Annotated in this window: 43 protein-coding genes and 5 pseudogenes (1 of these 48 running past the window's edge); 27 read left to right on the top strand and 21 right to left on the bottom strand. The window is 71.0% G+C overall.

The annotated features are described in order from the left end of the window. From ACFZCF_RS17345 to ACFZCF_RS17330, 4 genes are all read right to left on the bottom strand, one after another. On the bottom strand, positions 1 to 567 hold the 5' portion of the coding sequence (locus ACFZCF_RS17345) for a PAS domain-containing protein (protein WP_391287136.1). The gene continues 111 nt to the left of window position 1, outside the view; only the first 567 of its 678 coding nucleotides appear in the window; it begins with the start codon at positions 565 to 567; the stop codon falls past the left edge of the window. Positions 568 to 629: 62 nt separating this feature from the next. Next, positions 630 to 1,814 (bottom strand): pyridoxal-phosphate dependent enzyme, encoded by a 1,185-nt coding sequence (locus tag ACFZCF_RS17340; RefSeq protein WP_391287135.1) that lies wholly within the window; start codon positions 1,812 to 1,814, stop codon positions 630 to 632. A 48-nt stretch (positions 1,815 to 1,862) separates the two neighbouring features. After that, positions 1,863 to 2,513, bottom strand: a complete 651-nt coding sequence (locus ACFZCF_RS17335) for a hypothetical protein (protein WP_391287601.1) — start codon at positions 2,511 to 2,513, stop codon at positions 1,863 to 1,865. A gap of 144 nt (positions 2,514 to 2,657) precedes the next feature. Continuing rightward, on the bottom strand, positions 2,658 to 3,341 hold the full coding sequence (locus ACFZCF_RS17330) for an MBL fold metallo-hydrolase (protein WP_391287134.1): 684 nt from the start codon (positions 3,339 to 3,341) through the stop codon (positions 2,658 to 2,660). Positions 3,342 to 3,466: 125 nt separating this feature from the next. Between ACFZCF_RS17330 and ACFZCF_RS17325 the strand changes: the two genes are divergently transcribed. The 3 genes and pseudogenes from ACFZCF_RS17325 to ACFZCF_RS17315 all read left to right on the top strand — a co-directional run. Beyond that, positions 3,467 to 4,423, top strand: coding sequence for a helix-turn-helix domain-containing protein (locus ACFZCF_RS17325; protein WP_391287133.1), 957 nt, complete (start codon positions 3,467 to 3,469; stop codon positions 4,421 to 4,423). Positions 4,424 to 5,075: 652 nt separating this feature from the next. Next, positions 5,076 to 5,942 (top strand): hypothetical protein, encoded by an 867-nt coding sequence (locus ACFZCF_RS17320; RefSeq protein ID WP_391287132.1) that lies wholly within the window; start codon positions 5,076 to 5,078, stop codon positions 5,940 to 5,942. A gap of 178 nt (positions 5,943 to 6,120) precedes the next feature. Beyond that, positions 6,121 to 6,338 (top strand): annotated as a pseudogene (locus ACFZCF_RS17315) (transposase); the annotation flags it as partial. Between the two features lie 82 nt (positions 6,339 to 6,420). Here ACFZCF_RS17315 and ACFZCF_RS17310 read toward each other — a convergent pair. Next, positions 6,421 to 6,747 (bottom strand): hypothetical protein, encoded by a 327-nt coding sequence (locus ACFZCF_RS17310; RefSeq protein ID WP_388443746.1) that lies wholly within the window; start codon positions 6,745 to 6,747, stop codon positions 6,421 to 6,423. 188 nt (positions 6,748 to 6,935) lie between these two features. On the opposite strand from ACFZCF_RS17310, the pseudogene ACFZCF_RS17305 reads away from it, so the two are divergent. After that, positions 6,936 to 7,025: pseudogene (locus ACFZCF_RS17305) on the top strand (IS5/IS1182 family transposase); the annotation flags it as partial. A gap of 109 nt (positions 7,026 to 7,134) precedes the next feature. On the opposite strand, the pseudogene ACFZCF_RS17300 reads toward ACFZCF_RS17305, so the two are convergent. Next, positions 7,135 to 7,558: pseudogene (locus ACFZCF_RS17300) on the bottom strand (winged helix-turn-helix transcriptional regulator). Positions 7,559 to 7,643: 85 nt separating this feature from the next. Here ACFZCF_RS17300 and ACFZCF_RS17295 point away from each other — a divergent pair. The 3 genes from ACFZCF_RS17295 to ACFZCF_RS17285 all read left to right on the top strand — a co-directional run bounded on the left by ACFZCF_RS17295 (position 7,644) and on the right by ACFZCF_RS17285 (position 10,001). After that, positions 7,644 to 8,462, top strand: a complete 819-nt coding sequence (locus ACFZCF_RS17295; RefSeq protein WP_391287131.1) for an NAD(P)H-binding protein — start codon at positions 7,644 to 7,646, stop codon at positions 8,460 to 8,462. An 827-nt stretch (positions 8,463 to 9,289) separates the two neighbouring features. Continuing rightward, on the top strand, positions 9,290 to 9,526 hold the full coding sequence (locus ACFZCF_RS17290) for a DUF5133 domain-containing protein (protein ID WP_391287130.1): 237 nt from the start codon (positions 9,290 to 9,292) through the stop codon (positions 9,524 to 9,526). Between the two features lie 16 nt (positions 9,527 to 9,542). After that, positions 9,543 to 10,001 carry a DUF6098 family protein gene (locus tag ACFZCF_RS17285; RefSeq protein WP_391287599.1) on the top strand — a complete coding sequence of 153 codons (459 nt, stop codon included), beginning with the start codon at positions 9,543 to 9,545 and terminating at the stop codon, positions 9,999 to 10,001. A gap of 262 nt (positions 10,002 to 10,263) precedes the next feature. On the opposite strand, the gene ACFZCF_RS17280 is transcribed toward ACFZCF_RS17285, so the two are convergent. Next, a complete protein-coding gene (locus tag ACFZCF_RS17280; protein ID WP_391287129.1) occupies positions 10,264 to 11,289 on the bottom strand; it encodes a hypothetical protein in 1,026 nt (341 codons plus the stop codon). Between the two features lie 833 nt (positions 11,290 to 12,122). Between ACFZCF_RS17280 and ACFZCF_RS17275 the strand changes: the two genes are divergently transcribed. From ACFZCF_RS17275 to ACFZCF_RS17260, 4 genes are all read left to right on the top strand, one after another. Beyond that, a complete protein-coding gene (locus ACFZCF_RS17275) occupies positions 12,123 to 13,322 on the top strand; it encodes a cytochrome P450 (RefSeq protein ID WP_391287128.1) in 1,200 nt (399 codons plus the stop codon). Between the two features lie 80 nt (positions 13,323 to 13,402). Further along, complete coding sequence (locus ACFZCF_RS17270) at positions 13,403 to 13,618, top strand: ferredoxin (protein ID WP_391287127.1); 216 nt, start codon at positions 13,403 to 13,405, stop codon at positions 13,616 to 13,618. Between the two features lie 447 nt (positions 13,619 to 14,065). Then, positions 14,066 to 14,860: an ATP-binding cassette domain-containing protein gene (locus ACFZCF_RS17265; RefSeq protein ID WP_391287126.1), complete on the top strand. Its 795-nt coding sequence runs from the start codon at positions 14,066 to 14,068 to the stop codon at positions 14,858 to 14,860. Next, positions 14,860 to 17,283, top strand: a complete 2,424-nt coding sequence (locus tag ACFZCF_RS17260; protein WP_391287125.1) for an FtsX-like permease family protein — start codon at positions 14,860 to 14,862, stop codon at positions 17,281 to 17,283. The genes ACFZCF_RS17265 and ACFZCF_RS17260 overlap by 1 nt, the downstream gene beginning before the upstream one ends. A 347-nt stretch (positions 17,284 to 17,630) precedes the next feature. On the opposite strand, the gene ACFZCF_RS17255 is transcribed toward ACFZCF_RS17260, so the two are convergent. Further along, positions 17,631 to 19,052 carry an amidase gene (locus ACFZCF_RS17255; protein ID WP_391287124.1) on the bottom strand — a complete coding sequence of 474 codons (1,422 nt, stop codon included), beginning with the start codon at positions 19,050 to 19,052 and terminating at the stop codon, positions 17,631 to 17,633. 87 nt (positions 19,053 to 19,139) lie between these two features. On the opposite strand from ACFZCF_RS17255, the gene ACFZCF_RS17250 reads away from it, so the two are divergent. The 3 genes from ACFZCF_RS17250 (at position 19,140) to ACFZCF_RS17240 (ending at position 21,553) form a co-directional block, all read left to right on the top strand. After that, on the top strand, positions 19,140 to 19,775 hold the full coding sequence (locus ACFZCF_RS17250; protein ID WP_391287123.1) for a TetR family transcriptional regulator C-terminal domain-containing protein: 636 nt from the start codon (positions 19,140 to 19,142) through the stop codon (positions 19,773 to 19,775). Between the two features lie 397 nt (positions 19,776 to 20,172). Beyond that, complete coding sequence (locus tag ACFZCF_RS17245; protein ID WP_391287122.1) at positions 20,173 to 21,060, top strand: SDR family NAD(P)-dependent oxidoreductase; 888 nt, start codon at positions 20,173 to 20,175, stop codon at positions 21,058 to 21,060. A 19-nt stretch (positions 21,061 to 21,079) separates the two neighbouring features. Next, positions 21,080 to 21,553: a MerR family transcriptional regulator gene (locus ACFZCF_RS17240; RefSeq protein WP_388443716.1), complete on the top strand. Its 474-nt coding sequence runs from the start codon at positions 21,080 to 21,082 to the stop codon at positions 21,551 to 21,553. A 238-nt stretch (positions 21,554 to 21,791) separates the two neighbouring features. On the opposite strand, the gene ACFZCF_RS17235 is transcribed toward ACFZCF_RS17240, so the two are convergent. After that, complete coding sequence (locus ACFZCF_RS17235) at positions 21,792 to 22,727, bottom strand: cupin domain-containing protein (protein WP_391287121.1); 936 nt, start codon at positions 22,725 to 22,727, stop codon at positions 21,792 to 21,794. A 56-nt stretch (positions 22,728 to 22,783) separates the two neighbouring features. After that, entirely contained in the window at positions 22,784 to 23,710 is a 927-nt protein-coding gene (locus ACFZCF_RS17230; RefSeq protein ID WP_391287120.1) for a zinc-binding dehydrogenase, read from the bottom strand. Positions 23,711 to 24,437: 727 nt separating this feature from the next. On the opposite strand from ACFZCF_RS17230, the gene ACFZCF_RS17225 reads away from it, so the two are divergent. The 5 genes from ACFZCF_RS17225 to ACFZCF_RS17205 all read left to right on the top strand — a co-directional run bounded on the left by ACFZCF_RS17225 (position 24,438) and on the right by ACFZCF_RS17205 (position 34,750). Beyond that, positions 24,438 to 25,625: a phospholipase D-like domain-containing protein gene (locus ACFZCF_RS17225; protein WP_391287119.1), complete on the top strand. Its 1,188-nt coding sequence runs from the start codon at positions 24,438 to 24,440 to the stop codon at positions 25,623 to 25,625. An 813-nt stretch (positions 25,626 to 26,438) separates the two neighbouring features. Next, positions 26,439 to 27,101 carry a LysE family transporter gene (locus ACFZCF_RS17220; RefSeq protein ID WP_391287118.1) on the top strand — a complete coding sequence of 221 codons (663 nt, stop codon included), beginning with the start codon at positions 26,439 to 26,441 and terminating at the stop codon, positions 27,099 to 27,101. Between the two features lie 270 nt (positions 27,102 to 27,371). Then, on the top strand, positions 27,372 to 27,575 hold the full coding sequence (locus tag ACFZCF_RS17215) for an EF-hand domain-containing protein (RefSeq protein WP_365075195.1): 204 nt from the start codon (positions 27,372 to 27,374) through the stop codon (positions 27,573 to 27,575). Between the two features lie 698 nt (positions 27,576 to 28,273). Beyond that, entirely contained in the window at positions 28,274 to 34,480 is a 6,207-nt protein-coding gene (locus ACFZCF_RS17210; protein WP_391287117.1) for a DNRLRE domain-containing protein, read from the top strand. A 75-nt stretch (positions 34,481 to 34,555) separates the two neighbouring features. Further along, positions 34,556 to 34,750, top strand: coding sequence for a hypothetical protein (locus tag ACFZCF_RS17205; RefSeq protein ID WP_388443700.1), 195 nt, complete (start codon positions 34,556 to 34,558; stop codon positions 34,748 to 34,750). A 463-nt stretch (positions 34,751 to 35,213) separates the two neighbouring features. Here ACFZCF_RS17205 and ACFZCF_RS17200 read toward each other — a convergent pair whose 3' ends face one another. Then, positions 35,214 to 35,993: an NAD(P)H-dependent oxidoreductase gene (locus ACFZCF_RS17200; protein ID WP_391287116.1), complete on the bottom strand. Its 780-nt coding sequence runs from the start codon at positions 35,991 to 35,993 to the stop codon at positions 35,214 to 35,216. A gap of 138 nt (positions 35,994 to 36,131) precedes the next feature. On the opposite strand from ACFZCF_RS17200, the gene ACFZCF_RS17195 reads away from it, so the two are divergent. From ACFZCF_RS17195 to ACFZCF_RS17180, 4 genes are all read left to right on the top strand, one after another. Continuing rightward, positions 36,132 to 36,980 carry a helix-turn-helix domain-containing protein gene (locus ACFZCF_RS17195; RefSeq protein ID WP_391287115.1) on the top strand — a complete coding sequence of 283 codons (849 nt, stop codon included), beginning with the start codon at positions 36,132 to 36,134 and terminating at the stop codon, positions 36,978 to 36,980. 724 nt (positions 36,981 to 37,704) lie between these two features. Next, complete coding sequence (locus ACFZCF_RS17190) at positions 37,705 to 38,016, top strand: NIPSNAP family protein (protein ID WP_391287114.1); 312 nt, start codon at positions 37,705 to 37,707, stop codon at positions 38,014 to 38,016. Positions 38,017 to 38,452: 436 nt separating this feature from the next. After that, positions 38,453 to 40,171, top strand: a complete 1,719-nt coding sequence (gene ctaD, locus ACFZCF_RS17185) for a cytochrome c oxidase subunit I (RefSeq protein ID WP_391287113.1) — start codon at positions 38,453 to 38,455, stop codon at positions 40,169 to 40,171. 152 nt (positions 40,172 to 40,323) lie between these two features. Then, complete coding sequence (locus ACFZCF_RS17180; protein WP_391287112.1) at positions 40,324 to 40,611, top strand: hypothetical protein; 288 nt, start codon at positions 40,324 to 40,326, stop codon at positions 40,609 to 40,611. Positions 40,612 to 40,702: 91 nt separating this feature from the next. Here the strand turns inward: ACFZCF_RS17180 and ACFZCF_RS17175 are convergent. The 3 genes and pseudogenes from ACFZCF_RS17175 to ACFZCF_RS17165 form a co-directional block, all read right to left on the bottom strand. Then, positions 40,703 to 40,999, bottom strand: a pseudogene (locus tag ACFZCF_RS17175) (DUF2243 domain-containing protein); the annotation flags it as partial. Between the two features lie 550 nt (positions 41,000 to 41,549). Then, a complete protein-coding gene (locus ACFZCF_RS17170) occupies positions 41,550 to 42,086 on the bottom strand; it encodes a hemerythrin domain-containing protein (protein WP_391287598.1) in 537 nt (178 codons plus the stop codon). A 181-nt stretch (positions 42,087 to 42,267) separates the two neighbouring features. Beyond that, on the bottom strand, positions 42,268 to 42,711 hold the full coding sequence (locus ACFZCF_RS17165; RefSeq protein ID WP_391287111.1) for a DUF4383 domain-containing protein: 444 nt from the start codon (positions 42,709 to 42,711) through the stop codon (positions 42,268 to 42,270). A gap of 1,125 nt (positions 42,712 to 43,836) precedes the next feature. Here ACFZCF_RS17165 and ACFZCF_RS17160 point away from each other — a divergent pair. Beyond that, positions 43,837 to 44,184, top strand: coding sequence for a hypothetical protein (locus ACFZCF_RS17160; RefSeq protein ID WP_391287110.1), 348 nt, complete (start codon positions 43,837 to 43,839; stop codon positions 44,182 to 44,184). A 578-nt stretch (positions 44,185 to 44,762) separates the two neighbouring features. Here ACFZCF_RS17160 and ACFZCF_RS17155 read toward each other — a convergent pair. Together ACFZCF_RS17155 and ACFZCF_RS17150 are read right to left on the bottom strand one after the other, a co-directional pair. Next, a complete protein-coding gene (locus tag ACFZCF_RS17155; RefSeq protein ID WP_391287109.1) occupies positions 44,763 to 46,040 on the bottom strand; it encodes an alpha/beta hydrolase family protein in 1,278 nt (425 codons plus the stop codon). Between the two features lie 226 nt (positions 46,041 to 46,266). After that, entirely contained in the window at positions 46,267 to 46,683 is a 417-nt protein-coding gene (locus ACFZCF_RS17150) for a hypothetical protein (RefSeq protein ID WP_388450007.1), read from the bottom strand. An 812-nt stretch (positions 46,684 to 47,495) separates the two neighbouring features. Between ACFZCF_RS17150 and ACFZCF_RS17145 the strand changes: the two genes are divergently transcribed. Continuing rightward, positions 47,496 to 50,933 (top strand): RHS repeat-associated core domain-containing protein, encoded by a 3,438-nt coding sequence (locus tag ACFZCF_RS17145; RefSeq protein ID WP_391287108.1) that lies wholly within the window; start codon positions 47,496 to 47,498, stop codon positions 50,931 to 50,933. Positions 50,934 to 50,968: 35 nt separating this feature from the next. Next, a complete protein-coding gene (locus ACFZCF_RS17140; protein ID WP_391287107.1) occupies positions 50,969 to 51,094 on the top strand; it encodes a hypothetical protein in 126 nt (41 codons plus the stop codon). An 865-nt stretch (positions 51,095 to 51,959) separates the two neighbouring features. Here the strand turns inward: ACFZCF_RS17140 and ACFZCF_RS17135 are convergent. Both ACFZCF_RS17135 and ACFZCF_RS17130 read right to left on the bottom strand, forming a co-directional pair. Next, positions 51,960 to 52,415, bottom strand: a complete 456-nt coding sequence (locus ACFZCF_RS17135) for a hypothetical protein (protein ID WP_388450015.1) — start codon at positions 52,413 to 52,415, stop codon at positions 51,960 to 51,962. A 137-nt stretch (positions 52,416 to 52,552) separates the two neighbouring features. Further along, a pseudogene (locus ACFZCF_RS17130) lies at positions 52,553 to 52,654 on the bottom strand (hypothetical protein); the annotation flags it as partial. A gap of 28 nt (positions 52,655 to 52,682) precedes the next feature. On the opposite strand from ACFZCF_RS17130, the gene ACFZCF_RS17125 reads away from it, so the two are divergent. Further along, positions 52,683 to 53,096, top strand: coding sequence for a hypothetical protein (locus tag ACFZCF_RS17125; protein WP_388450017.1), 414 nt, complete (start codon positions 52,683 to 52,685; stop codon positions 53,094 to 53,096). A 35-nt stretch (positions 53,097 to 53,131) separates the two neighbouring features. Here the strand turns inward: ACFZCF_RS17125 and ACFZCF_RS17120 are convergent, their stop codons facing one another. The 3 genes from ACFZCF_RS17120 to ACFZCF_RS17110 all read right to left on the bottom strand — a co-directional run. Continuing rightward, entirely contained in the window at positions 53,132 to 53,452 is a 321-nt protein-coding gene (locus ACFZCF_RS17120; RefSeq protein WP_391287106.1) for an excalibur calcium-binding domain-containing protein, read from the bottom strand. 398 nt (positions 53,453 to 53,850) lie between these two features. Next, positions 53,851 to 54,717 (bottom strand): alpha/beta fold hydrolase, encoded by an 867-nt coding sequence (locus ACFZCF_RS17115; protein ID WP_391287105.1) that lies wholly within the window; start codon positions 54,715 to 54,717, stop codon positions 53,851 to 53,853. Positions 54,718 to 57,433: 2,716 nt separating this feature from the next. Beyond that, a partial coding sequence (locus tag ACFZCF_RS17110; RefSeq protein WP_391287104.1) for a hypothetical protein occupies positions 57,434 to 57,671 on the bottom strand: 238 nt, incomplete at its 5' end.

Here is a 57,671-nt window from a genome sequence, read left to right as displayed (position 1 = left end):
CCGACGTACCAGCTCGCGCTTCTGGTCACGGCCGAGGCCACGGGGAGTGGAGGAGCGTTCCGCCGCGAAGGAGTCGATGGCGGAGCGGAGTTCGCGCCCGCTGCGGTCGCGCAGAGTCTCCAGTACCTCGCCTTGGCCTTCGGTTTCGGTGGCGACGAGGTTGGACAGCGTCAGGGCCAGCGGCGACAGCGTACTGACGTCCATGTTCAGGCACAGGGCCGCGACGTACTGTCCCTCGGCGTTCTTGATGCCGATCGACGTGCTCTTGGCCGGGCGTCCGTCGGGGAACTGATTGCTGTAGTTCTGGATGACGCTGGGGTAGTCGGGGTCCGCGATACGGCGCAGGCCCAGTTCGGTGGCGGGGTCGCCGATCTGCCGTCCGGACAGGTTGTTCTCGATGGTGCGGATGGCGTTGTCGGGACGGCGCAGATCGTGCAGGACGACCTCGCACAGTCCTGGGAACATCCGCCCGATCGCGACGGCGATGCGCTCGGCCTCCCGTACGAGGTGTTCGTCGTCCAGTACGCGATGTTCGTCATCCAATACGGGGCGCTCGTCTTTCGGCACGTGGCGCTCCTCTTCCGGTACGGCGGGTTGGGCGGCGCGTTCGTCGTCCCCTCGGCCGCGGGTCATCGGGCGCTGCTCGATTCCTCGGCGTCCTCACCGTGTCCGGCGAACACGGCCGCCATCTTCTCGGCGGACTTCAGTCCCGCGCCGGTGAGGACGACCACGGTCGTCTCGTCCGGAGCGATCTCTCCGGAGGCGATGAAGTGATCGAGTGTTGCCGCGGCGACGCTGCTCGTCGGCTCGGCGTACAGGCCCCGCGCGCTCAGTGCGCGGACCGCGGCGTGGATTTCCGTCTCGGGGACGGCGTAGGCGGCGCCGCGGGAGCGGCGGATGGCCTCCACCGCCTCGGGCAGTCGGACCGGGTGGGCGATCGACGCGCCCTCGGCGATCGTCGGTACGCGCTCGCCGCGGCCTGCCGGGTCGATGCCGTTGAACGTGTCGGCGATGGTCGCCCAGTGCTCGGGCTGACCGACGAACAGGCGCGGGAGCCTGTCGACCTGACCCGCTTGGAGAAGCTCGCGGAACGCGATGTCGCACGCGATGACGTTGCTGCCGGCTCCTGCCACGAGGACCACGTTGTCGGGCGCGGTGAAGCCGAGCGACTCCCACATCTCGTAGGCGATGGTCTTGGTGCCCTGGATGAACATGGGGTGCCAGTTGTGACTGGCGTAGGGGATCTGCTCCGACTGCCGGATCGCCTCGTCCGACACCTCGGCGCGGCTGCCGCTCACGAGTTGGATCTCGGCTCCGTATGCCCGCGCCTGAAGGACCTTGGCCGCCGAGGTGGCGGCGGGGACGATGATCTTGGCTCGGATGCCGGCAGCAGCGGCGTAGGCAGCCACCGCCGAACCGCCGTTGCCCGAACTGTCCTCAAGTACGCGGTCGGCCCCTTGCGCCGCGAGGTGGGAGATCATCACCGTCACGCCCCGGTCCTTGAAGCTGGAGGTCGGGTTGAACCACTCCAGCTTGAAGTGGACTCGTCGCCCGCCCCAGTTGAGGGGGACCATCGGTGTGCACCCTTCGCCCAGACTCACTCGGTGGGCGGCCGGAACGGGGAGAGCCGCGTGGTAACGCCACAGGGACCGTTCGGCGGTGTCGATCTGCTCGGGACGCAGGCCGGGCATTGTACTGACGGCGAGGGGGCCACCGTCCTCGCCCCGCCAACGGGGGTCGTCCAACGGGTAGCGCTTCCCGGATCGGTCGTACAGGTCGGCGGCCGTGACGGCTGAGTGCTTCTCGGCGTCCATAGGCGGGTGGGCTCCTACTCGCTCGACGTGCTGTTCCTGGGGGTCGCGCTACAGCAGACGCGCTGCTGCCCACCTCACGCTAGATGAATATTCTAGATATGGACAGCACGTCCAAGATTCTGGCCGATGCTCCACCCCGAGCCGAACGGGAACGTGCGGCCAAGATCGAAATGAAGCCGTTCTGGTCCTGAAGCGGGGCGGGGCCGCTTCCGAGAGATGCGTGGGGCATAGACCCGAGCCCAAGGCGGCCCGCTCCTCAGCAGCTTGTGTCGAACAACAGGGAACGGCTGCCGCAACAGGTCCAAGCCGCGGCCGGCGCGATCGGTGAGATCGACGGGGACGCCTGCGGTGGACGCCACCACGGTACGCGGCCGCCAGCACGCGGCGGGTGCCCCCGAACCGATCCGCCGTCGGCCCTTGCCGCGCCAACGTGGGACGAGATGCTGGAACGCCCGGACGAGCGCCGTGGGCGAACGTCGTCGCCCGGCTGGTGCAGCTCGCAAGGGCCTGGCTCGTTCCGCTCCGCTCCGCTCCGCGCCTCCGCCGGCACGAGCCGCCTGAGCGCGGACGACGATCAGCGGCTTGAGGTGCTCGCCAACGGCTGTGGCTGGAATCCGAGTTACGGGTCTCCGGGGCGTGCCCGACGTAGGCGACGAGTCGGCCGGCGGTCGAGAAGGCGCCACCGTCACCGCCCTCGATCAGGATGCGGGCTCCGGTCTTGAGGCCGACTCCCCCGCATCGAGGTCAGGGTGGTCGAAAGAGGCTTGGGTTGCCGAGAGAGGATGGTCCCGGCAGCTCGGCCATCCCTGATTCCTTCGGCCGCAGCGGCCGTATCGACGGGCTTTAGAGGGGGGTGTTTCCGTCTGGTGTGAAAGGGGCGCCGTGGCCCGGCACGATCAGGTCCGCGACGGCGAGCACCCGCTGCCGGGAGGCGCGCAGCAGGGCACGGTCCGGGGCGACCGGGTCGTCGGCGGGGCCGGCGGCGTGCCACCACAGGTCGCCGGCGAAGGCGACGACGCCCTCGGCGGTGCCGGCGAGGAGGGTGATGTCCTCGGCGCTGTGTCCGGGGGTGCGGATCAGCCGCAGGGACGGGGAGAGTTGGTGCCCCTCGGCGTCCCGGTTCGTCCACCCGTCGCCGGCGTACTCGACCTGGTGGTCGTGGACCCGGGCGCGGGGGAAGAGGCCGGCGTTCAGGGTGTTGTCCGGGTGGTGGTGGCTGAGCACGACGTCCGTGATGTCGTCGGGGCCGAGTCCGAGTGCGGCGAGCGGGTCCAGGATGGCGCCCACGCCGGCCACCATCCCCGGGTCGAAGATCACGTGCCGGTGGCCCTCCGTGACGTACGAGACGGTGGCCGCGACGCCGGGGCCGGTGGAGCCCACGTAGCCCGTGGTGAGGACGGTGAAGCGGGCGCCTCGGCCGAGCGGTGCGGCGTCGGCGTCGAGGGAGGTGTCGTCCGGGGTGGTGCCGTCAAGGAAGGCGGTGGCGATGGTGGCGTCGGCGGTGGTGTGCGTCGTGTTCGTGGTCATGGGGTCGATCCTGCCGGGGTGGCGCACCGGGGACGAGTGGCACGGATGCCACTGATCGCAGGATCTGTGCCACTCGGGTCGGAGGGCGACCCCGGGGGCGGCGAACGGCGTGGCAGACTGCCCGCATGCCCGCCTTCACCTCCGTTGCCGCCTATGCGCCCGCCGGTGTCGGCCTGCTCGCTGTAGGGGTCGTCACGGAGGTTTTCGGCCCGCACGGCGAGGGGGTGCCGGGCTTGGAACTCGCCCTGTGCGCGGATCGGCCGGGCCCCGTACGCACGGACGGCGGTATACCGCTCTCCGTCGCCCACGGACTCGACCGGCTGGCCTCCGCGGACCTGGTGATCGCCCTACCGGGAGCGGACTTCCGGACCCCACCCGAACCCGCCGTGCTCTCCGCCTTCCGGGACGCCCACGCGCGCGGCGCGCTGGTCGCGGCGCACTGCGTCGGCGCGTTCACGCTCGCCGCCGCCGGGCTGCTGGACGGGCGCCGCGCCACCACCCACTGGCGGTTCGCGGAACTGCTGGCCCGCCGCCACCCGGAGGTCACGGTCGACGCCACGGCCCTGTACGTGGACGAGGGCGCGATCGCCACCGGCGCGGGAGCGGCGGCCGGCTTCGACCTCTGCCTGCACCTCCTGCGCCGGGAGCACGGAGCCGCCCTCGCCAACGCGGTCGCCCGCGACGTCGTGCTGCCCTCGCACCGCGACGGGGGCCAGGCCCAGTACCTCGCCGCGCCGGCCCCCGAGACGGGCCGGGACGAGCACCTCTCCGAGGTGCTCGCCTGGGCCCGCGCCCACCTCCACGAGCCGCTCACCGTCACGGAGCTGGCCCGCCGCGCCGTCATGAGCCGGCGCACCTTCGCGCGCCGCTTCACGGCGGCCACCGGGACCACCCCGCACGCCTGGCTGCGCGAACTGCGGCTGAGCGGCGCTGAGGAACTCCTGGAGACGACGGACCTGTCCGTGGAGAAGATCGCCCGGCGCGTCGGCTACGGCAGCGCGGCGGTGCTGCGGGAGCAGTTCGTGCGACGCCGGGGGGTGCCGCCCCGGACCTACCGGCGGACGTTCACGTCGACGCCGTGACGGGTGGGGGAGAGGCGAGGAAGCGGAGAGGGGCGACCGGATACGACCGATGGGCCGGTCAAGGTGACACCCTCCCCACCTGGGGGGCGCACAGACTCCGGACTATCCGACGGGTCCAGGGAAAGGCAAGGGGAAAAACGGAACCCCCCCTTTCTGCGGATCCACTCCAGAGCGGGTCACTGAGCGCAGCCCACTGATCGAAGCCACCGGATGGGCCGCGGCTTCCCACGAGTGGCCGCCACCGAGGTGGGCTTCACCCGGCGGGCAGCGACGGCCGCCACTCAGGTACCGGCCCGTCATGCCCCCCAGCCGGTAAGCCACGTAGCCGGCCCCGCAGGCGGGCCACTCTTCGGGCACGTCGCCGATGTGGCCGACCGGGGACACCGCGCCGAACTCGTCGATCAGCTTCGCCACCTGCCACCTGCCACCGTCGCCGTCGCCGTGGAACTCCTCCGGCCCGGCCTGCCTCTCATGCGTGCCCCTGCTCCTTCCGGACCAACTCGATGTAGGCGGCGGTCCGCGCGGGCGTCGGCGCGTCGGCTTGGTGCCCTCGGGTGACATCGGGACCGGGGCCGGTGGAGGACGATCGGGACCGGTCATCCTCGAGGTGGGGACCGGCACCGGGCCGGTCAGAACCACCCGGAGAAGTACGGTGCCGATCCGCCCCGCGACCACCCTGAAGGCACTGGCCGGAACGGTGGCGCTGCCGCTCCTCACGTGGGTCGCCCCGGCCTGGGGAGGGCCACCGGCCGCGGCGCCGGCTGCGACGGCCGGAGAGCCGGCCACGCTCTGCGCGCCCGCCGGGACGCTGCACGGCGCGGACGGCGCGTACGCCCAGGTCGGCGTGTGCGCGGACAGCGGTGGCCTTCGGCTCACCCTCTCGGCCGCGGCCTCCTGCGGACGCGCCGGCTCGCCCATCACATACGGCTGCCGCACCACCGGCACCTGGACGGCCCGTCACGCCGGGACCACGCTGGCCGGCACCCTGCCCGGCCCGGCCGAGTACCCCGGCCCCGGCACCTACGACGTCACCGCCGCCCTCCGCGTCCGATCCGAGCCCGCGGGCATCGACCTCCAAGGCACCGTCCGCGCCTCCCTCGAGCTGACCGCTCCCAGGGCGAAGCCCACGCACACCGTCACCGTGAACCGCACGACCCTGCACCGGGGCACCACCACCACGCTCACGTACACCGTCCGCCGGGACAGCGAGGACGGAGACGGCAGCGCGCGGTTCGGCCTGATCGGCGAAGAAGACACGGGCGTACGGATCTCCACCGCCGACACGCGCTGCGTCAATCCGCTGGTCGGCCGATACCCGGCGACGTCCCGCCTTCCGCACGCCCTGGACTGCGCCCTCACCACTCTCCAGCCCGGCCGCCCCGCGAGAGTGACGGTCCAGGTCTCTGTGGGCCCCACTTGCTCCACAGTCGTGTCGAAGCTCGGCTACTGGATGTCGAACGGTCAGGCCCTGTACACCGGCAGCATGCAGCCAGGACCGACACTGACGTGCGCTGAGTAGCCATTGTCGTACCGATCACAGGGGCGGGCGATCGAACGGGGGTTGCGTTGCGTCACCCACCGGCCTCTGCCGCCCCGGCCGCCGCACGGCATCCCGCGGCGCCGTGGAGCGGAGTAGGTGAGCCTGTCGGCCGTCCTTGGTGCGTGCCCTGTGCTGCGCGGTGCCGGGATGGATGTCCAGGCGCCTGCTGTGGAAACGCAGCATCAAGCCGATGATCACCCGACCCGGCGTCGCTCACGGGTCAGGACTGGGCAGGTGCGCTGGGTCGTCGAGCGCACCTTCGCCTGGCTGCACCAGTTCAAACGGCTCCGCACCCGCTACGAGCGACGCGTCGATCTCCACCAGGGCCTTCTCGAACTTGCCTGCAGCCTCACATGCCTGCGCCGCCTCCGAACTCATTCTGAAAGATCAGTAAGGGGTGACACGCCGGGTCGGTGGCAGGGTAGCGAAGGCGGTCTCCTGCCCTTACGAGCCGGCCTCAGGCGAGGTCGAAGGTGACGTTCCCGAAGCCATCCCAGTCCGGCGCCTCCGTGAGCGTGAGGGTTCCATCCCCTGCCTCGACGACTCGCACTATGATCCCTCCGCGGTCCTCGCCGGGAAACGCAATGGAGAAGTGGGGATCCATCTCCATGAGAAAGTCCCAGCCCTCGCGCTGGATCGTGTCAAGGGCGTTGACATGCCGCCCGGTTGCCCGCCACTGGCCGACCGCGTCGACAGCGACGGTGATGTCGATGTCGTACATCTCAAGGCAAGTCGACTGGTTGGCCCACCATTCAAGGCGGCCCTGACCCACGAAGCGATCCATGAGCACACTATGCGACTGCGCAGGCCGACCGGGCGAGCCGCACGGCTGCTGGCCGTCATGGGGAGGGCTCCGATACAGAACTACATGGGGCAGACCGGACAGCCCTCGCCTCATCCGACAGCGCCCCGTATGCCTTCGCCGCCTCGCGGCCTCATTCTGAAACCATTCGGTTAAACGCTGAGGCGTAGAAGCGGCGAAACTCGATCGAACGATGCCTCAACCGGCTGAAGCAGTGGCGCGACCTGGCCAAGCGAACGGACAAGCCGGCCACCGACTACCGGCAGGAATGGCCCCCGCTTCCCTCCACGGAGACGGCCTTGGGTGCCGCGACCCATGACGCCCATGACGCCCTCGACGCCGACGGTCATCGGATCTCGTTGCCGACGGTCATCGAATCTCGTTGTCGGGATGCTGTGCGTCGTATGCCCGCCGGGCATGGGCGATGGTGTCTCGGTGCTCCAGTGACCAGTCGGCCAGTGCCTTGACGAGGTGGGTCAGGCTTGCGCCGGTCTCGGTGAGTCGGTAGTCGACCTGGGCGGGCACGGTCGGGTAGACGGTCCGGAGCACCAGCCCGTCGCGTTCCAGCCGTCGGACGGTCAGGGTCAGCATGCGCTGGGAGATTCCATCGATGGCGCGCTGAAGTTGCCGGAAGCGCCGCGCCCCGTTCGCGAGCTCGACGATCACGAGGACCGACCACTTGTCGCCCACGCGGTCGAGCACGTCGCGGATCCCGCAGTCGGGGTGGTCCGACTGTCCGCACGGTTCCAGCTCCGCGGGGGGTGGCGGTTACACCGGTGTGCCTCACTGACATGAATCTGCCTCCTTGTGGGCCGACCGTGGCCGGTTCAGGATCACCCTGGTTACGGAAAAGAACCAGGGTAGGAGATCGAACCCACATGATCATGGTGACCGGCGCGAACGGACAGCTCGCCTCCCTCACGCTCCAGGAGCTGGCCGACCGGAAGGTGCCCGCCCTGGGCGGCAGCCGCACGCCCTCCGACGGGCAGCGGCACCTGGACTTCGACGACCCGACCAGCCTGGACCTCACCGGAGTGTCGACGCTGGTCCTGGTCTCGGCCGGATACGCCGAGGACGACCAGGTCATCACTCGTCACCGGGCCCTTCTGGACGCTGCGGTCCGCGACGGCGTCACGCACGTCATCTACACCAGCCTGACCGGCGCCGGAGATCACCTCGGGTTCGCGCTCGCCCACCGCGCCACCGAGGACCTGGTCAAGGCCAGCGGCCTCGCATGGACGATCTTGCGCAACGGCCTCTACGCCGAGCTCTTCGGAGCGTTGCTCACGTGGACACCCGACGGCCTGGAGTCGGCGTTCGGCGACGGCGCCCTCTCCGCGGTGGCCCGGGCGGATCTGGCCGCAGCCGCGGCGATCGTCGCCGGCCGCCCGGCCGCACACGCCACCAAGACCTACGACCTGGTCGGCGCCCCCATCAACGCCGGCGACATAGCCCGCCGACTCGATGTCGCCCACCGGACGATCGGGCTCGGTGAGTACCGCGCTCGTCTCCTCGCGGACGATGCGCTGCTGCCGTTCCAGCCGCCGATGCTCGCCTCGATAGCCACCAGCATCCGCCATGGGTTCCTCAGTGGCTCCAGCCCCGACCTCGTGCGACTGCTCGACCGACCGCTCACCGACGCGCTGGCCGTCGCGGCGGACACCGCGGCCGCGCTGCGTCCCAGCGGCGCACGCTGACGCGGATGCATCGTCGCCGGGCGCCACTGTCCCTCGACGGGGGTGCTCCTGCGTCCCCCCCCCGAAGTCGACCGATGTCGCCGACACCGCAGCGGAAGCCGAGGGCCTGGAGGTGTGACGTCTCGAACCCCTCGCGCCGCAAGAGCAAGCCGCACGTGTGGCCCGCCAGGTGAAGGTTGCCCTCATGCGCGAACAGGCCACCCGTGCCGAGGCCGCCGCCTGGAGGCCGACACGCCGCCCACCTCACGTCCGCACCCGCCTGATGGGCCCCCGCCTGGCCCCCTGATACCGCGAGCACAGCACTCCTGCCCCTTGCCCTGACATGCGCCCACCCACGAATACGCCGCCAGAGGCCGTACGGCCTCGATCTCGTGGTCGTACGACACTCCCGCCCACGCCCCAGCGGCGACGCCGAATGGCCGAACACCGCCTGACAACCTTCAGCCTCACCCCTCGGCGGCCCGGGACGAGAGTGGGGGCGTCGCCACCTCTGGCGTCCGGGTCCTGGTCCGCGGCCGAGAGGCGGCCACCGGTACGGACCACAGCACCACGAGATCGTGCCCGCTGCCAACCGCCGCATGACCTGTCGGTCGCCAGGCACGGGCACAGGCGGTACGGCCTGCCGGACAGCGCAGCCCATGCGCGTCCCGGCCGGGAGACCCACAATCGGTGTCAGCCCCGTCCACCGGCCGGAAGCCGATCGCTCCACCCGTGCCCCGAGCCGACCGTTCCACTTGTGCCCCGACGTACGTGGTTACCTCCGCGAAGCCTGGGGCAGACGAGCGGCAGTGGACACGTTTTCCCTGTTCAGAGCAAGGAGACAGCTGATGCTGATGGCACACCCCACCGTGCTGAAGAGCCTCATCGAGCAGTACGAGACCCTGCTCCTTCACTCCGAAGAGGGATCGGCCGAAGTGCGTCGGCGGGTGGAAGACGTCATCTACACCCTGTGTGTCTCCACCGGTACCCGCGATATCGACACCGCACTGGCCACCGCGCGCCGTCAGCTGTCCGGCACGGGTTGCGAAGCCGGGGCTGAAGACAGTTTCGCGCTTGCCCACTGAACCCGCGCAGGCATCGATGAGCACGTCTCCTATGCCGTCCCTCAGCACGCTGGACGACGTGGCACGGCTGGTGGCCGACCGCCACGACATCTACGTGCGCTGGTCACGCGGGCCCGACCCGGATCTTCGGAGCGCCTCCAGCGCCGACGATCTGACGGGCGTCCGCCTGCCGGGCCTGTCGGCCAGCGCACTGGGCATCGAGGACTGGTGGGAAGAACGGCCGGCCCGCCTGTGGGTGGCCCGGCGTCTGTACGACTACTGCCACCTTCCCCGGCTGAAGGACCCGCTCACCAGACCCTGGTTGTTGCGCGGCAGGGAAGTGGCCCGGGGGCCGGACAACGAGCCCCTGGTCTCGGATGTGGAGCCGCTCGCCTGGGTCGACGACGACGTCATCACCGAGGCCGTCGACCTTGTCGAGCAGCAACCGGGACGCTGGGGATCACTGGATCGCCACGGGACGCACCGGCAGCGGTGAAGCCGGCGTCCCGCCCTCCGGGCCGACACACACCGAAAGGTGTCCGGGAACCGGCGATGCCCCCGCTTCTCGCCTTCACGGGCGGCGTCGAGGCCACGGCAACCGACGGCCCCCGTCCAACCGGGGGCGACACGCCACGGTCGCGTCAGAGCGGCCTGCTGCCTTCTCGTATGTCGGCAGCAGGTAGGCACCCGGACCCCGAGGCCATCCGGCATCATGGCGTGCCCGCGCCGTGGTGTCCCGGCTGGACGCTGCGGACGGGCTACGTCATCAACTCGACGTGCGGATGCTGGGGCTCCGCCGGGCAGACGAACAGGTGTTGCCGGTAGCCGCTGCCTATCTGGACACCGGTCGCGTTGTAACCGCGGTGGCCGGGGTACGGTCCAGCACCTGGGTGGGGGTTCGGAGACCAGCTGTTCCCGCTGTCGTCCCCTTCCTCGAACGTGGCGACGGTCATCAGGACCTCCATGATGGTGCCGCACTCGGAGCAGGGCTGCGGGCTGGGGTCGGTGGAGTTCCAAGCCGGCCAGCCGCCGACCTTCCAGCCGGGTGCGTTGGAGAGCACGCAGTCGTAGTACGTCTCCGGGTCCATGTCCTCCTCCGCTGCCTGCGGCACCCTCCATTGCGCGAGCTGGTCCCGCAGTTCATCGCTCAGCTCCAGATGGTCGGGGTACTCGGTGATCTGCTCCGGTTCGAGCACGCACGGTTCCGGCAGATAGCCGTCGAACTGCACGGCGGGCGGCTCGGGGGGCGTGGCGAGGACGTCGGTGACGGCGGCCGCCGAACGCCAGAAGAGCAGGGTCCTGGGCATGATCGGATGATCGAAGGGGCACCACAGGACCTGCAGCAGGTCCTTGCCCTCCGGTGGGCTCAGATCCGGCACATCCCGTACGTACAGCTGCGCGACGGGCAGCATCGCGATGGGGCCGTCGTACGCTTGGACCTCCGGCCTCACCGGATACGTCCGAGGGGGCCGGATCCGGTCGAGGGTCTCCCGTTCCTCCGGAGTCGGGTCCCGGTCGTGCGAGGCGGCGAGGATCCGTCGTTCCAGCCGCAGATCCGCCGGGGACTGGGCTCGGCCGACGCCGTCCATCAGGTGCGGTTCCTCGCAGTGCGGCCAGGCCTCCTCGGAGGGCCACAGAAGCGGCCCGCCGATCGAGCTGTCGTGCCATGTCGGCGTTCCAGGGCGCGGGTGCAGGCGGGTCGCCGTGCGGGCCAGCGGGGCCAGTTGGGGGAAGGCCGCGACAACGTCGACCGGCCGTGGCGGAGTGACAGGAGCGAAGCTCATGGCCACAATCCTGCCGATCGCCTGTGACAGCGCCCCCTCCCGGCCGCGCCACGCCGAGTTCCGGGTACGGGCGCCAGCCGCGAGAGGCGCTACCGCCGAGCCGTCGCCGGCAGACGACCCGCGAGCAGGTCCACGATCACCACCGGGTGACCGTACGGCACGGTCCGGGCCCCGCCCTACTCGTCACCGCCTGCCCCGCCTGTAACCGGCCCTCCTCGCCGCCCCCGCCACCGTCCGGTCGCGGTCGTCATGTTTGGTCCGCAGGGCGCGGGTAAGCGGTGTGGTGGAGCGCCTGGATAACGCCCCCGGCCGGTCGTACGCGCACGTCCCCCGACGCGTGCGGCCGGCCTCCTCGTGCGCCCGGTGCCCGTCGCCACGCGCCTCCACGGCGGCCGCGGCGGTCCCGGTCGGGTCGTCCGGGGAATCCTGCGGTGCGGCGGCGGAGATTCGAAACGCCGGTTGGCGAAGCGTGGTTCTCCAACTCGGGGGCTGTCGTACGGCTCGTATGTGCGGGGCTGGGATCAGGACATCGGATCCGTCATGGATAGCGCCGTACTCCGCCCTGGGTCCGAAGCAGTTCGGAGGCCGATCACCATGCTGCGACGCGGGGGATCGCCCCTTGCCAGCAGGGCTGTCCGTGGAGTCACCCGCTGGAAGACCGGGCGCTGCCGGCCGTCGCCCACGCCCCCGGATCCTGTCGCCCGCCCGCCGGACCGGTGCTACCCATTTCGGCGGTTTGGCCGAACTCTGCGTAGACCGGATGGATGCCTGAGGCATGTAGTGGGTGTGGCGCCAATACCGGAGCCAACGATCTGCCGTCTGCGAGGTTCCCGATGACGACAACGGAAGAAGCCGTCTCCTTTCCCCAGAGCCGATCCTGCCCCTACCACCCCCCGGTCGCCTACGACCCCTTGCGCCAGGACCGCCCCCTGTCCCGGGTCACCCTGTGGGACGGCCGGGAAGTGTGGTTCGTCACCGGACACAGCACCGCGCGGGCCCTGTTGGCCGATCAGCGCCTGTCCACCGATTCCACGCACCCGGACTTCCCGATCCCCACGGAACGAGCCCAGGCCCTTCGCAGCCGCCGACGCGCCGCGCTCCTCGGGTGGGACGACCCCGAGCACAACGTCCAGCGCAGGATGCTGATCCCGAGCTTCTCGCTCAAGCGCACGGAAGGCATGCGTCCCCGGATCCAGGCGACCGTGGACAGGCTGCTCGACGCCATGGAGGCGGCGGGTCCGCCGGCCGAGCTGGTGAGCGCGTTCGCGCTGCCGGTGCCCTCCATCGTCATCTGTGACCTGCTGGGTGTGCCGTACGAGGACCACGACTTCTTCGAGGAACAGTCCCGACGGCTGCTCCGCGGCCCGACGGGCGAGGACATCGAGGACGCGCTGGCCCGGCTGGAGGGCTACCTCGGCGACCTCATCGACGGCAAGCGCGCCAAGCCGGGCGAGGGCGTCCTCGACGACCTGGTCGCACGGCAGGCACGCGAAGGCGCCCCCGACCGCGAGGAGCTGGTGCAGCTGGCGACCATCCTCCTTGTCGCGGGGCACGAGACCACCGCCAACATGATCTCCCTGGGGACGTACACGCTGCTGCGTCACCCCGAGAGGATGGAGCAGCTCCGAGCGGATCCGAGCCTGCTGCCGACGGCCGTGGAGGAGCTCCTGCGGTTCCTGTCGATCGCGGACGGCATGCTGCGCGTGGCCCGTGAGGACCTGGAGATCGACGGGACGGTCATCCGCGCCGGTGAGGGCGTGGTGTTCTCCACCTCCCTCATCAACCGTGACGACGCGGTCTATGCCGCCCCGGACGAATTGGACTGGGGGCGCACGGCGAGGCACCACGTCGCCTTCGGCTTCGGCATCCACCAGTGCCTCGGCCAGAACCTGGCACGCGCGGAACTGGAGATCGCCCTCGGCACGCTGCTACGGCGCCTGCCGGGCCTACGACTGGCGGCGCCCGCCGAGGAGATCCCCTTCAAGCCGGGCGACACGATCCAGGGAATGCTGGAACTCCCTGTCACCTGGTGAGCGCCCCCGCCAGGCCGGCATCCGGCTCCACGAGATCCGCCAGGCGGGCATCCGGCTCCACGAGAAAGGAAACCCCACCGGTGCTCATCTCCATCGACCCGGACATCTGCATCGGGGCGGGCCAGTGCGCCCTGGTCGCTCCCGATGTCTTCACCCAGGACGACGACGGCTTCGGCACCGTCCTCCCCGGCCGCGAGGACGGAGCGGGCCGGACCCTGGTCCGCGAGGCGGCCCGTGCCTGCCCCGTCCGGGCGATCACCCTGCGGGAGACGCAGCCGCAGGCGCCGGACCGGTGAGGGAGCAGGAAGGCGTGCCGTCGCCCACCCGGGCGGCGCCAGGCGCGCGGGATGCCCCGGTCACCCCTTAGCCAGGTCCCCTGGTACGCGGGGCGGAGAACCGGGGGAGCGGTTCGGCGGGGGCGTCCGCCGGGAACGGGGCCGCCTTCGCGTAACGCCTGACGTCGCTCCGCGTCCGGGGGGAGAGAGACCGATTCCGCCGTCTCTGCCGTCTCCACCGCGACAGCCGGCCTTTGCCTCCCAGGGGGTCCGATCGCGGCACGCATCGACCGACACGGCGACCGCCGTGCCGGACATCGACGGCCCAGCAGGATCCGCGCAAACGGCCTGGACCTGACGGCGAGGGTAGGGACAACCCCACCCATGATCCACCTGCCCCCGTCATGGCCCCTGACCTGCCCCGATCCGTACGTTCGACAGGACGAACCCGAACGTACGGAGGAACCCATGGCACGGGAAGCCGCCCCCTCGACGGCAGCCGTCGAACTCGCCGGAGTACGGCGCCGGTACGGCAAGGGAGACCGCGCCGTGCACGCCCTGCGCGGCATCGACCTGAGCCTCCCGCACGGCAGCTTCACCGCCGTCATGGGACCGTCCGGATCCGGCAAGTCGACCTTCCTGCAGTGCGCCGCCGGACTCGACCGCCCCACCTCCGGTTCGGTCCGGCTCGGCGGCACCGAGATCACCCGCCTCGGTGAGAACAAGCTCACCGAGCTGCGCCGCAGCCGCCTCGGCTTCGTCTTCCAGGCCTTCAACCTGCTGCCCTCGCTCACCGTCGAGCAGAACGTGCTGCTCCCGCTGCGGCTCGCCGGCCGCCGCCCCGACCGGCACCGCGCCGCGGAGGTCCTCGGGCAGGTCGGCCTCGCCGACAAGGGCGACCGGCGGCCCTCCGAGCTCTCCGGCGGCCAGCAGCAGCGCGTCGCCATCGCCCGCGCCCTCGTCACCCGGCCGGACGTGATCTTCGGCGACGAACCCACCGGCGCCCTCGACACCACCACCGCCGCCGAGATCCTCACCCTGCTCCGCGACGCCGTGGACCGGCTCGGCGCCACCGTCGTCATGGTCACCCACGACCCGGTCGCCGCCGCCTACGCCGACCACGTCCTCTTCCTCGCGGACGGCGCCCTCGCCGACCGCCTTCCCCGGTCCACCCCGGCCCGCATCGCCGCCCTGATGGCGGACCTCACCTCCACGGCGACGACCACGGCCGCGACCTCCGCCCGGCTCGGGGCGGTCGCCTGATGCCGCTCCGACCCAACGGCCTCGCCCGCGCCGCCGTCCGTTTCAAGCCCTCCTCCTTCGTCGGCACCTTCGTCGCGCTGCTGCTCGCCGCCGCCGTCGTCTCCGCGTGCGGACTGCTGCTCCAGACCGGCCTCACCGCGTCCGTGCCGCCCGGCCGGTACGCCGGTGCGCCCGTCGTCGCCGCGGCCGACCAGCAGGTGCACGCCACCGTCGGGCGAGGCCCCGAACGCGAGACCTTCTCCGCCGCCCTGCCCGACCGCGCCCGCCTCGACGCCTCCCTCGTCCGCGCCGCCGCCCGCGCCCCGGGCGCCGCCCGTGCCGTCGGCGACGTCAGCTACCCCGTACGCGACGCTGCCGGCACCCCGCTCACCGCCTCCGGCTGGGGCTCCACCGCCTTCACCGGCACCCGCCTCGCCTCCGGCACCGCCCCGGGGCCCGACGGAGTCGTGCTCGGCGGCGGCCACGCGCGCGTGGGGGAGCGCGTCACCCTCGACACCCCGCTCGGCCGGCGGACCTTCACCGTCTCCGGAACCGCCGGCACGCCCGGCGTCTGGTTCACCGACGCCCAGGCCCTCGCCCTCTCCGGCCACCCCCGCACCGTCGACGCCATCGCCGTCCTGCCCGCTCCCGGCACCGACCCCGGCACGCTCGCAGCCGAGGTCGACCGCGCGCTGCACGGCACGGCCCAGGTGCACACCGGCGACGACCGCAGCCTCGCCGAGGGCGCCGCGCTCCCGGCCACCAAGGAAATCCTGGTCGCGCTCGGCGGCTCCTTCGGCGGCATCGCCACCCTGGTCGCCGTGTTCACCGCGGCCGGTACCGTCGCCCTCTCCGTGGGCCAGCGTTCCCGCGAGTTCGCCCTGCTGCGGGCCATCGGCGCCACCCCGCGCCAGCTGCGCCGCTCCATCGCGACCGAGGCCCTGCTGCTCGCCCCGCTCGCCGGTGCCCTCGGCTGCCTGCCCGGACTCGCCCTCGCGAGCTGGTGGTTCGGACAGCTCCAGGCCAAGGGCGCGGTTCCTCAGGGTGTAAGGCTCGACACCGGCCCCCTGCCGTACGTCGCCGCCGTCCTCGTCGCCGTCCTGACGGCCCTGGGCGCCGGGCTCGCCGCCGCCCGCCGCCCCTCCCGCGTCGCCCCGGGCAGTGCTCTCGCCGAGGCGCAGACCGAACGGCGCGCGATCGGCCGGGTCCGCACCGTCCTCGGCGCGGCCGCCGCCGGGGGCGGTGCGACGCTCGCCGGGGTCGCTGCCGCCGGTTCCGGCGAGGACGCCGCCAACGCCGCCCTCGGCGTCGTCATGCTCTTCATGCTGGCCGTGGCGCTCCTGGGCCCGCTGGTCGCCCGGCTCAGCGCCACCGTCCTCGGCCTGCCGCTCCACGCCGCCGGGGCCCCGGGGCACCTCGCCGCCGCCAACTCCCGTGCCAACGCCCGGCGACTCGCCTCCGCGCTCACGCCCATCGTGCTCGCGACGTCCTTCGCCTCCACCCTCGTCCTGCTGCACGCCAGCACCGACCGCGCCACCGAGTACCAGCAGCGGGCCGGCGTAGTCGCCGATCACGTCGTGACCGCCCCGGCCGGGCTGCCCGTCGACGCCGCCGCCCGTGCCGCCCGCCTCCCGGGCGTCACCGCCGCCGTGGCCGTCCAGCACACCGGCGTCCTGCTTCCCGACCGCGACACGGGCTTCCGGAGCGCCACCGCCCTGGCAGTCTCCGCCGACCCCCGCCCCGTACTCGACCTCGACGTGCGCACCGGCTCCCTCGCCGACCTGCGCCCCGGCACGATCGCCGTCGACGCCAACCTCGCCGACGCCGCGGGTGTCCGCCCCGGAGACCGCCTCCACCTGCGGCTGCCCGACGGCCGCACCGCCTCGCCCCGCGTCGTGGCCACCTACGGGCGCGGCCTCGGCCTCGCCGAGGTCACCCTGCCCGCCGCCGATCTGGCCGGCCACCGCAGCGACCCGTACGCCGACGAACTGCTGGTCCGCGGCGGCACGCCGGACCGCCTCGCCGCGCTCGGAATGGTCACCGACGCCGCGGGCCGGGCCGCCGCCCAGAGCCGTGACCGCGAGGTCAACGCCTGGGCCAACACCACCATGGCCGCCGTTCTGGGAGGCTTCGCGGCCGTCGCCGCCGCCAACACCCTGGTGATGACCGTCCTCGCCCGCCGCCACGAGCTGCGCACCCTCCGGCTCGTCGGCACGACCCGCCGCCAGGTCCTGCGCATGCTCCACTGGGAGAGCCTGGTGGTAGGCGTCGCCGGCACCGTCCTGGGCGGAACGATCGCCCTGACCACTCTCGTGCCCATGACCCACGGCCTCACCGGCGAGGGCCCCTATCTGCCCCCGCTCCTCACCGGCTCCTTCGCAGCCGCCGCGCTGCTCCTCGCCCTGCTCTCGACCTCCCTCCCGGCCCGCGCGGTACTGCGATGAACCAGCCCGCCGAGCCCGACACCCGCACCCCGCCGAACCCGGCGGGCCGCGCCGGGAACCCCTGCCTCCCCGACGTCCGGCTGCGGAAACGTCAAGACTGCCCCCCCCACACACACACGGGACGGCCCCCAGCCGCGCCCAGCTCAGTCCGGCCGGAGGAAGTGGAACCGAGCCCGACTCTTGCGAGTGAGGCCAAGGGGGCGGGCGAAGGCGGCGAGCGCGCCCACGGCCGCACGGACATGGGCCGGGCCGCGACGCCATCGTTCTCCCGCCCACCACCAGGACAACTCCCCGTCCGCTTCCCTCGGTTGCACGCCCAGGCGCCCGGCCCATTCCGAGACGGTCTGTCAGAGGCGCGGGTCGATCGGCGAGAGGGTGCCGAGGCGGGCCTCGATCTCCCGGCCTGCGGCCAGGCACAGGTCTTCGCGGAAAGCGCGTCCGATGACCTGCACACCGGACGGCAGCCCGTCGTCGACTCCGGTCGGGACGGCGACGGCGGGCACGCCCACGAAGCTGGTCACGGAGCACAGGCGCATGGCTCCGGCGACTCGCTCCCGTCCCGCTCCGTCGTGCGACTCCAGCCCGGGCTCGACGGGCGGCTCGGTGAACACGGGTCCGAGCACCAGCGGGTACTCGTCGAGGAACTCGGCCCAGGAGCGGCGGATGCCCAGCCAGGTCCCCGTCAGTTCGATGAGTTCTGCGGCGCTCACGGGCGGAGTCCTCTCCATGGCCATCTGGATGTAGCGGTCTCCGCCGTCTCCGAGAAGCTGCCGGACCGCAGGCCAGACCGGCGCGAATTCCGTCACGGTGATCCGGCCGTACGCCTCCAGGGCCTCGTCCAGCCGAGGGACGTCCGCCACCTCTCGTACGTCGTACCCGGCGTCCCGCAAAGCGGCGGCTGCGGCGGTGACAGCCGCGCGGACGGTGGGGTGAACGCCGTGGCCGCCGGGGTCGGCGACGACCGCGACCTTGAGGGGACCCGGCAGCGGTTCGCCGTAGAGGGGCACCGGAACGGCGCGCGGGTCCCGGGGGTCGGTGCCGGCCAGCGTCTCGTACGCCAGCCGCAGGTCGTCGACCGAGCGGGCCAGTGGACCGTCGGTGACCAGGAGCTGTGAGGCCAGTCCCGGGTCGGCCGGGCCGAGGACGCGGTGGTCGGCGGGGAACCGCCCGGTGGTCGGCTTCAGCCCCGCCACGCCGCAGAACGAGGCCGGGATCCGTACCGATCCGCCGGAATCGTTGCCGAGGCCGAGCGCGGCCATGCCCGTCGCGACGGCCACCCCGTCACCGCCGCTGGTGCCGCCCGGAGTCCGGCTCCTGTCCCAGGGGTTGAGGGTGTCACCGAACAACTCGCTGCGGGTGTGCATCCCCGCCAGGACCAGGGTGGGCATGTTGCTGTGGCCGATCGGTATGGCTCCGGCCGCGCGGAGCCGGGCCACCGGGGGCGCGTCGGCCGGAGCCACCAAGTTCCGGAAGCGCGTCGCTCCGAGCGTGGTCGGCACGCCCTCGATGGCGGTGGTCTCCTTCACCGTGAACGGCACACCGGCCAGCGGCCCGAGATCTTCGCCGGAGGCCCGCCGCCGGTCCGTGCGCGCTGCGGCCTCGCGGGCCTGCTCGGCCAGCAGCTGCGTGACCGCGTTCATCTGCGGATTGACCTCGGCGATGCGCTCCAAGTGACTGTCGATCAGTTCGACTGCCGACGTCTTCCCGCTGCGGACCGCCTCCGCCTGAGCTGTGGCCGTCCATGCCCACAGGGTGTCCTGCCTGCTCACCGTGGTTCCCCTCCATGCCGAAGTGCCGATGCCGCAACCATAGCCCGGAAGCGATACAGTCGTATCGAAATAAGGAGCTGACCGAGCATGCCCAAGCAGGTGGACTACGAAAGCCGACGCCGCCGGATCGCGGAGGCCGTCTGTGTCCTCGCCGAGGAACAGGGGCCGGAGGGAGTGAGCATGCGCGATGTCGCCGCCCGCGCGCAGGTCTCCCTGGGCGCCGTCCAGCGCTGTTTCCGCAGCAAGGAGGAGATGCTCCTCTTCGCTGTCGACCACATCGGCGACCGCGTCACCGAACGGCTGAGAACCCGCCTGGCCGCAAGCCCGGACCAGTCCGCCGTCACCGTTCTGAGCCACGCCGCCGACGAGATCGCCCTGCTCCGCGAAGAGCACCGCGCGGAAGCACGGATCTGGCTCGCGTTCGTCGCCCGGGCCGCTGTCAGCGAGACCCTCGCCGGCCCGTTGAGAAGCAGCTACACGGCTCTTCACACCCTCCTCGTCCGCCTCGTCACGGAGGTCGCCGCGAGCGGGTCGGCCGACGAAGGCGTGACGCGGCCCGACCCGCAGCACGAGGCTCGCGCCCTGCTCGCCCTCGCCGACGGCCTCACCACCCATGTGCTGATGGGCCACTTGACCTCGAAGGAAGCCGAGGAGGTGCTGCAGACGCACTTGGTCGGCCTCTGCGAACGCCTCCGCACCGAGCACCCCCGAGAAGCCCGGTGACGCTCACGGCATCAGCTCGCCCATGGCGCGCCTGCCCGCAAACGAACGACCTGGGCCGATGATCTTCCACCGGCACCAGGCGAGCCGCTTGTCGGTGTCGAGCCGCGGGGGAACTCCCGCTCCTGACGGCGCCACGTCGCGCCCGACAGCGGCGTCACACCCGTGCCGGGACGTACGGAGACTCGTCAAGGTCATCGCTCCGGAGCCGCAGCGCAAGCGCTGCACCTCGCCACCGTTCCGCCGGGAGTCGCAGAGCCGGGCGTACCGGCGCGTCCCCCGGGTGCGGCGCCTCACGGCCGCGAGGGACGCGCACTGGGCAAGCGGCCGGACCACTCTCCGCCGGCCGAGCCTGAGCGGGCTTGCCTTCAAGCGCACTTGAACCCCTAGCGTCGGGGTCGTGACAAAGACGAACGTGACAAAGACGAACGAGACGAAGACGTGGATCATCACAGGTGCGAGTTCGGGCCTCGGCCTGGCGCTGGCCGAGGCGGCGCTCGCGGCCGGCGAGCAGGTGGTCGGGACCGCGCGGCGGGCCGACCGGTTCGACGGGCTCAAGGCGCGGTACGGGGACCGGCTTCTCGCCATCGAGCACGACGTGCGTGACACGGCGGGAGCGGACGCGGTCGTGCAGCAGGCGCTGGAGGTGTTCGGGCGGGTCGACGTACTCGTCAACAATGCCGGTGCCGGCCAGGTCGGCACCGCCGAAGAGATCACGGATGCCGATCTGCGGGCCATGCTCGAGCAGCACCTGTTCGGCCCGGCCGCCTATGTGCGCGCCGTGCTGCCCCATCTGCGGGAGCGCCGCTCGGGCGCGATCGTGCAGATGAGCAGCCAGGGAGGGCGGATGTCGTTCCCTGCCGTCGGCAGCTACTCGGCCGGAAAGTTCGCGCTCGAGGGATGGTCGGAGGCCCTCGCGGGTGAGGTCGCGCCGTTCGGCATCCGGGTCCTGATCGCCGAGCCCAGTCGCTTCCGGACCGCGTTCAACGCCCCCGACGTGCTCAACACGGCGCGACAGAGCTCCATTTACGAGGACTCCGTCAGTGCCGTACGGGCGAACATGGCCGAGGCCGACGGTATTCAGGAGGGCGACCCGGCACGTGCCGCCCGGGTGATCCGCGACATGCTCGACGCCCCCGACGCGCCTCTCCGCCTCCCCCTCGGTGCCGAGGCGGTTCGCAACCTCACCCGCGTCTACCGGAGGGGGCTGGACGACGTCGAGAAGTGGGCGTCGGTGAGCGAGTCGGCGGACTTCCCAGGGCTGCCGCCCGCTGTGCGCGCGTTCTGATCGCCGTAGGCTGCGGGCCATGGCCACTGAAGCGCTGATCGAACGCATCCTCGCTGCCGGCGACGGGCCGTCCTCATCGGCGGTCGATGCTCTGCACGAGCTCCTCGACGACGCCACGATCGAGGAGTCGGCGATGCCCAGGAGTGTCGCCGAGGCCGCCCGGCTGGTCGGCCTGTCGACGCACACCCTCCGGTACTACGAGCAGGAGGGGCTCGTGCGGCCCGCTCGCAACGCATCCGGGTACCGGGAATACTCCGCGCTCGACCTGCGCCGTCTCGTCTTCCTCACCCGGATGCGCCTGTCCGGCATGACGATGACCGACCTCAAGCGCTACATCCTGCTCGTCGAGGACGGCCCCCACACCATCCCGGAACGCCGCCGCATCATGCTCGACCAGCAAGACCGCATCAAACGGCAGATCCGTGAACTCGCCCTGGCCCTGGAGATCACCGAGTACAAGATCCGCGTCTACGACGGGCACCCGGAAGACTGAAGGCCGCCCTTCGGTCCACGGCCTGATGCGAGGCCGAGGGAGCGGATGCCTGTGGCCCTGGCGCCCTCTCCGGAGAGTGATGCGCGGCGGTGTTCGCGGGGACGGATCACGAACCGGACCGGCCAGGCACGGCGTCCGCCGCCAACGGGCCGAATGCCGACGGATCCATCGGCTGCAAGGACGTGCAGCCGCTCCGGCCGTCCCCGTGCGCCCTGGCGCGGCTGGTTGCGGCCGCCGGTCAGACCATGTGCACCTCACGCCGGTACCCGCCCGGGGCCTGCCCGTACTCGCGCTTGAAAGCCTTGGCGAAGGCGTACTCGGAGCCGTAACCGGTCCGCGCGGCGACCTCGGACAGTGGGGCGTCGGACTCCCGAAGGAGCCGTGCGGCGGTCGTCATCCGCCAGCGGGTCAGATACGTCATGGGCGGTTCGCCGACCAGCTCGCTGAACCGGCGGGCGAAGGCCGCACGGGACAGGCCCGCGCGGCTGGCCAGCCCCGCCACGGTCCACTGGAAGGCGGGCTTCTCATGGATCGCCGCCAGGGCCGGGGCGACCGCCGTGTCACCGAGCGCGGCGGCCCAGCCCTTGGCCTGCGCGGCCGGACGTTCCTCCAGCCAGGCGCGCAGGATGTACAGGAGCAGCGAGTCGATCAGCGCGGGCACGATGCCCGCGGAGCCGGGCCGCGGCTGTTCCAGCTCCGTGCGCAACAGCTGCACGGCCGCGGCCAGTTCGGGGTGCCGGAGGGGGCTCGCGGGCAGATGGATGATCTCGGGCAGCTGCCGTACGAGGGGATGGGGGCGGGCCTGGTCGAGGTGGTAGTTGCCGCACAGCAGGTTGGTGGGGGCGCCCACGCCGCCGACGGTGACCGTGCCGAGTGGTGAGCCCGGGCTGAACTGTGAGGCCTGCTCGACCTGCGAGGGGGTGTCGGGGTGGTCGGCCAGGACGTGACCGCGCCCGTCCCGCAGGAAGACCACGTCCCCCGGGCCGAGCGGGAGGGGCGAGAGATGGGCCGCGTCCTCCAGCGGCACGAGCCAGCACGTACCCGACAACACGACGTGGAATCCCGCACCGGCCACGGGGGGAAGCCTCAGCCCGAAGGGCACACGTCCGGTGGTCCGCACGGAGACCGGCCGGCCGGTACGCATCGAGGCCAGCACCTCGGTGAGGATGTCCAACGCCCGCCCCTCTCCCCGTACCCCCCGGTCTTCCTCCGCACTCTAACCCGCCCCGCTCAGACCACCGTCAGGACGACCTTGCCGCGCGTGCGCCCGGAACCGACCAGCTCGTGGGCCTTCGCCGCCTGTTCCAGCGGGAGCGAGGCGGAGACGTGCGGGCGGATGCGGCCGGCGTCGATCAGGGACGCGATCGCCTCCAGGGAGGCGTAGTCCGGTTCGACCGAGACCCCGGCGAAGCGGCGGCCCTCGTTCTCGACACGGGCGGCGAGCTCGGTGTTCCAGTGCTCCATGATGCTGACCAAGGTGCCGCCGGGCTTCAGGACGCTCAGCGCACGCTCGCCCTCGGAGCTGGAGTCGAAGACCACGTCCATGTCTTCGGCCGCTTCGGTGTAGTCGGTGGTGCGGTAGTCGATGATCTCGTCCGCCCCGAGTCCGTGTACGAAGTCGTGGTTGGCGGCGCTCGTCAGGGCCGTCACGTGGGCGCCGCGAGCCTTGGCGATCTGCACCGCGAAGTGCCCGACACCACCGGCCGCCCGGTGGATCAGCACCCGCTGTCCCTGCTCGACACGGGCCGCGTCGACCAGGCCCTGCCAGGCGGTGAGGGCGGCCAGCGGCACGGAGGCGGCCTGCACATGGTCGAGTGTCGCCGGCTTGCGGGCCACCTGGCGTGAGGGAACCGCCACGTAGTCGGCGTAGCCGGTGGCGGCGCGCGGGAAGAACGGCAGGCCGAAGACCTCGTCCCCGGGCTTGAAACGGGCACCGGGCCCGGCTTCCTCGACGACACCGGACATGTCCCAGCCGACACCGAAGGGAGGCTCGCCCAGGAGCGGGTAGGCGCCGGATCGCACCGCCACGTCGACCGGGTTGACGCCGCTCGCGTGAACGCGGACCAGAACCTCACCGCCGAGCGGGGCCGGCTTGTCTGTCTCGACGAGCTCCAGGACCTCGGGCCCGCCGAAGGACTTCTGGATCACAGCACGCATGGTGAACTCCCTTTCGTCGGGGCGGTCCTGGATGACCGCCCGTCGTGTGTCTCCACATTAGGAAGATCGAACGAGCCGCTGAATATCCTCCAGTCTCCGAAAGATGTCCGAGCGTCCATGCGCGAGTACGGCATGGATGGCACGAGCGACGGGACCAAGATCCGCACCCGCAGGAGCAGCACCACCCAGACCACCGACACCTAGGTCCACTACGTCCACGGCAGTCAGGGCCGCCGCTTGTCCGCCCTTGCCCCCGCAACCCCGACCAACCAGCCTGCGGCCTTCACCCGGCACTGCGACGACAGGGCGGACAATCCCCTCAGCGCCCCCCGCCCCACCTGCATGATCAGCTACGGCTACAACGATGCCTCCCACCTCGTCTCCAAAAGAGCGACGTGGCCACCTGCTGGTCGTACGACAGGGCCCCTTCGATCCGCGGGGCAAACCCGATCACCCGGGCGATGAGGGCGGCGTCCATGCCGGTGGTACCGCCGGGGGTACAGGAGGGCGGCCGGTACGCCATCACCCATGCGACGGCCCTCGACGGCGTCGGAGGCTGCGATCAGTTCCCCGTACGGGATCGTTCCCCGAGGCGCGTCCTTCTTGCCGCACCAGATCGTCGGCCGCAGGGGGTGACAGCGTTCGCGAAGTGCCGGGATAGACTCCCCGGCGCTCTGCGGTCCCCAGAAGGTGACCCCCGGCCCGCTACCCCGACAAAGGATCACGCATGACCCTCGCTGAACAGCGCCCCGACGGCGACCCGGCCGGGATCCAGCGGCTGCGCCGCCGCCTGGAACGGCTGATCGGCGTCGCCGCGACCGAAGGAAACGAACTCGTCGCACTGCGCAACGGTGACGAGATCTTCCCCGCCATGCTGGAAACGGTGCGGGCGGCCGAGCACACGATCGACATGATGACGTTCGTGTACTGGCGCGGGCAGATAGCCCGCGACTTCGCCGCCGCCCTCGCCGACCGTGCCCGGGCCGGCGTACGGGTGCGGCTGCTCCTGGACGGCTTCGGCGCCAAGGAGATCGAGCCGGACCTGCTGGTGGAGATGGACACGGCGGGCGTCCAGGTCGCCTGGTTCCGGAGACCCCTGTGGCTGTCACCGCTCAAGCAGAACCATCGCTGCCACCGAAAGGCCCTCATCGTCGACGAACACACGGCCTTCACAGGAGGCGTCGGCATCGCCGAGGAGTGGTGCGGCGACGCCCGCAACCCCAGCGAGTGGCGCGACACCCACGTGAAGGTGCGCGGTCCGGCCGTCGACGGCATCGCCGCCGCCTTCGCCCAGAACTGGGCCGAATGCCACGACGAGCTCTACGACGAACGCGACCGGTTCATCGAGCACACCCAGCCCGGTACGTCGATCGTCCAGGTGGTGCGCGGCTCGGCCAGCTTCGGCTGGCAGGACATGCAGACCCTCATCCGGGTCATGCTCACCTCGGCCGAGCACCGCTTCCGACTGGCCACCGCCTACTTTGCTCCGGACACCTACTTCATCGACCTGCTCTGCACCACCGCCCGACGCGGAGTGACGGTGGAGATCCTTCTGCCCGGCCCGCACACCGACCAGAGGGCCTGCCAACTGGCCGGCCAGTACCACTACACCCGCCTGCTGGACGCGGGCGTCAAGATCCGCCAGTACCAGCCGACCATGATGCACGCCAAGATCATCACCGTCGACGGCCTGGCGGCACTGATCGGCTCCACCAACTTCAACCGGCGCTCCATGGAGCACGACGAGGAGGTCATGCTCGCGGTCTTGGACGAGGAATTCACCGCGGGTTTGGATCGGGACTTCGACGCCGATCTCGAACGCAGCGTGCCGATCGACCCGGCCCGCTGGAAGCGCCGCGCCGCCTGGCAGCGCGTGCGGGAGACGTCTGTCCGGCCCATCCGCCGGTTCCTGTGATCGCCCGGACGTACCGGTGCGGTCAAGGAACGCGATCACGTCGTTGACCTGAGTCATCACCTCACCGTCCGCCCTGTCTCGACGCCCGGTCCGACAGTGAGCCTCCTGCATCGCTGGTCGGCCCAGCACGGGCTACCGGTCTCGGCCGGGGCGTCGACGATTCCGTGTGCGCGGGCTTCCCAGGACCTGCTCGATGCGCTGACCGACACGGAGCCCATCCCGCACCCCGGAGCCGGGTCGGCGGACGCCGCGGCGGGCGATGGCGATCCGTGCGTGTGCGAGGCGCGCGTACAGCGGATCGCGCCGGGCCGGGCGCGCGTGACGACGGCGGCCTGCCCGGCCGCGAGCCCACACTCCGTACGCGCCGCGCTGGTGCGCCGGGATCGCCACCGAGTTCCCCACCCGCCCGTCGCGACCGGATCCTGCGCCGGCCCGGCCAGATGCAGCGACCGCTCGTGCAGGGGGCCGAACTCGGCGCTCGCACGGGCTTCAGCGCCCGACCCGGCCGCGATCGCGGTGTAGTCGACAGCAAGGGCGACCAACCGCTGCCGGATGCGCTCGGTGGCCGGTTCCTCCTGAGCGCGACCGCTTCCCGCACCTTGGCGACCGTGGCCCACGCCAAGGCCTCACGGCCGGCCCGGGAGTCGCCCAGCGCCATCAGACCGTGGCGCACGGGCGACTGCAGCGGGGCCTGGCCGTACAACGAAGGCGCTGTTGCCGCCGTCGGAGGGCATACGGACCTTCGTGGCCTGAGCAGGCGCAGCATCGGGCGCCCGTGGCTGACCGGTTACGGGGCTGACGAACGGAGAGCGGATGTCGGTCGACCTCTTAGGGTTCCTCGGGGTGGTGGTACTGGCCTACCTCGTCCCCGGGCCCGACTTCCTCGTGGTGCTCCGGTCAGCCACGGAGCACCCGTCCAAAGGTCGCGCCGCGGCGATCGGCGCCCAGGCCGGGCTGTGCGTGCACATGCTCGCCGCCGCCACCGGGCTCTCACTGATCGCCGCCCGGTCCCCCCTCGTGTACGACGCCATCAAACTCCTGGGCGCGGTCTACCTCGTCTACCTGGGGGTCCGGGCGGTGCTCGCCGCCCGTCGGGTCGGCCGCGAGCGGACCACCGGGCGGCAGGCGGCCCCCGGCCCGGCGCCGGGGGGCCCGTCGGAGCCCGGCCCTGCCCCGGACCGGTGGCGGTCCGGCTTCAGCCAGGGCTTCCTCACCAACGTGCTCAACCCGAAGGCGGCTCTGTTCTTCGTCAGCATCCTGCCGCAGTTCACCCACGGCAGTGGATCCATGACCCGCCAGATCTTCTTCCTCGGCACCCTGGACGTCGTCATCGGCCTCGTCTACTGGTTCGCCCTGGTCGCGCTCGCCACCCGCGTCCGCGCATTCTTCGCCCGTCCCGCATTCCGCTACCGCTGGGACCTGACCACGGGCTGGCTCTTCATCGCCATGGGCATCGGCGTGGCCGCAACGGCCTGATCCCGCCACCAGCCGGGGCGGCGGTTCCGATGCTCCGGGAGACAGCGCCCCCTATCCAGCCCGCTCCGGCCAGCTTTCCTGGTCGTGGCCGAACCTGCCCCTGTGGCTCCCCACCTCACCGGACCCGTGGGGCTCCGGAGCGTGGGGGCGGGGGCGGTGGTCGTCGAGACGGTCCGGTCCGAAGCCTCGGTCGTCAGCGTGCTGCCGAGGGTGTGGCAGGGTGGTGGGCATGTGGGCCTCCGGGGCCCGGGAACGTGAGAAAGGGATGCCGTGAACGAGGCCGAGCTCAGGGCGCTGTTCGACGAGATCGACACGGATGGCGACGGGCGGATCAATATCGTCGAGTTGGCGGAGGGCTTCAAGGCCGAGGGCGCCCATGGGCATCTCGCGGAAGAGGTCAAGAAGGCCATGGCGGCCGACGCGAACCACGACGGGGTCCTGGACTTCGACGAGTTCCGAACTCTGCTGAAATAGCGTCAGGCCGGACCGCGCGGGGCGCCTGCGTTCTGCTCCAGGCGCCCCGCGCCCCGCGCGCCGGGTCCCCTGTGTCCCCCGCTCATCGGGCGGACCCCGAGGCCGGGCCGCCCAGCACTCCTCCATCGAGGCATTGACGGCCCGGGGGCTCTGCCGCGGTGCCTGCTGATCAGATCTCACATCCCCTCAGGGCAAGGAAACCGGTTCGCCGCGGGTTACGCGGAAGGCCGCCCGAGATGACCGTCCTGTACACGGCAACGGGCATAGCCCCGCTCGCCCTACGGCGTAGCTGAGCGTCGTAGTGCGCGTCACCACGCAGCCGGCACCGCTCACGAGGTCTGCCGAGCCGGTGCGGACGACGAGGAGGCCGTGGCGCGGCCCGATCCGGGTGGCAGGCCGGGCGGGACACTACGCGCGTCACGCTGCGACGCCGCTCCGGTCCGGGGCGGGGCGGACCCGCACACCGGAATCGGTTCTGTCGGTTCCATTCGGAGCGTGGCCTCCTACTTCTTTGACGTTCGCTCAGATTCTCCTCAACTCCCCTTACGGACTACTGATCTTGTTGGTCTACTCCTCGCGAACCGAGCGAGGCTCGGTGACCGGGCCCGAAGAGGAAGCCAACAATGCCGAGATCATTCAGGCGGTCCGCCATGCCCGCGGACCGGAGCACGCCCCGGGGCGCGCGGCGGAACAAGGGTGTGTCCGCGCTCGTCGTGATGGCACTCGCCATCGAAACCGTCGCGGTCAGCGCGATGGCCTTGCCCGCGGTGGCACTGCCCCCGACCGCGGAGACCGCCCGGCCGAAGGCCCTCGGCCCCGCCGAAGCGGCCGACGCCGCTTCGGCGGCGCTCATGGCCCGGCTGCAGAACCGCCGGATCGAAGTGCTGTCCGAGCGCACCGAGACCGCCACCACCTGGGTCAACCCGAACGGTTCCACCACCCTGGAGGCCGCGTCCGGGCCGGTCCGTTTCAAGGACTCCGCGGGGCAATGGCGTTCCGTGGACGCCGACCTGGTCCGCCGGCCCGACGGGTCGGTGGCCGCGCAGGCGCACCCGCTCGGGCTCCGGCTCGCGGGCCGCACCAAGGGCACCGACGCCGATTCCCTCAAGGCGCGGGCCGCGGAGGCGGGCCGCCCGGAGACCCCCTCGGTCCCGCTGGCCCTCCTCGACGACGGCAAGGGCACCGCGGTGACCGTGGGGTGGCGGGGCGTCCTCCCCGAGCCCACCCTGACGGGCCACACCGCCCGCTACGCGGACGCGCTGCCCGCCACCGACCTGATCATCGAGGCGACCCGTACCGGCTTCGAGCAGTTCCTGGAGCTCAAGGATCGCTCGGCGGTCGCGGCCAACGGTTCGGTGACCCTGAGCATGACCGCCAAGGGGCTCAAGGTCCGGGCGAACGCCGACGGTTCGGTGTCCTTCCTGAACCTTCGCACGGGCCGTCAGCAGGGCGTTCTGCCCGCCCCCGTGATGTGGGACGCCACCGTCGACCCGCGGACCGGCGAACACACCCGCAAGGCCAAGGTCGGGCTGAAGGTCTCCCAGAAGGGGGCCCGGATCGACCTCACCCTCACCCCGGACGCGGCCTTCCTCGCCGATCCGAAGACGGCCTTCCCCGTGACCGTCGACCCCGCGGTGAACATCGGCGCCGGATTCGACACCTTCGTGCAGCAGGGCTACGGCACCGACCAGTCCTCGGCCACCGAGCTGAAGCTCGGCAACAACGGCTCCGGCCAGGTCGCCCGTTCCTTCCTCCAGTTCCCCATGGCGAAGATCGCCGGGAAGCAGATCCAGGCCGCCAAGCTCAACCTGTGGAACTTCCACTCCTGGTCCTGCACCGCCAAGTCCTGGGAGGTCTGGGACACCAGCGCCGCCACCACCGCCTCGCGCTGGACCGCCCAGCCCGGCTGGAACAAGAAGTGGGCCTCGTCCACGCAGACCAAGGGCTTCGGCACCGGCTGCGCCGACGGCTGGGTCAACGCCGATGTCACCACCCTGGCAGCGGCCTGGGCCGCCAACGGCAACACCCACAACACCCTCGGCATCCGGGCCACGGACGAGACGGACGAATACGGCTGGAAGCGCTTCAACTCCGGCAACGCCACCTCCAACACCCCTTACCTGTCGGTCACGTACAACACCAAGCCCGGCGCCGCCACCGTGGTCGCCCCGCTCTCCGGTGCCGTCACCTCCGACTCGACGCCCACGCTGACGGGCAAGGCGAGCGACGCCGACGGCAACACCGTCCAGCTCAGCTTCGAGATCTGGGCCTCCAACGGAACGGCGGCCGTCCAGACCGGCAAGTCGGCCTTCGTGACCTCCGGCACGAACGCCTCGTGGACCCCGACCACCGCCCTGGCGCCGGGCGCGTACAAGTGGCGGGCCGCCGTCTACGACGGTTCCGCCTGGAACGGCACCTGGTCGGCCTGGCAGAACTTCACCGTGGACACCGTGGCACCCGCCGCCCCCACCGTCTCCTCCGCGCAGTTCCCGGCGGGCCAGTGGAGCGGGACCCCGGACGCCTCCGGCAACTTCACCGGGTCCTTCACCTTCACCCCGCCCACCACCGACGTCGCGGCCATCGAGTACCGGCTCGACGCCGGTGCGTGGACCACCGTCGCCACCACGGGCTCCGCCGTCTCCCGCAACCTCACGTTCCGGGCCGGCAAGCACACGGTAGGGGTCCGCGCCAAGGACGCCGCGGGCAACCTGTCCGCCGAACGCACCCACGTCTTCAGTGCCGGCGCGGGCGCCGCGTTGCTGAGCCCGACGCAGGGAGACCGCCCCGCCCGCCGACTGACCCTGAACGCCCAGGGCAAGGACAGCGACACCGGCGTTCGCTACCAGTACCGCCGGGGCGAGCTGGACTCCTGGCGCGACATCCCGGTCGCCGACGTCCGGCCCGCGTCCAACCCCGGGGGAACCGTCACCTGGCCCACCGCCGTGACCGGCGGCTCGCCCGCCGCGCTCGTCTGGAACATCACGGACACCCTCACCGAGGACGGCCCCGTCGACGTCCGCGCGGTCTTCACCGACGGCACGGCCACGGACGCCTCCCCCCACAACACCGTCACGGTGGACCGCCGCGCGGGCTCCGCGCCCAGCACCGGCGTGGGTCCCGGCTCCGTCAACCTCCTCACCGGCGACTACAGCCTGTCCTCCACGGACGCCAACATCCTCGGCCTGACCGTCACCCGCTCCGCCTCCTCCCGCGCCGGGAGCACGGCCGAGCAGGAGGGCCAGGCGCCCATCTTCGGCCCGCAGTGGAACGCCGGCGTCGTCGCCGAACTCACCAAGTCCGACTGGACGCACCTGCGCAAGACCTCCGCGACCTCGGTGGCCGTCATGGACGTCGACGGCGGCAAGGTCGGCTTCACGGCAGCGGCCGGCGGCAGCTGGCGCCCCGAGCCGGGGGCCGAACAGTTCACCCTCACCGGCTCCCTGGCCGGCACCTTCACCCTGCGCAACACCGACGGCATCACCACCACCTTCACCAAGGTCGACCCCGCCCTGGACGTCTGGAACGTCTCCGCCACCGCGCTGCCCACCGACGACTCCACCACCAAGGTGATCGCCGAGAAGGTCACGGTCGACGGCAAGGTCCTCGCCCGCCCCAAGTGGGTCGTCAACCCGACCCCCGCGGCCTCCGTCGCCACCTGTGAGGCCACCCCGGCGACCGCCGGCTGCCGCGTCCTGGAGTACGTGTACGCCGACGCCACCACCGCCACCGCGGGCACCTTCGGTGACTACAGCGGCCGGGTGAAGGAGATCCGCGTCTGGGTGACCGGACCCGGCGAGAACGCCTCCACGCCCTCCGCCGTCGCGCGCTACGCCTACGACGAGCAGGGCCGCCTCCGCGAGGGATGGGACCCGCGCATCACCCCCGCCCTCAAGACCGGCTACACCTACGACTCCGCGGGCCGCGTCGCGACGCTCACCCCCGCCGGGGAACTGCCCTGGACCTTCCACTACGGCAAGGCCGGCAACGCCGCCACCGCCGGTGAGGGCATGCTCCTGAAGGTCTCCCGCCCCGCCCTCAAGCAGGGCGAGGCCTCCGAGACCGAGGGGCAGACGGCCAGCAGCATCGTGTACGACGTCCCCCTGACCGGCGACAAGGCGCCGCACGCCCTCGGCGCGCAGAACGCCGCCGCCTGGGGCCAGACCGGCCTGCCCTCCGACGCCACCGCGGTCTTCCCCACCGGCACGGAGCCCGCCGGCCACGACGGTGCCGCCCTCACCGGCGACGCCTACACCGCCGCGACCGTCAGCTACATCGACCCCTCCGGCCGCGAGGTCAACAAGGGGCTCCCGGGCGGTGGCCTGAGCACCGTCGAGTACGACCGGCACGGCAACGCCGTCCGCGAGCTGTCGCCCAACAACCGTGAACTCGCCCTCGGCGGCACCCCCGCGCGCCAGGCGGAACTCGACGCCCTCGGCATCGCCGACCGCTCCACCGCCGACCGCGCCCAGCTCCTCTCCACCACCACCACCTACAGCGCCGACGGCCTGCGCGAGACCGATCTGCATCGCCCGCTGCACCGGGTCACGCTCGTCGAGCCCGTCGCCGCGGCCGGACCCCGGCCCGCCCTGCCCGCGGGATCCGTCGTCGCCGCCCGCGAGCACACCCGCACCGTCTACGACGAAGGCCGTCCCACCGACAGCCCCGTCTCCGACCGCCCCACCACCGTCACCACCGGCGCCTGGATCGAGGGCTACCCGCAGGACGCCGACCGGCGCACCACCACCAGCGGCTACGACTGGAAGAACGGACTGCGCACCAAGGTCGTCCAGGACGCCGACGGACGCAAGATCACCCGCCTGACCGAGTACGACGCCCAGGGACGCCTCACCAAGAGCACCGCCCCCAAGTCCGACGGGTCCGACGCGGGCACGGAGATCACCACCTACTGGAGCGCCGACGGCACCGGCGCCTGCCAGGGCCACCCCGAATGGGCCGGCCTGCCCTGCAGCACCGGCCCCGCGGGAGCCATCACCGGCGGCGGTGACAACCCCACGGCGCTCCCCGTCAAGACCACGGAGTACGACCGCTGGGGCGGCGTCGCCCGCCTCACCGAGACCGCCAACGGACAGACCCGCACCACCACCGTGACCGCCGACCCGGCGGGCCGCACCCTGAAGGCCACCGTCACCGGAGGAGCCGCCGGCGCCGTCGCCGACACCACGGTCACCTACAGCCCCGAGTCCGGGAACCCGCTGACCACCACCACCGGCGACGCCACCATCACCCGCGCCTACGACAAGCTCGGCCGCCCCACCTCCTACGACGACGGCGCGGGCAACACCACCGTCACCGAGTACGACGCCGCCGACCGGCCCGTCAAGGTGACCGACTCCTCCCCGTCCACCCGCACCTACCGATACGACACCGCCGTGCCCGGCGGCCTGCCCACCGCCACCACCGACTCCGACGCGGGCACCTTCACCCCCACCTACGACCTGGAAGGCAACCTCACCCAGGAGCAGCTCCCCGGTGACATCACGCTCACCGTCACCCGCGACCAGACCGGCGACCCGGTCACCCGCACCTACCGCCGGAACTCCGACGGCGCCGTGATCCTCTCCGACACCGCGGAATTCAGCATCCACGGCCAGCTGCTGCGCAGCGACCGCATCAGCGGCGGCACCCAGGAACGCCGCTACACCTACGACGGAGCCGGAGCCCTCGTCCGGACCGACGACACCTCGTCGGACGAGATCTGCACCCGCCGCTCCTACGGCTTCGACGCCAACGCCAACCGCACCTCCCTCAACGTCACCACCGGCACCGAGGGCGCCCCGTGCGCCGACGGACCGGGCGACACCACCTCGTACTCCTACGACAGCGCCGACCGGCTGGTCGCCGCCGGCACCGAGTACGACGCCTTCGGCCGCACCACCAAGGCCGCGGGAACCGACTACTCCTACTTCGCCAACGACATGGTCCGCTCCCAGACCACCGGCGACCGCCGGCAGAACTGGAGCCTGGACGCCGCGGGCCGCCTCGGCTCCTGGACCGCCGAGTCCAAGACCGCCGAGGGCGCCTGGGAGACCACCGCGACCCGGACCAACCACTACGGCTCCGAGGGCGACAGCCCCGACTGGATCCTGGAGAGCGCCGCTCCCCGCCAGACCAGCCGCTTCGTCAAGAGCAGCGAGGGTGTCCTCGCGGCGATCGCCGGCGGCGGCACCGCCCTGCAGCTGACGGACCTCCACGGTGACGTGGCCGTGCAGTACCCGCTGGACACGGCGTTCGCCCCGCGGGTCCTGTCCACCGACGAGTACGGCAACGCCACCGGCGAGACGGCCCGCTACGGCTGGCTGGGCTCCCGGCAGCGCTCCACCGAGACCGCCGACGGCACCGTCCTGATGGGCGCCCGCCTGTACTCGCCCGCCACCGGCCGCTTCCTGAGCCAGGACTCCGTCCCCGGCGGCAGCTGCAACGGCTACGACTACTCCTGCGGTGACCCGGTCAACAAGAGCGACACCACCGGTACCGCCTGCCGCACCTACACCCGCAGCTACAAGGTGTTCGAGGGCGGCGTACCGATCCAGATCGGCACCGTCGGCATGCGGGTCGAGGTCTGCACCAAGAACGCCGGCATCACCTGGTCCAGCGGTTCCAGCTGGGGCGACGAGGGCGGCGCCGCCTCGAAGATCGGCTGGAGCCTGACCCTCCACAGCGCCTACCGCAGCGTCAACCGCTACGCCTGGCACCAGTGGAAGGCCAACGGCAAGGGTCAGGTGTGCATGCTGAAGGTCATCCCGATCTGCGGCTTCCAGGAGCGCTTCGAGATGAAGATGGACTACTACACCTCCGCGTGGTTCGGCTACGCTCCCGCCCGCAACACCGCGGTCTGGAACGTACGTTGCACCAACAAGCACTGCGGATTCCGCTTCAAGCGTTGACCGACGCACCCTGACGGGGCCGGACGACACCCGTCGTCCGGCCCCCTCGGCACATCCCACCCCGGAAGGACCACCATGAACCACAGGCAGCTGGCCCTCGTGTACGGCTTCGCCCTGTTCCTGCTCTGCTGCGCCATCGGGTACCAGCTGAACGACGGAGACCCCAGCATTCCCTGGGCCCTCGCCGGAGCCGCCGCGGGCACCCTCCTCGCCGTGACCGTCCGCCGGCGGACGGGCCGGCCCGGCGACTCCCGGGGCTCCGGCCACTGACGGCGCGCGGGCCCGGACAACGGCCCCGTGACGCCGCCCCGACCGGGGGAGCGGCACCGCGGCCGCGTCGGCCGGCGCCCTGCTCGCCCAGGCGCGGCACGTCGGTGGCGACCGCCCGCACGCCCGCGTCCCCCCCCCCGTCCTCGAACCGCTCCTCGGCTCCGTCGTCAGCACTGCTCTCCGCGATCCAGGCGCGACCCCGGTGTGTGCTCCGGCCCCAGGACCGCGACGAGTTCGTCCACGCGCCCGGCGGGGACCCCGGCGGCGTCCAGGGCCCGGAACACCTCCAGGCGGACGTTCACCGTCTCGTCCCGGGGCCCGTGGGCGTGCCCGTGACCAGGGACGGAATCCGTCACGCCGGCACCGAACCGAGGCGCAGGGGCGCATCCTGCCGGAAGAGGGCGGCGCGGCTCCGGCCAGCTCTCGGGCCGCGCCTCGGCTCGTCCTGTTCCATCGCGGGCGGTCAGCCGCGCACGTGCAGCCCGAAACCCGTGCGCCCCGCGGGTTCCAGTCCTTCCTTCAGGTGCAGCGAGGGGATCTCGTAGTCGCCGAAGTTCTGCCGCCGGAACGCGATCGGCTCGGTCGACTCCAGGGTGAGCAGGCGCTGCTCCCAGGCCTTGGCGACGTCCGCGTAGTCCTCGCCGGTCATCCGGTCGGCGCCGTACAGCACGAACGGCGGCAGCACCTCGACGCCCGGGTAGTAGAGGATGCCGTGCTGCATCGGGAACAGCAGGTCGTCGATGGGGCCGTTGATCCCGCGAGCGCCGTAATGCGACTCCGGGCCGCCGACGGTCACCGACAGCAGAGCCCTCCTGCCCGCGAGGGTGCCCTCGCCGAAGCGTTCGCCGTACTGGGTGTCGCTGTGCTCGCCGACGCCGTAAGCGAAGCGGTAGGTGAACACCCGGTCCACCCAGCCCTTGAGGATCGCGGGCATCGTGTACCACCACAGCGGGAACTGGAAGACGATCGTGTCGGCCCACAACAGCTTCTCCTGCTCGTCGAGGACATCCGCGGTGAGCGTCCCCGAGTCGAAGGCCCGGCCCGAGTCCCGGGCGACCTTCAGCGGACGTGAGGCCTCGGGGCCGTAGTCCGCGGCGTCGACGACCGCCTTCCAGTTCATCGCGTACAGATCGCTCACCCGTACCTCGTGCCCGGCGTTCGACAGCGTGGACACCGCGAGGTCCTTCAGCGAGCCGTTGAGCGACTTCGGCTCCGGGTGGGCGTAGACGATCAGCGTCTTCACGGGAACTCCTTCGGATCGGATGCCTCCGATCCTGCGCGCCGCGCCGCCCGGCGTTCAGGGGCTCCTCATCCATCGGACCGGACTTCCTGGTAACGGCAGGACCACCCTCGCGCGCACAGCCGAGGCCATACTGAACAGATGGACGATCTTGCGGGTTTCCTGCGGACCCGGCGTTCCCGGGTCGACCCGGCGGCCGCTGGCATCCCCACCGACAGCCGCCGCCGGGTCGAAGGGCTGCGCCGCGAAGAGGTCGCGCACCTGTCCGGCGTCAGCGTCGACTACTACGTACGCCTGGAGCAGGGCCGCGCGACCCAGCCGTCCGAGCAGGTCCTCGACGCCCTCGCCCGCGTCCTCGGCCTCGACGAGACCGAACGCGGACACCTCTACCGGCTCGCCCGGCAGCGCCGCCACCGCGCGAAGGCACCGAGCGGGCGGGTCCGGCCGGAGCTGCTGCGAGTCCTCGGTCTGGTCACCGACGCACCCGCGCTGATCACGAACCACCAGCTGGACGTGCTCGCCGGGAACCGTCTCGCCGGGCTCCTCTACGGCCGGCCGCTGCCGGGCCTGAACACCGCCCGGCACATCTTCCTCGAGGAGTCCGAGCGGGGCCTCTACGCGGACTGGGAGAAGTGCACTCTCGACGTGGTCGGGCACCTGCGCCTGGCCGCCGGCAAATACCCCGGGGATCCGCGCCTGGCCTCACTCGTCGGCGAGCTGGCGATGGGCAGCGAGCGCTTCCGCCGCCTCTGGGCCCGCGCGGACGTGCGCGCCCGCACCCATGGACGCAAGGCGTACCGGCACCCCCTGGTCGGACTGCTGGAACTGCACCAGGAGAACTTCGCGCTGCCGGACGAGTCGGGCATCGAACTACTGGTGCTGTCCGCGCCCCAGGGCAGCCCCGCCGAGGACGGCCTGCGCCTGCTCGCCGGCCTGGGCGCAGACAACGACGATGCGCGTCCCCCAGCGAGCGCCCAGATCAGCGAGTGACTCCACGACGCCTATAGCGCCGGGCCCCCACGCCGGAAGTCGGGACGGGGCCGACCGCTGACGTGTCTGCTCTCTTCCCCCCCCCACGAGACCGGCGGCCGCTGGCACCTCGTCTGCCGGGTCACCGCCGGCATTCCCGCCGCGGTGCTCTCCTGGACCATTGCCGGGCACTGATCGGCCGTCAGGCGTTGGGGGCCCCACCTGCGTACCGGCCGCCGACCGCAGGGGCCGCCGGCGCTACCGGGGCGGCGGGCCCGAACGGGGGCGTCGTGGACGGAACTGGTGGTGGAGTCCGGCGATCGTGGGCCGCGTGTGCCCGAGCACGAGGACCGACCTGATTGCCGCCGAGGGCCGGCAGACGCTGCGGCGCCGACCGTCCGAAGGATCTGGCGCCCCTCCGGCACCTCCCCTCCCGGCCTGCGACTACTGCACCGGCCCGCCCGAACACGAAGAGGTCGAGGCCCGCACCGCCCTGCAGGCCGGCCTCGACCCCGTTACGGCGGCGGTCAAGGAGTTCCGGGGACGTCGCCCGGACCCGATGGCCCGTCGGCTGCTCCAGCGTGCGCAGGGCCGCGCTCGCCGACTGCCGCGCTCGCCGACTGCCGCGCTTACACCGATGAACTCGACCACTGTCGGCGGCGTATGGCCCGGTTCGGCATTGCTCGCCGGGTCACCCCGTGGGTCCGCTGACGAAGTCCGCACCGTCACACGGCATCATGCGGGCATGGTCACCATTCATCTGAAGTACGAGATCGACGCCGACAAACTCGAGGACTTCGAGGAGTACGGCCGCCGCTGGGGCCGGCTCGTCAACCGTTTCGGCGGGACGCACCACGGCTACTTCCTGCCGAGCGAGGGCGACAGCGACATCGCCTACGCCCTCTTCTCGTTCCCCAGTCTGGCCGCGTACGAGCGGTACCGCACGGACAGCATGTCCGACCCCGAGTGCCAGGAGGCGTTCCGACTGGCGCGTGAGACCCGCTGCATCAAACGGTACGAGCGCCGTTTCCTCCGGCCGCTCGACGCCCTGTCCTGAAGCTCCGGGGACCTTTGGCAAGCCGACGTGCGCAGTGCCGACGACCGTGTTCTTTGGGCGCGCGGTCTCGGCGCAGCGCGTCGCGACGAACAGCAGGCCCGAAATCGGATGGCCCTCGATGGACGCCTTACGCCTTACGCCTTAAACCTCAGGCCGCTGAACGCAGGGAAGCGTTCACGCACTGGCTGCACCGGTACAACTATCACCGACCCCCCGCCGGCATCGGCGGCCACGAACCCGCCAGCCGCTGCGCCTACCTCTTCACGCCCGCCATATAGGTGGAGTTTGCCGCAACGGAACTTAACGTCGCAGGTCACAGCGGTGTGATGAAGCGACTGATCCCCGACGCCCCGTATCGAGCGATGGGCGGAGAGGGGCGGATCTAAAGTCGCCCTACCCGTCTGAGTTCAGCTGGAAGTATTTCTACGGAGTTCCCATGGTCACGTCCACGGAGCCACCCACTCTCGTGCCGGTGGAGAGGAGGAGTAGAGGGCGGATCGTCGTGGACTGGATCACCACGACCGACCACAAGAAGATCGGGCACCTCTACCTGATCACATCGTTTGTCTTCTTCCTGCTCGGCGGAATCCTTGCACTGGTGATCCGTGCGGAACTGGCGCGCCCGGGAATGCAGATCATCTCTCCCGAGCAGTACAACCAGGCGTTCACCCTCCACGGCACGGTGATGCTGCTGTTGTTCGCGACCCCGACCTTCGCCGGTTTCGCCAACGCGATCATGCCGTTGCAGATCGGGTCCCCCGACGTCGCCTTCCCGCGCCTGAACATGCTGTCGTACTGGCTGTTCCTCTTCGGCGGGCTGATCGCGTTCGGAGGGATCTTCACCACCCAGGGGACGGCCGACTTCGGCTGGACCGCCTACACGCCGCTCAGCGGAGGAGAACGCACTCCCTACGTCGGCGGTGACATGTGGATCATGGGGCTCGCGCTCGGCGGCTTCGGGACGATCCTGGGTGCGGTCAACTTCATCACCACGATCATCTGCATGCGGGCCCCGGGCATGACGATGTTCCGGATGCCGATCTTCACCTGGAACGTGCTGCTGACCTCGGTGCTCGTGCTGCTCGCCTTCCCCGTCCTGGCGGCGGCGCTGTTCGCGCTGGAGGCCGACCGCCAGTTCGGGGCGCACGTCTACGACCCGGCGAACGGCGGAGCGCTGCTGTGGCAGCACCTGTTCTGGTTCTTCGGCCACCCCGAGGTCTACATCATCGCGCTGCCGTTCTTCGGCATCGTCAGCGAGATCCTGCCGGTCTTCTCCCGCAAGCCGCTCTTCGGCTACATCGGGCTGGTCGCGGCCACGATCGCGATCGCGGGCCTGTCGGCCACCGTCTGGGCACACCACATGTTCGCCACCGGTGCGGTGCTGTTGCCCTTCTTCTCCTTCATGACTTTCCTGATCGCGGTGCCGACCGGCGTGAAGTTCTTCAACTGGATCGGCACGATGTGGAAGGGTTCGCTCTCCTTCGAGACGCCGATGCTGTGGTCGATCGGCTTCCTCGTGACCTTCCTGTTCGGCGGCCTGACCGGCATCATCCTTGCCTCGCCGCCGATGGACTTCCACGTGACCGACAGCTATTTCGTCGTCGCGCACTTCCACTACGTGGTCTTCGGCACGGTCGTGTTCGCGATGTTCGCAGGGTTCTACTTCTGGTGGCCGAAGATGACCGGCACGATGCTCGACGAACGCCTCGGCAAGATCCACTTCTGGACGCTCTTCGTCGGCTTCCACGGCACCTTCCTCGTCCAGCACTGGCTCGGGGCCGAGGGAATGCCGCGCCGTTACGCCGACTACCTCCAGGCCGACGGCTTCACGGCGCTGAACACCGTCTCCTCGATCGGCGCCTTCCTCCTGGGCATGTCGACCCTGCCCTTCTTCTACAACGTCTGGAAGACCGCCAAGACGGCCCCTCGCGTCACCGTCGACGACCCCTGGGGCTTCGGCCGCTCTCTGGAATGGGCCACCTCCTGCCCGCCGCCCCGCCACAATTTCCTCACCCTCCCGCGCATCCGCTCCGAGTCCCCGGCCTTCGACCTGAACTTCCCGAGCCTCGCCGCGCTGGACCACAGCCAGTCGGGTAAGCGGGACGTGATCGACGACCCCGGTGCCCGGCAGAATCCGCGGGATGGCGACGCATGACCATGCGGAGGCGCCAGCAGCCTGGAAGCGTCGCGGGCCGTCGGGCCCAGCGGGACGGCGGTGCTCCCGCGCCGGGCGGATGCGGTGTCCGCCACCCGGACGCACCCGCCGCGGAGGCGACCGCCGGAATCGCCCGACTGGAGGGCTACCTCATGGCGCAGAGAGCCAGGAGCGAAGCCGCCGAGGCCGGCATCGCGTTCGCCCGCCGGTTCACCTGGCTGGGGCCCCAGGAGCAGGCGGAGGTCGCCCGTGCGTTCGCCCAGGAGCACCTCTCGGCGCGGCGCCGGATGCTCCGGTCCACCGTCGCCCGTGCGGACGAGCTCCGCGAGGAGTACAGCAGGCGCTACGCCTTCCTGTGCCGCCGGCTGGTGGCCGCCGGGCTCGGCCTGCTGGCCGCCGCGTCGGGAGTCTGGGCCGTCGTGCCGCGCGCCACCGGCTGACGCGTGCGTTTCCGGTCCAGCCGCCACAACAGAGCGGACGCCACGCTGAGGACGATCAGGACACTGCCGGCCACGATGGCGAGCATGCGGTCGGCCGTGTGTCCACCCCGTAGCGGATCTGGTGCACGCGCAGCAGCTTGTGGTCCACGACGCCGTCGAACAACTGGAAGCCGCCCGCGCCCAGAAGGAAGCCGGCCCAGGCGTGGCCCGCGGACAGCACGTCGCGCCGACGCAGGTCGGCGAACAGGAAGAACCCCGCGACCAGCCCGATGAGTTCCGCCGAGTGGAGCAAGCCATCGGACAGGAGGCCCACCGCCGGAGTGGACCGGTCGTAGAAGTGGTGCCAGCCGAGCACCTGGTGGAAGACGATCTCGTCCAACGCCGCCATGACGGCCGCCCCGACCAGTGCCCCCACCGCCGTCGACCGCCGGTTCTCACGGCCTCGACCGGCGGCCCCCTCGGCCCCACGCCTCACTACGGCCCGCGCCGCCCCACTGCCCGCACACGGTGGGACGGGGGCCGCGGCCGGCCCCCACGACGACTTCCCGGTACGTACTCCGCCACCCTCCACCTCCTGCTTTCCGACCCGGACCACACGGTCGCCCCGCGGCGGTTCCCGCAGCGCGGAACGCCGACGCCCGCCGACCAGCCGCGGTCCCTGTGAACGGAATACCTCCTGTGAGGTGCTCCGGGAACGGGAACCGCGTCCACACGGCCGATTCCTACCCGATCGGGGTCCTTGCACACGGAGGAGAGCGCACGGCTGCGCTTGAGGAGCGGCGGCGCGGGCAGAGGCCCATAGCCCATACGCCGATCACCTGTCCGGTCGAGGCGCGTGGGTCCTCCCGCGGCTGCACGTCGATCGCGTGTGAAGAGACGGTGGGCCGCAGCGTTCAAGCTCCGGGAGCTGCCATCAGGTACCCGCGCGTGCCCTGTCGTCACCGGCGGTACATACTGCCCACGCGTCTGCGGCGCAGCGCGGCGGCACAGGCCAGGCACGCGGCCGCAGCAGCCGCCGCCAGTGCCGCCGCGGTCCACCGCCCGCCGGAGCCCGAGGGCGCGGACAGATCACGGAGACGATCGAGGGCACTCAGCGGCACTCCGGCCAGGGCGTTGCCGGGAGGCCGGCGGGATACGGCTGGATGGGGCCGTGTGGGGGCGGTGCGCCGTACGGTCTCCCAGGCCGAGCCGAGCCGTCGCAGTCGAACCCTGTCGTACTCCAGGGCCTCCTGCAGGCGGGGAAGCAACACATCCTCCTCGTCCCGGATGTCCTCCCGGATCAGGGCGAAGGCGGCGGTGACGAGCCGGTCGTGTCCGGGGTCCCGTGGGTCGGTGGACTGGATCTCCACCGCCAGGTCGTTGATCTGCTGGTGTTCCGCCTCGACCCGGGAGGTGAGCTCCTCGCCGTCGGCGGCGAAGCGCCGCAGGGCGGGCCACAGGACGGTCTCCTCCGCGAAGGCGTGGCTGAACGTCAGCTGGAAGATGTCCCTGAGAATCTCTTGCCGCTCTGACCGGGGCGGCCCCGGGACTCGTACAGGTGCATCAGGCGGTCGAGTTCCGCGTGGTCGCGGCGCTGGCGGGCCAGGACGCTGGCCTCCCCGCCGAGTTGTTCGACGCTTTGCTGCGAAAGAGGCAGGGGCATGTGGCGGCCTTCTGTCAGGTGTGCAGGGCGCGGCGGCGTCCGAGGAGGAAGCCGAGGGCGATCATGCCGACGCCGAGGATGAAGTGGAGCCAGTTGTCCGCGGTGTTCACCGGAACGAAGTTGGCGGAGCTGTCGTGGTCGACGAGGAGGCCGTAGATCCACAGAACGAGGTAGATCACGCCTCCGCCGATGAGGTAGGCGCGGGCGGTCGCGGCGGCACGGGCCATGGCGATGCCGGCGACGCCGAACAGCAGATGGACGATGTTGTGCAGGACGGATACCTGGAAGACGCCGAGCAGCTTGGCCTCCGAGTGGTGCTCGGCGAACTTCAGGGTGTCGTAGTCGGTCGTGATCCCCGGTATGAATCCGAGGATGCCGACGAGCAGGAAGACGACTCCCACCACGAGGGCGGCGAGCTGCACGGGTGTCCGGGCAGTGGTTCGGGAGTGCGTGGTCATGACGGTTCTCCTTTTCGCCGGGGGCGGATCGAGGGGCGCTACGACCCAGGTGGATGACGGCTTGACGGCGCGTACGCAGCCGTCCGTCTTGTGCTTGAACACGTCGTGGGCCGGGGGCAGCTTCGTCCAGGCTCCCCGCCGGAGCGCCGGCCGATGAGCCCCATGAGCCTGCCCTCCGGCGTGCGGCCCCGTGCCGTGGGCGGGTGATCCGGCAGCATGACCTCACCGGCTTCGAGCAGGCTCTCGGCTCGCCGGAGGGCGGTGCGGACCATCTCCCGAGGGTCTCGACCGGCCGGCCGGGCGTACGGCGAAGCAGCCCTCCGGGGAACGGTGCGCTGCGGCTGTACGGCGAGCTCGGTGCGGCGGCCGCCCAGTGCGGGGCGTACGCGCGCTTCCACGTCGTCGCCGAACCGGTCCAACGGGGGCGGGGGAGCGCCCGCCGGGTACACGCCCGTCGGTGCGCGGCGGGGCGGTGACCACGAGCCGGCGGTTCGGGCCGTCCCGGGCCGAGAGCCGGCCCTTCCGAGGGCGGCCGCTGCGACGGTAGGTGCGGCGCCGAAGAGAACCGTGCGGTGCGACCAGTGCACATCTGCCTCCCTGACGGCTCGTGTCGCTCCGGCGACTGCCCGGGCGCGGTGCCCGCAAACTGCGGACGCGCAGTGCCGCGCACGAGCCGCTTCCGGGGCGGGGGCCGGGGCCGTCGGCGGGCACCGAAACGGACCTCAGGAAGGGCCACGGACCGCGGACGGGCATGGGGCGGGTGCTCCGGGCGGCGGAGGGGCGGACGGGGGTCGGGCGGAGCAGTCCACCGTCACCGACGGACCGGTGAGCGCGGTGCGCCGAGTCGTTCGCGGCCCCGCCCCCTCGAACCGCGCGGGACATACGGCACAGGCTTCCGGAGGGCCACCCCGTTCACCCCTCTCCTCGTCCAGGTGTCGATCGGCGCTGGCTCTCGGCAAGCGTCGTCGACCTGCTCCCCGGCCAGTGCCGGGCGTCACAGACGCTGATCGCCCTCGGCCTTGCGGGGCGGCGCCCGCTGCCGCGGCGGGCCGGACGGACTGGGCGGAGGTGCCGCCCGAGCAGTCCCGCATCGGCCCGCTCCACACGCCCGCGAACCTCACAGCGGTGTCCCTGTACGCCGCGTCGCTGACGGAGCGCCCCCGCGGGCACCACGCCAAGGGCCCGGTCCTCGTGCCGGCCGGCCTCACCGCCGTCGGAGCGGGCGGCGCGCCCGGCGGCCACCTGGCCTACCGGCAGGCGGCGGGTGCCGGCCACGCGGAGGCCGTACCGCGTCTCGTGAGCCCCGGCCGGCACCGGATCGGACCCGGTGTGGGCTTCCCCGCCAGCCGGGCGACGCGGGCCGCCGTGGACGGTGTGGACAGCGGCGTCGTCCGGAAGGACTGCGGGCAGGTCCACATCCTCGCGGACCGCTGCGCCGCGCCCACACGACCGGCCCGCGCTGTCCGACGATGAGCTCTCCGATGGCTGCGACCGCCTCCCCTGGCACGGAAGCGTCTTCCGGCTGAGCGACGGCCGGAACGTCCGCGACCCCGCGACCGCCCCGCAGCCCTGCTTCGAGACTCGGATCGCCGTCGCCCAGGTCGGAGTGCGCCTGCGCCACCGGCGCCACCAAGATCGGGCAGCCACGTGAAGCAGCTCACGGGCACGGCCTGCCGTATGGCTCGTGCCATGACCCGATGGCACAGCTGCCCGTGACGTCAGGCCTTCGGGCCGGGACGATCGCGGCGCGGCCGCCGCCAGACCGGGTTCACGCCGCACCGCGCCCAGGCTCCTCGCGGGCCCCCAGGACGGTGACGCGTTCGCCCCACTGGAACGGCCCGGACGCCTTTCGGCCTCCTGCCGCCCGCCGTGAGGATGCCGCGTACGGAGCTGACGGTCCACGACGCGTGGATGTCCGGGGGCCGGCCCAGGATCCCGGCGCTCCTACGGACATCCGGGTCGGGGTCGCGGGGCCGGCCCTGGGAGCTCCGCCGCAGCACCGACCGGGTCACAGCGATCGGCGTCACGGAAGGGTGCTCGTGCGGGGCCGCTCACGGGTTGTGGAACACGACCTCGGGGTGGGCCGCCGACGGGCCGTCGAGCAGGGGCTGCGCCGTGCCTTTCAGATGCAGGTCGAAGAAGGCCGCCACGTACTCCCGGGTGACCTTCAGCGCCCGGTCCGCCGGGAGCGGGGCCCGGGGTACGTCGAAGTGGTCGAGGAACACGGGCGCGTCGGAGAAGGTGAAGTGGTCGGACCCGGCGATGGTGAGCCAGCGCTTCCAGCCGCCGAACCGGTGCCAGGCGGCGTCCCAGGTGTGGTCCGTCCCGCCCGGCCGGTGCACCTCGTCGTCCGTACCCAGCAGCATGAACGGGCGCCCGCCCAGGCCGTGCTGCGGCAGCTCGCCGTAGAACGCCCCGTCCATGTTCACTCCCGCGCGCACCCGTCCGTCGGCCGCCATCGCCGTCGCCGCGCTCGCGCCGCCGATGGAGTGACCGGCCATGCCCACCCGTTTGCGGTCGATGGTCGTCCGTGCGTGCGCCCACGCCGCGTGACGCCCCGTCAATGTGTCGAGCAGGAACGAGATGTCCTTGGCGCGGCCCGACGTGACCTTGTTCTCCGGCACCTGACCCTCGCTGATGGGTCCGCACGCCTCGCAGCCGAGCAGGCGGCCGTCAGGGGTACGGATGCCCAAGGACTCGTACGCGTGATCCACCGAGGCCACGACGTATCCCCGGCTGGCCAGGTCCTCGGCGAGGGCCGTGAGGGTGTAGCGCGAGACGGTGAAGCCCGGCGAGAGCACGACGAGCGGGTACCGGCCAGGCGCGGGGCGGACGTCAGCGCGGGAGTACGTGCGCATCGCGCCGAGTTCCGCTGCGGGGATCGCCTCGCTGAGCCCGTAGCCGTCCAGCATGGCCTGCACCTCGTCGCTGCTCGCGTACGGCACCGGCCGGTCCGTACCGGGGCGGGCGGCCGGGTAGTGGAGGGTGACCATCAGTTCCCGGCCGTCGGCGGCCGGGACCCAGGGGTCGGGGCGGGAGCGGTCGACGAGGTGGAGTACGGAACGACCCACGGCCCGGCCACCGGTCGGGCGCGGCAGCTCAGGGCCGGCCGTGGCCCGCCGCAGGGAGTCCCGATACAGGGCGGACCCCGACACCGGGAGTGAGGGGGGCCGGGACAGCGGGGAGGGCGTGCCGAGCGGGCCGGACGACACCGCTGAGGCGGCGGGCTTCAGGACTTCGGAGGCGGCGGCCGGACCTGCGAGCAGCAGCGGCGAGGACAGCGACAGGGCGAGTACGGCGGCCGCGGCCGCCCTCATGAGGTGAGCCATGCCGTGCAGCATGCCCGCCGGGTGGCCCGGCCCGCGTCAGCCCCCGGTCGCATAGCCAGTCAGCCCCTGGGATGGCTTTTCGTCAGCTCTTGTCTGTGGCGTCGAGTAGACGTGTGGGCAGCGGATGCCAGGGGCTCTCGGTAGGGGGGGCGTTCATGGGGGCCACGGACGTGCGAGGTGGGGCCGCGCGCTGCGGCGAGGTGGGGGACGAGGGGCGCGCTGGGGTTCATTCCGTGGGGGCCCAGGGGGCCCGGGGAGGTTCTGGTGCTTCCAGGGCGCCGCGCAGCTTGTCCTTGAACGTCTTGGGCGGTGCCTGTTTTTCTTCGTGTGCGTGGACGAGGCGGGCCGTGGTCACGCGTATGTGGCACTCGCGGTGGTGCTGCTTGAGCCAGACCAGCCACGTGCCGTCCGGCGTGAGGAAGGCGCGGCGGGCCGGGGTGTCGCCGTGCCGGCTGTGTCTGGCCAAGACGTCCGGCAGGTAGTGCAGTGCGGCGTCCTCCGCGACCGCGCGGACGTGCTCCTGCGTGCCGCTGACCCGGTGGGTGGCCACCAGAGCCCAGCGGTGCAGTTTCAGCTCGACGCCGTCGGCACGCCGGGTCGTGCGGGTGTCCTCCTCGATGAGGACGTACCAGTCGTCATCCATGTCGGGAGCCTAGCGATCCCCCCGTGCCCCCGGGACCGGGCGGGCGCCCGGATGCGGGCCGCGGGAGGCGGGCTCGAAGGCGGGCGCTGTCTCCTCCGTCCGGAAGTCCGTCCGCCACCCACAGCCGGTAGCGGACGGTCGAGGGACAGCTGCGTGCCCGGACCCTCCTCGGCCGCCGACAACGAAGGTCCGCTGGACCGCGCCCAAGCTGATTGCGGACGCCGACGAGAAGGCGCCCGACGCGCGCGTGCGTTCCCTGCACGTCCTGCCGACCGCACCGGGGGACACCGGCTCCGCCATCACGGCCTTCGGCCCGACTTCGCCTCTGACCGCGCCCACCCCATTCGTGCCGCACCCCGGTCCGTCGGCCGGCTACCGTCGCGCGCTCGAGGCGTACCGCCAGGCCACGTCCCGGGTGGACTCTGCCCCGGGCCGGGGCCCGTTCCACCGACAGGCAACGTAGGTGTGCTGACCTCACTCCTCAAGTGCAAGGCAACGCCTCCGTGACAGGGCGTCTCGGGTCGTACTCAACGACTCTGGGATCAGAGGAAGAGGGAGCGATCCGGCTGCTTTGACGGAAAACGGTTTCCGGTCAGCTTGCCTGTCAGGAGAAGTGCCATGCGACATGGCAAGTGTTGCCTGGCGACATGATTTGAGGCGGAAAGGTCGGGCGCATACTCGACTGATTCTCGCCCGTGTGTGCGACTGAATGGCGGGCAGGCCCCGGCCGGTCGGGAAGCGGCTGTGGCAGCGTGTGCGGCTCCAGTGGCCGATGGGGCTGCTGTGACATCTCTTCTCGTGGGGGGAAGTGCATGACTTCGCGTGCTTCCGGCACGCCTTCTTGGCGTGCCCGCACAACGGCGGGACTCTCTCTGACCGCGGCGATCGCGGTTCTCGCACTGGGTGCGGCATCGCTGCCGGCCCTCGCCGCCTCACCCGCGGCCGACCCCGGCCCCGGATCGGTCTGGGGCAAGAAGGCGGCACCTCTGGAGATCCCGCCGGTCAAGGTGGGATCGACCAAGCCCGTGCCCGGCGAGCCCGAGGCGGCGCCGTCGAAGGAAAAGGCGGCCTGGCAGGCGGCACAGAAAGAACGCGCCCGTACCGGCAACCCCCCGTCGAACGGGGATCGCGTCACGGCCGACGGCACGGCCGGCGAGACCGGAACCCTGGTATGGGTGCCCACGGGACAGGGCTCGGTGCCCTGGCACCAGATATCGGACTTCCGCATCACCGACTCCCTCGTCGCGCGGATCAACCTGTCCAACGGCAACCTCATGCTCGCCGCGACCGACTTCGAGGTCGCCGGAGTGGGACAGAAACTCCGCCTCGCACGCACGTACAACTCGCTGGACGCGCCCTACGGCAAGGTCTCGGACCGCTGGTGGCAGGAGTACGAACGCTACCTGCACATCTTCACGAACTCCGTCGTCGTCTACGACGCGACGGGTGACGCGCTGTCCTTCACCACGAACGCCGACGGGACCTTCACCACACCCAAGGGATACTCGAAGGACCTGAAGAAGAACACGGACGGCACCTACACCCTGACCGACCGCAAGTCCGGTGTGAAGGACACCTACGACGCCAACGGGACGCTGACGAAGGTCACCGACCGCAACAAGGGCACGATCACGGTCGACCAGCACGACGAGACCGGCGAGCACAAGGGCTTCAAGCTGACGGAGACCCGCTCGGGCCGCTGGGTCGACCTGGTCAAGACCTACCCGAACCAGTGGCAGGCCAAGGACCACACCGGCCGCACCGCCGTCTTCGACCTCGACGCCGACGGCAATCTCGCGCGCACGACCGACACCGAAGGCAAGACCACCTCCTACGCCTTCGACTCCAGCGGCCGCGTCTCCAAGGTCACGACTCCGGAGGGAAGGGTGACCGTCTTCACCTACGACGCCCAGAACCGGGTCACCTCCATGCTGCGGGCCACCCAGACCGGCGCCTCCGGACACACCGGCCCCACCTACACCTACGCCTACACCGGTACATATCCCTCCGACGCCGGTACGACCACCGTCACCGACCCGGAGCAGCACGCCACGAAGTACGAGCACGATGCGGACGGCAAGGTCACCAAGGTGACCGATGCGCTCGGTCGCTCCCGTTCGAAGACCTTCGACGGAAACAACAACGTGCAGACCGCGACGGACGCGATGGGCGTCGGCGGCACCGGCGGCAACGTGACCACCTACGGCTGGGACACCCGCAACAACCTCACGTCGGCGAAGCTGCCCACCGGCGCCACCGCCGCCCTGGCCGGCTATCAGACGCTGTCGGGCGCGGATCTGCCCGGGTCCATGACGACCGCCGACGGTGAGAAGACGGACTACACCTACGACGCGGCCGGCAACACGAAGTCGGTCGCGGTGACGGGCACCGGAGGCGGCACACAGACCTTCGACCACAACCCCGCCACACCCACCTGCGGCGGCTTCGAGGGCCAGCGCTGCAAGGTCACGACGAAGATGTCGTCGACGAAGTCCGTCTCCACCTCCTTCACGTACGACGCGAAGGGCAACCTGATCAAGGTCACCCCGCCCGCCCCGCTCGGCGTGACGACCTACACCTACGACGACCTCGGGCGGCCCACCTCCGCCAAGGACGGCCGGGGGGTCACGATCCTCTACACCTATGACCACCGCGACCGGATCGTGAAGGTCGACACCTCCGGCTACGCCACGGTCACCTACTCCTACGACGGAGACGGAAACCTCACCCTGCGCTCGGACGGCACCGGCGTCACCACCTACGCCTTCGACCCGCTGTCCCGTGAGACCGTCCGGACCCTGCAGAACGGCTCCCAGACCCGCCTCACCTACACCCCGGCCGGCAACGTGGACACCTACGAGGACCCCGCTGGCCTGACCGACTACACCTGGAACGAGGTCAACAAGCTCACGCAGCTCAAGGACCCGACCGGCAAGGTCACCACGTACACGTACAACAACAACGACGTCCGCACGAAGACGACGTACCCCGGCGGCACCGCCCAGGAGGTCACGCTCGACAAGTCGAGCCGTCCGGAGCGGATACGGGCGACATCGCCCAAGGGCACGCTGGTCGACCTCGCCTACACCTACGGCTACGACCACGACGCCAGCACCACCACCCCCCTCAAGGACGGCGTGAAGATCCGCACCCACACGGACACGGTCGCGGGGACGAAGACGACGTACACCTATGACGGCGCGGGCCGGTTCTCCTATGCGAAGGAGGAGAAGGGCACCACCCTCAACTCGTCCTGGCAGTACTGCTACGACCTGGCCGGCAACCTCACCTCCCAGGGCGTCGACCCCGGCTGCCCCCGCGGCACCACCTACACGGTCAACGACGCCCAGCAGATCACCGCGAAGAACGGCGTCACCACGAACTGGTCGTACGACAAGGTCGGCAACGAAACCGCCGGCGCCTCCACCCCCGAGGGCACCCGCACCGCCGCCACCTGGTCCGACCACTCGCAGATGACCGCGGTCACCGTCGGCGGCAAGACCTACGCCGGCCAGTACGGCTCGACGGACCAGAGCGAGCGGATCAAGCTCGGCGACACGTACTTCCACAACGGGCCGCTCGGCCTCTCCGCCAAGAGCCTCGGCGGCGTCGACATGGGATTCAACCGTGAACCCGGGGGCACCCTGAACTCCATGACGACCGGCGGCAAGTCCTACTACTACCTCACCGACGCGATCGGCTCGGTTGTAGCGCTCGCCGACGAGACCGGCACGAAGGCCAACGCGTACTCCTACAGCCCCCGAGGCGTCCAGCGCGCCGGGACCTCGGAACAGGCCCCGCAGCCGTACCAGTTCGCCGGCGGCTACCACGACGCCACCGGCCTCTACCACTTCGCCGCCCGCTACTACGACCCCAACATCGGCCGCTTCACCAGCACCGACCCCTCCGGCCAGGAGAAGAACCCCTACCTCTACGCCGAAGGCGACCCCGTCAACCGCATCGACCCGACCGGGCTGGCCTTCTTCGACGTGATCGGCAAGGGCTTCGACATGTACGACATCGGCAGCATGGCCAAGGACGTGTCCGAGGGCAACTACAAGGACGCCCTGGCCACGGGGGTCGGCTTGGCGGCGGGTGCCGCCGCCGAAGCCGGGTGCGGTGCGGTCGCCGCTGCTGTCAGCGCGCCTACCGCGGGCGTGGGTGGGCTGGCTGTCGGCGCCACCTGCTTTGGCATCGGATACGGGGCGGGCGAACTGGGTGAGAAGGCCGCAACCAGCGTCCTGAATTAGGCACCGAAACCGATCAACAACAGCGGGAGGACAACATGCCATACGGGCAGTTCATGGCCAAGGGCGCCGGGGAGGGCACTCCGCCCTTCTGGATCATTGCCATCGCCCTGGTCGTCATCGTCGGGGTGGCGTTCCTGGTGAGCAAGGCCCGCAAGAGGTAGTACCACCCGCCAGACACGCAGGACGTGTGGCGCTCCCGCCCGGCTGGTTTCGTACCGGCCGGGCGACTACCAGACGGCTGCTGGAACAGCGCTCAGCTTCGCCGCCGACACGGCGTTCACCGCCGGCTGCGTCTACCTGACCGGAGGCACCGGAGCAATCCCCTGCGCCGTCGTCGGCGGAATGGCGGTCGGCGAAGCAACCAAGTCGGCCTACGAAGACGCCACAGGCTGAACCAAGGAAACCTCGGCCGAAGGAGCTCTCGTGCGATCAGCTACTGATACGGCGGTCATAGCCTACAAGGGGCTCGACGGTGTCCCTCTGTGGCTCTTGTTCGGTATCGCCATGCTCGCCCTCGTCATCTTCGGCATCGCACAAGCACGGAAGAGGAAGTAGCCACAGCCGACGTGCCCTGGCGCCATAGGTGACGTATACGGTGTGGGGGGAGGACGCTTCACAGCGTCCTCCCCCCACACGTATCCCGGATGTGACGACGTCCCTGGCCCCGCAATGGCCAGGGACGTCAGCCCAGTACGGCCCCGGTGCCCCCGTCGTTCCAGCGGCGGGGGCGGTGCCGTTTCCCGTCACCGGAGAACCGGTGACACGTAGGACATCAGCAGGTTCGCAAATCCATCTCACCACCATGCTGCGGACGGCCGGGCGGTCGCCGACCTCGTGCGCCACCATCTGCACATCGCCAACCAGCTCCACCAGGCGATCGGCGACCTCCACGCCGCTCTGCTCGACCAGGACGGCGTACTGCCTCCCTGGTCTCACGCCTTCCTCTACCAGGAGGTCGAGGACCTCAGCCGGCGGTCACGGTCCTCCAATCGGCGCAGTAAACGGCGCCGGGAAGGCCGGTGGAGGTCAGGAGGCGTGCAGGAAGGTGCCGGCCGGCCGGACGACGGGGTGGCCCCAGCGTGCGTTCACCTGGTCGAGGACCGGCTCGATGCGCAGTCTCGCCTCGCGTTCGGGGTCGAGGGAGAGCTGGGTGCCCGGTCCCTCCTCGGCCGGCGACAGCTCTTCGGCGGTGAGGACGATCCTCCGGGCCCGGGTGCTTCGCAGCGCCATCCCGTCCAGGATCCGGTACGCCGCACTCCGCAGGTCCTCGGTGTGGCCGGACGCCGTGGGCAGGGCCCGGGTCCGCGCGACGCCGGCCGCGCCGGCGAACCCGACGGTGAGGGTGACCTTGCGGGCGACCTGGTCGCGGCGTCTGATCCGCTCGTCGACGGTGACGACCAGGTCCAGGACGGCGGCCCGTACGCTCGCGGCGTCGGTCTCGTCCCGGCCGAAGACGGCGTGGGTGCTGGTCGACTCGGGCATCCGGTGCGCGGTGATGGTCCGCGATCGGTGCCGCGGGCCCGGTCGCGCAGCAGTCGTCCTTTCTTGCCGCCGAGGAGGCGGCTGACGACGTCCTCGGGCATGGCCGCGAGCGCGCCGACGGTGTGCAGGCCGAAGCGGCGCAGGGTCTCCGTCTGGGCGGGGCCGATGCCGTGGAGCTCGTCGAGGGGCAGCGGGTGGAGGAACTCCTCGATCGCGCGGTGGTCGGGGAGGTGGAGCACGCCGGAGGGGCTGGGGCGGGCGGACGCGGTGGCGGCGGTCGACCAGGTGTCGGCGATCCCGATGTGGACGCGGACGCCGTATTTGGCGAGGGCCTGGAGCTGGAAGCGCTGCGCGAGGTGGCGGGGCGCCTCGGAGAAGACGCGGGTCGCGCCGCGGAGTGCCGGGCCGCGCGCGTCGCCCCGTTGCACCTACACCGCCGAACTCGACCGCCTGTGCGGCGGCGCCACCTTCTCCCAGCCCGAGCACGCCCTGGACCGCGCCGGCACCGCAGCGGCGGCGCTGCGGGCCTTCGACGTGGGCACCGACGGCATCCACGCGTGCGCGCCGCTGCGGGCCGCGCATCCGGTCGGGAATGATGAGCCCGAAACGGGGCGTGCATACGTGCGCCAGGGATACGCGGAGTGGACGCGCGTCGAGCGTGATGCCTTCTCCGGGACCTGATCCTTCCCCTCCAGCCTCGGAGGCGTGACGGGGTATCAGTCCCCGAAACCGGCCGTGCTCTCCCCGGCTCCCGCGGCGCTGAGCCCTCCAGCCCCCTTCTGTTCCGAGCCGCCCCCGGCCACTGTCCATCCCGGCTGGTGCGTGCTGAGGTGGGAGCACCACGCCAGGGCCGCCGGCGAGGCGCTAAGGACCGACATACGGCTCGCAGGCGATGCCGTGTCGCCTTCCCGGTCGAGCGCCTCCCGGTATCCAGGCTCGCCGCGAAGCAACGGTGCTGCGCCAGCTTCCCGCGCCGCGTCACAGCTCTCGTAGTACGTCGCCGCGGGCGAGGCCGACTCCGGCGCTTCAGGCGTCACGGGATCGGACGTCTCAGTTTGTTGATCCGCCGCGCTGGCCAGAAGCCCACGGATCTCGACCTTGCGGACCCCGGCGTCGCCACAGCGGTCGGGGTGGTCCGCACCCAGGTGAGGCTGCGCAAGCTGGACTTCTGGACGCCCGAGCGTGTCGCACTGGCCCGTGACGGACGGGTTCGGTGGTCATGCCAGGGCAAACGACCAGCGAACCCGCCCGTCACGAAGTCAGCGCGCCGCTGCGGCGGGACCCGGGCAGCAGTCCTGATCGTTTGTGCACAATTGTGTGCAGCCGCGGGCCGGTTCACGGGAATTCGATCTTGTCCGGCGTGGGGCGGGTGCGTGGCTGGTCGATGCCGAGACTGACCCGGGCCCCGGTTCGGAAGGTACGGGTAGGGAGGAGGTCAGGCGCAGCGGAAGTCCTCGACGGGGTTGAGGTAGGGGGCGTCGAGCGGTCGGTCGGTGAAGAAGCGGGCCATCAGGTCGGCCAGGTCGGTGTCGCGTTCGATCTGGACGAGATGGTCGGCCTCTTGGACGGTGGTGAACCGGCCGCCAAGGTGGTCAGCGACGTGTCGTCCCGCCGGGGGCGGGGTGAGGGTGTCGTGTTCGCCGGTGAAGACGAGCACTGGCGCGGTGACAGCGGGCTCGGGCAGGCTCCATGGATGGGTCAGGAGACGTTCGTGATGGGTGATGTCCATCGCGAGTGCACGCTCGGTGAGGGTCGCGAACCTCTGGCGCATGAGGCGTGCGACGGCGGCTCGTCGGCGCACGACGCCGTGGTCGGGTGGGGCCATGAACTGCTCGACCATGTCCCGGGCCAGGTCGTCGAACTGGCCCTCGTCGACCATATGACGCCATCGCGTGGCTGCTGCCGTGTACTCGGGTGAGATCCCGGTGGCGGTTCCTCCCAGCATCAGGCGCGCGATGCGGTCGGGGTGCCGCTGGGCGAAGCGGAGGGCGATGGAGGCTCCGAAGCAGGCCCCGAAGACGTTGACTCGCCCGAGGGAAAGGGTCTCGGTGGCGTGGCGGACGGTGTCGGCGAGGAACTCCATGCCGAACTCGACGGGGAGCGGGTCCGCGTCTCCGTAGCCGGGAAGTTCGAGCGTCACCACGGTGGCGTGGGGCAGAAGCCATCGCTCGTAGCGCAGCCAGGAGAACCGGTCCTGCGAGGATCCGCCGAGAATGATCACGGGATCGGTCGAGGAGGACTCCGAGGCGGCCGCGCGGGCAAGGAACCGGAACCCGTGGTAGTCCAGCTCTTCGTCTGTCACTTGAATGACGCTGTTATGAGACACCCCCTCTGCATACCGGCAGAGCAACGCCCAGAAGGACGGTTTCGCGTCCGTTTCCTCCGGACGGGTGCCAACCGACCGCACCGGGTCCGCCCTCCCGGCTGCGAACGCCATCCGTCACGGGTACGTGATCTCGTCCGGGCCGGGGCGGCTCACCGATGCCCCGGCCGGACGCCCTTACACCTCAGGAAGAAAGCCCGCCGCGAGGGCCGCGCCCTGGGCCGACGCGACATCGCCACCGTCCTCCAAGGACCGGGCCCCGCCCTGCCCACTCCCGAGGCGCTGCACGCCTTCCTCGTCGCCTGCGATGTCGAACAAGCGCCACTTCCATGAGTGGCGCAGTACCTTCACACAGCTGCGCATCGCCCAGATGCCCGTCATCGAGGGCTACTCCCACGACCGCGGCGTGGCGGGCAACGCTGCCACGGGCCCGCGCAGCGCTGTCACGGGCGTCCGCAACAACCTCGACATCATCATCGGCCTCATCACCCTGCTCCTGATGATCGTTCACATCGTCCAGGGCAAGGGCCCCAACCCTCAGGGGGCGGTTCCGCAACGCCTTCGCGCTGCGGAACCGCCCCCGTGGGGCTGCTCAACTTCTTCCCCGCTGCCGGAACCGGCCCGCGCCCCTGGGGCTGGTCTCGTCGTCCGTTCCCTTCGGTCTGGTCGTTGTGGTCCTCGGCGTTGCCCGTGTACACGTCGTCCTCCTCGTGCTCGGCGGTGGATAGGGCAGGCGGTCGTGGTGGCCCCCAGCATCCGGGCCGGCGGCGCGGGCTTCACCGCGGCCGGACGGTGTCGCCGAGCCGCACGCCTCGGCCGCACCGCCCAATGAGAGCAGCTCGTCCCAGAAAGGGTGGCCCTGACGCGCAGGGCGCGTAGACCACCGTGAAACGGCGCGCCACGGCGCAGGTTCTTCTCGCTAGAATTCATTTCTCAAGCCCTGGGGCCAGTCGTCCTGAGCAGCGCCCTCGTTGACAAGACAGGGATATTTAGTAAGCTTTTCTCAAGCGCATCGTCACGTTTCCCAGGGCCGGATGGTAAGTGGACCAAGAGGTTCCACCAACAGGCCCGAGGCTTTACAGCGGACGTCTTCAGTTGCTATACTTAGATTACATCGAGGGCAATCCAGAAGCGCCACTTCAGTGACGTCGCGCAAGCGTGCCCGGATTGAGAAGGTCGGACTCAATCCGGGCCTTTTTGTACTCGAAAACCATAGCTCTGGAAATGAATTTAGGATGAAATTAATAACAAGGAGAGAAAGATGAGAATTCGAAAGTCTAGGAAGACTGACAGCCGTGACGATTACTCTGACCTGTGTGTATGCGGGTCAATGGTCGTAAGTCACCCTACGGTGGGACGCTTGTGGGGGACCTCTTCCGCAGGGAAGGGGGTGGCGAGGCTGCAGTGGGAGACCGCAAGGATGCGACTTGCGGCAAGTGTCCTCGCCATCTTTGCGATTATGCTGGTCACCTCCTTCAACCTCAAGGTCGAAATGACGAAGGGGAGGAAGGTCGCTGAAGTCCGAAACGGCGTGATGCACACCCAGGACTCTTTCGGCCTGGAGGTCGATGTAACCAGGGACTAGATTCGATTCGCGATCGAATCAATTTTCAACATGCCGAGTTCGCTCGGTATTTTTTATGCCCGAAAACTTTACCTGCACAGAGAAAGGAGAAAGGGGGTGAACCGCCTGCAGTGGCGGTGTGCCCCACCACAGGCCCCGCCCCCGACACCTCGTCGGAACCGGCCACCCTCCAAACCTCGACACCGACGAGGCGCTCCTCGCCCCGGCCCCTCCCGCGGGCACCCACCACCGCTTTCAGGGCCGCAAGCCCGGCCCTACCCGCCCCGCTGCGCAGCAGGCCGACAACCGCCGCCCAGGAACTCGGCCGGCCCGGCGCCGCCCCGGCCCTGCGTCCCACTGCCCTTTCCCCACTTCGGAACGGGCCCCTCCCGACCATGAGCCGGAGACTTCCCCCTTCTCGCCCTGCGGGAGCCGGACGCGCGCGCGGCGGCTGAGGCAGCCAGAAATGCCTGACACCCACCAGCGCGGTGGAGACTGGTCTGGGTGAGCACCCAGCCCGTGCCGATATGGCGTGCGAGGGCGAGGCCCGGCGCCCGGGAGGTCATCCAAAGGCAGTTCCGTCGGGCCGCCCAAGCCCCTGGACGGTCCTTCGGCGCGGCCCCGGGGCCGGCCCGTGAGGTGAGGGCGCGGGAAGCGCACGGATCGCACCAGTTCATCGTGCGGATCGCGGTCCACGTAGAAGAACCACGAGTAGGTCGAGGGGGGCTCCGGAGCCAAGGGGCAGTCGCAGATGCGGAGAAACGCCTCTCGACTCGGGTCCGGTCCGTCAGCGCGAGTCGGACGACCTGCCCGCCGTCCTCGTCGGTCAGCTGCCAGGTTCCCGTACCGGAGAGACGCCAGCCGTCCTCGAAGCCGAAGCCCTTCCGTCGAGCTTCTCGATAAGGGTTGTTCCGTCCTCATGGAGTACCAAGCGGGTCCCCTCGAGGTTCTCCCAGCCCCGGCTACCGCGGTCGCCGGGGAGTTGTGGAGCCTGTTCCCTCGTAGTACTGATAGGGGCCCACGCATGCAGTCAGAACGGCCAACATCACCATCAAACCAGCAGGGCTGCCACCCGCGCACGCAGCCTGCTTCCACCCGCCTTCAGGCCCTCTCGCCCCCAGCCTGCGTCGGTCAATCGACAGGAGCGGGCTGCGGGAAGTCACCTTGCCAGACTCGTTGAACGTGTTCAATTATGCGATTGAGGGCGCGCGTCACCTCCGCCTCCCGTATCCGGCCGCCGATGAGCATTGCGAACAGTGCTTTCGATACACGCCCTAAAGGGTGTTGCAGAAGGCTCAGTTCTGGGCATTTTCCCTGTATGGGCGGGGTGCTGCGGGCTGAGCCGGTGTGGGTGGAGACGTTCACGGGT

This window comes from Streptomyces sp. NPDC007945, assembly GCF_042958885.1.
In the GTDB taxonomy this organism is placed as follows: Bacteria; Actinomycetota; Actinomycetes; order Streptomycetales; family Streptomycetaceae; genus Streptomyces.
The sequence above is the reverse complement of the archived record's forward strand: the minus strand, read 5'-3'. Positions and strand labels throughout refer to the sequence as shown.

Coding starts and splice junctions, on each gene's coding strand:
- ACFZCF_RS17225 (WP_391287119.1), top strand. CDS start 24,438: ATGACCCTCGCTGAACAGCGCCCCGACGGCGACCCGGCCGGGATCCAG.
- ACFZCF_RS17295 (WP_391287131.1), top strand. CDS start 7,644: ATGATCATGGTGACCGGCGCGAACGGACAGCTCGCCTCCCTCACGCTC.
- ACFZCF_RS17165 (WP_391287111.1), bottom strand. CDS start 42,711: ATGACCACGCACTCCCGAACCACTGCCCGGACACCCGTGCAGCTCGCC.
- ACFZCF_RS17240 (WP_388443716.1), top strand. CDS start 21,080: ATGGCCACTGAAGCGCTGATCGAACGCATCCTCGCTGCCGGCGACGGG.
- ACFZCF_RS17220 (WP_391287118.1), top strand. CDS start 26,439: ATGTCGGTCGACCTCTTAGGGTTCCTCGGGGTGGTGGTACTGGCCTAC.
- ACFZCF_RS17205 (WP_388443700.1), top strand. CDS start 34,556: ATGAACCACAGGCAGCTGGCCCTCGTGTACGGCTTCGCCCTGTTCCTG.
- ACFZCF_RS17275 (WP_391287128.1), top strand. CDS start 12,123: ATGACGACAACGGAAGAAGCCGTCTCCTTTCCCCAGAGCCGATCCTGC.
- ACFZCF_RS17280 (WP_391287129.1), bottom strand. CDS start 11,289: ATGAGCTTCGCTCCTGTCACTCCGCCACGGCCGGTCGACGTTGTCGCG.
- ACFZCF_RS17135 (WP_388450015.1), bottom strand. CDS start 52,415: ATGCCCGAGTCGACCAGCACCCACGCCGTCTTCGGCCGGGACGAGACC.
- ACFZCF_RS17195 (WP_391287115.1), top strand. CDS start 36,132: ATGGACGATCTTGCGGGTTTCCTGCGGACCCGGCGTTCCCGGGTCGAC.
- ctaD (WP_391287113.1), top strand. CDS start 38,453: ATGGTCACGTCCACGGAGCCACCCACTCTCGTGCCGGTGGAGAGGAGG.
- ACFZCF_RS17145 (WP_391287108.1), top strand. CDS start 47,496: ATGACTTCGCGTGCTTCCGGCACGCCTTCTTGGCGTGCCCGCACAACG.
- ACFZCF_RS17290 (WP_391287130.1), top strand. CDS start 9,290: ATGCTGATGGCACACCCCACCGTGCTGAAGAGCCTCATCGAGCAGTAC.
- ACFZCF_RS17155 (WP_391287109.1), bottom strand. CDS start 46,040: ATGGCTCACCTCATGAGGGCGGCCGCGGCCGCCGTACTCGCCCTGTCG.
- ACFZCF_RS17285 (WP_391287599.1), top strand. CDS start 9,543: ATGAGCACGTCTCCTATGCCGTCCCTCAGCACGCTGGACGACGTGGCA.
- ACFZCF_RS17150 (WP_388450007.1), bottom strand. CDS start 46,683: ATGGATGACGACTGGTACGTCCTCATCGAGGAGGACACCCGCACGACC.
- ACFZCF_RS17140 (WP_391287107.1), top strand. CDS start 50,969: ATGCCATACGGGCAGTTCATGGCCAAGGGCGCCGGGGAGGGCACTCCG.
- ACFZCF_RS17340 (WP_391287135.1), bottom strand. CDS start 1,814: ATGGACGCCGAGAAGCACTCAGCCGTCACGGCCGCCGACCTGTACGAC.
- ACFZCF_RS17230 (WP_391287120.1), bottom strand. CDS start 23,710: ATGCGTGCTGTGATCCAGAAGTCCTTCGGCGGGCCCGAGGTCCTGGAG.
- ACFZCF_RS17180 (WP_391287112.1), top strand. CDS start 40,324: ATGGCGCAGAGAGCCAGGAGCGAAGCCGCCGAGGCCGGCATCGCGTTC.
- ACFZCF_RS17265 (WP_391287126.1), top strand. CDS start 14,066: ATGGCACGGGAAGCCGCCCCCTCGACGGCAGCCGTCGAACTCGCCGGA.
- ACFZCF_RS17325 (WP_391287133.1), top strand. CDS start 3,467: ATGCCCGCCTTCACCTCCGTTGCCGCCTATGCGCCCGCCGGTGTCGGC.
- ACFZCF_RS17190 (WP_391287114.1), top strand. CDS start 37,705: ATGGTCACCATTCATCTGAAGTACGAGATCGACGCCGACAAACTCGAG.
- ACFZCF_RS17330 (WP_391287134.1), bottom strand. CDS start 3,341: ATGACCACGAACACGACGCACACCACCGCCGACGCCACCATCGCCACC.
- ACFZCF_RS17250 (WP_391287123.1), top strand. CDS start 19,140: ATGCCCAAGCAGGTGGACTACGAAAGCCGACGCCGCCGGATCGCGGAG.
- ACFZCF_RS17310 (WP_388443746.1), bottom strand. CDS start 6,747: ATGGATCGCTTCGTGGGTCAGGGCCGCCTTGAATGGTGGGCCAACCAG.
- ACFZCF_RS17260 (WP_391287125.1), top strand. CDS start 14,860: ATGCCGCTCCGACCCAACGGCCTCGCCCGCGCCGCCGTCCGTTTCAAG.